We start from the raw sequence: 57,671 nt of genomic DNA, 5'->3' as shown, positions 1-57,671 counted from the left end.
AGACCGTCCAGGAGAATGTACCAGACGACATCACAGTACATATATTTTTACCCATACAGTGTCTGCTTCCTGCTGATAGTGAGTGTTGTCGGTTTTATCACCATGGCGACGCCCAATTTGTTTCATTACTCGCGGCCTGCACCGGGGTGATCTCCACCGCAGGACACACACTGCTGTCAGAAGCCATGTACCTGAACAAGCCCGTCTATGCCATACCCCTGAAAAATCTGTATGAACAGCAGATCAATGCCAAAGTGATTGGCGACAACCAGTTTGGGATAAACTCGGGGGAGCTGAGTGCAGAAAAACTGAAAACGTTTATTGCCAACCTGGCTTTTTATTCCGACAACATCGGCAAAGATAATACCGTGCTTTTGCGGGGCAATGGCAAAGACCAGGTTATCCAGATCGTTGAGCAGACGCTGCAGGAAAACCAGCGCCCTGTTCAGGAGCCCTCCCCCTGCCAGGAGATCACATTTTCCAGCACGGATTCAGGGGCAGAAAAAAAGATACTGTTTAATGCAGAACCCTTCGGTTTTGGCCCTTCTGCTGCCATCGGGGAAATATTTCCTTACGTGCGCAAACAGGCCAGACACCTCGCCTATATCGGCGAAAAGCACACCCTCGATATTCAGTCCAAGTACCCCTATAACCGAATCATTGACTGCACCGGACAGGGCTCTGCCACCGACCGAAAAGAAAAGTACCTCCGCCACCTGCGTGAATACGATCTGTTTATCACCGCCTGTGATCTGGAGGTTGCCGGGTGGGCCAAAGAAGCAGGCCTTGAGGTCATCGTATATGATCCACTGTCCTGGTACTGGAAAGAGGTGTCTCCAGCCATTACCCATGCCGACCTCTATCTGGTACAGAACTTTCTCACCGTACAGGAGCGGTTACAGGAAAACAGAAACAAACTGCCGGAAACCATCGTCGTACCTTCCATTGTATCCGGCCTGCAGCGCCTTCAGGATAAGCACCCCCAAACCAATACGGCCAGTCTGTTGCTGGTCAATACCGGTGGGCTGATGAATCCCCTGGTGACTTCTTCCATCATGGTGAACTACGCAAAAATCATCATGAACTGCATCAACCAGACCCTTGGCAGTCACTACGACCAGCTCCAATTTCTGGGCAGCCGCACCCTGGCAGAGGCCACAGGGGACCAGTTTGAGGTCCAGACACTGACACCTGATCAAGTGCAGGATGTTTTGCAGCAATCAACAGTGGCCCTGATGACCCCGGGACTTGGCAACATATTTGAGGCGGCCGCCCTGGGGAAAAAAATTATCTGGCTGCCTCCGGCCAATGACAGCCAGGGCCAGCAGTTAAGACTGCTCAAGCAAAATCACATGGTGGATGCCAGCATTGACTGGCATGACATCTTTCCCGGGACCGCTCCCATTGACTACTTCAAAAGTCAGGAAGAGGTTATGGAATCCATCACTCATCTTATCGAAAGGTTAACGACGGAACCCGGAGCAATCACAACACTCAGCCATCTCATGGCTATTGCTCACCAGCAATTGTCCCATACCGACGAGTCATCATTGAGTGAACTTGACCGACGATTTTCCCATGGCGGAGGGAAAGTCATTGCTGATCAGATTCTGCAAAGACTACATAAACAAAACACCCTGAAGGAGGAGGAAAAACAATGAACCCACTGGCACGCCCCAATTGCAGTAACAATACCTTTAAAGAGATCAGTTATACCGATCATAAAGTTTACGATGGACAGCGGGCTGACCCGAAAGTCATCAAAGAAGCCTTTGTGGAGCATGGTTACATCGTTGCCGGGAATGTTTCCACTGAAGCGGATCGTAACAGTGCCGTCAGCCTGTTGCAGCGTCAGGTCAAGCATCATCCGGGAGCCAGCATCAATGGTTTTTTTGAACTGTACCATGATGATGCCCTGGCCCAGCTGAGGCAGAACCCAACCATGGTCAAGCTGTTTGAAACCCTTTGGGATAATAAAAAACTATGGGTGGTATTTGACCGATGCATTTATATGCGGCCAGAAACAGACCATAACAGCTTCCTCCCCCTTCATGTGGATCAAAACCCTCATACCCAGCCCGGTTTCAGTGCAGTTCAAGGCTTACTGGCGCTCAGGGATTGTGATAAAACCACCGGCATGCTGGGTATTATCCCCGGCTCCCATCATGACTTCGGGCAATATAAATCGTGGTCAGATAAAAAACAGGGCTGGATTGAATATCAGGGCGAGGATGTACAAGACCGTTGGCAGACACTCCGGGCTGTGCAATTGAAAGAGGGGGAGATGGTGGTTTGGGATTCTCGCCTGACCCACTCACGATTTAATCCAGACCCGGACTGCGCCGACGACAGGCGCGACCGTATGCTGGCGATGATCAGCTTTCTCCCCGCCTCTGCCGATGAGGCGCTAAGGGAAAAAAGGGTGCACGCCCTGGAAAGTGGCGTAGGCCAATACGATCATGAAGCAGGATTGCGAAAAACGGCAGGTTCTCATATTGAATCATTACGGGTGAACCGGGAAAACCTGACGGAAACAGGCAGGAAAATCTATGGCGTCGAACCTTGGTGAGTACTACCTGACTAGAAAGGAAGCGCTTGATGATACCTTCTTCCCACGGTCCCCCGTGGGAATGCATACCAAATCTCTCCGTAAATTAGCCTCCCATAAAACTCTTATTATTCCGGGCAGAAACAGGCTGTTCCACCTCCTGCAGGCTCCAGCCGTTTATCTGAGTTAATTAATCAAAGGACAATCAGGCTGCCCGTGAACTTCCCGACCTTTGGCCTGTCCATTAAAACCGTGAATCAATGGTTGCGATGTGTCTCGCAGTGCCGGTAATAACTCATTAATAATGGGGCAAATCAATGAGTGACCCTTTGTCTTCAGGTGCCGCCGGTGTCCCGATGGCACCGGATTGGCCTGCACATCTGCCGACAAAAACCTCACCCTCTGACTCCCCGTCCAATATCGCGCTTGCGGAGATAAGTCCTCAGAAACAGCCCTCGCAGAAACAACCTTTATGGCAAACTTTGTGGCAAAGGAGGATTACTGAACTTCCTCCCGAACTGTTGGTCAAGATTTTTGACTACCTTGAATTCGATGATATCCGACGTATCAATGCAACCTGCCTTGCATTTCGGGACGTGGTCACAGAATACAAATACATTCAGGAACTGTCTTATTTTGCCCGGCTTCCCCAATGTTTCCGGGAACAGTTCCAGCAACATGTCTTTGGGCAGAAAAAATCCCGGTGCTTTCATCCATTTGCCACTCCAGCATCACGCTACAACAGAGGGATATCGTTCAGGGACAGGGTAATAAAGAACCTCCCGCAGATGTCCGCACTATTATGCCTTGACACCTTGGGGAGGATGGAATCATGTCCGGCTTATCGTATGGTCAAGCTATTTAAAGTTACGCTCCCTCAGCGTGCAGCATGGAATTCACAGCCACAGACCGGTGCCGCTCTTGAGGTTTGCTTCAGCCGGTCCAGTCATCATCTGTTGTTTTATGGCCGTTGCTTGAATGACTCCCGAATTCTGGCCAGGGATGACCAGGGGCAATGGGCAGAAGAGCACCTGAATTGGTCCGATAACAGCCGCTCCCGGGTGGTTTCCGGGGCAAATTTCAGTCCTTGTGAAAATCGCCTGTTTACCTGGAACGGTAAGAATCGCGCGAATATGTTGCAACCTGCCGACAACCGCTGGAACGAGGACGACACGCTAAAGTTGTCAGGTCATGCGGTCGTGTTCAGCCCCTCGGGGAAATATATGGCGGCCTACAAGCACGAACCTTTCATCGTCTGTCGCATGGACAACAATAATCAATGGCGGAAAGTGAAGGTTAACGGCCTCTCCGGAGAGTTGATTAAACACGCCCTGTTCAGTCCATCGGAGCGATATTTGGCACTCCTCTGGTCGCATCTACCATTTTGTGCGAGTGAAATAACGGTGCTATCTCTGAATGATTGTAGTGCTAAAGTCTGGAAATCACAGAGGTTGGAAAAATGTAAAGATGATTATGTTACTCATGCCCAATTTAGCCCGGTCGCGGATCAGTTTCTGGTGGGTTTTGAAAATCATTATGGCATTCCCGGGCGGGTCTCAATATACAGCCTGGAACCATCGGGGAAATGGGAAGAGACGATGATCTTCCCATACTTTTGTCCGGTTTTCTTGAGTTCTACCGGTCAATATCTGTTCAATAAGGCCTCATTCACGGGCTTCGTGGGCCTTGGCATGCTGCAAGATATGCTGCAAGACAGGGTCAGAGACCGTGATGTGCAGCTATGGCGCATACCGGAAAATTTGTCTGCCGGGTCGCTGGACGACGGTCGCTTGCTGCAGCCGGATGCCGTATCAAGAGCGATTCTTGATTCAGAAATAACGCTCAGACACAATTCTCTGGTGAAAGTGGCGCGGTTCAGTCCGTCTGACAACCACTTAGTGGTCAGCTGCGAGTCGGGTACAGTCTACATCTGGGGAAAGAGCCAGACTGGACAATGGGCAATTGAAACCATCACCGAAGAATGTGCCCCAATCACCGTACCCTGGTTTAGCCCGTCCGGCCTTCATGTGCTGACCTGGAACCCTTCAATGGTAGGAATCCTCGGGCGCAGCGGTCAACAGCACTGGTCACTCAAAGGGGATATCAAGCAAGACGGTATTCTGGAAGCCTACTTCAATCCACTATCAGAGCATGAGGTGATGGTCCTGAGCCAAACTCAGAATGGCGACGTTACCAATATCCATTTACAAGTCTGGGAAATAAGAGATGCAGGTACGCCGGATTGAAGACAAATGCGGTATGCATTACCACGCAGAGCGTGGAAATGACGAGATACCGGAGCCTGCTGGATGTCGAACAACCTGTTTCTGTCCGGAAACTTCCTGCCCTCAGGTCTGTCCAATATCACCATAAATCCTTGGTTATGAAGGTTTATAGTACATGGTTTCAATGAGCTTGACGTGTACAATCCCCGTTCACCCTGAGCGGAGTCGAAGGGTGCTTGGCACGATCTATCAGAGTCCGGAGCTTCCGCCCTTCGACAGGCTCAGGACGAACGGAGTGCGGAGGCATGACAACCCGTCAAACTCATTGAAACCATGTACTACCAGTAATGCCGGTAATAACTCATTAAGAATGTAGTAAGTCAATGAGCGACCCTCTGTTTCCAGGGGCTGTCGGCGCTTCGATTGCACCGGATTGGCCTGCAAATGAGCCTGCTAAAACGCCCCTCCCCGGCTCCCCACGCGCTATCGCACTCCCGGAGGCAAGTCCGCAGACACAGTTTCCGCAACAACAGCCGTTGTGGCAAAGAAGGATTACTGAACTCCCTCCCGAACTTTTGGCCATAATTTTTGACCACCTTGAATTCGATGACATCCGGCAAGTTAATGCAACCTGCCTGGCTTTCCGGGAAGTGGTGAAAGAATACAATTATATTCAGGAACTGTCTTATTTTGCCCGACTTCCCCGATGTTTCCGGGAACAGTTCCAGCAACAAGTCTTTGGGCAGAAAAAATCCCGGTGCTTTCATCCATTTGCCACTCCGGCATCACGCAACAACAGAGGGATATCGTTCAGGGACAGGATAATAAAGAACCTCCCGCAGATGTCCGCAATACTATGCCTTGAAACCCTGGAGAGGATGGAAAGATGTCCGGCTTACCGTCTGGTTCCGCAACGCAAAGTCACTCTGCCTCTGTCTGAAGCAAGGTGTCAAGAGCTTCATCCCGATCCCGTTTATGATGTTTGCTTCAGCCCGTCCGGTCGTCATCTGCTGTTTTATGGCCGTTGTTTGAATGGCTCCCGAATTCTGGCCAGGGATGACCAGGGGCAATGGGCAGAAGAGCACCTCAATTGGTCCGATAACAGCGGCAGTCGGGTGATTACCAGGGCAAGCTTCAGTGCTTGCACAAATCACCTGTTAACCCGGAGCGCTGAGGGCAACATTAATACCTGGCTACCTGCACACCGCTGCTGGAACGATGCCAGCATGGTAACGTTGCCGGATCAGACTGTCGAATTCAGCCTTTCAGGGAAATATATGGTGACCTACGGCAGGTACAATCATGTGATCACCTGGCGCATGGGTGAAAATAACAAGTGGCTGAAAATGAAGATTCGTGGCCTACCCACCGGAGTATTCGCTGATGACGTCCGGTTCAGTCCATCGGAGCAGCATTTGATGTTGCGCTGGTCGGCTCCACAGGGAGAGGGTGGGCAAATGGCTATGTTATCGCTGGATGGTCCCGAAACCTGGTCAGTACAGCCGTTAAATTTATTAAGCAAAGGTATTGTTGCTTTTTCCCACTTCAGCCAAGTGGCGGATCAGCTTCTGATGGGTATTAGCGAACTTCCTGTCAAATGCGGGCGGGTCTCAATTTACAGCCCGGAACCATCGGGGAAATGGGAGGAGACAATAATCTTCCCATACTTGTATCCGCTTCGCTTCAGCCCTGCCGGTAAATACGTATTCAGTGAATGCAGCACCAGTGGCCGTCATGCGTTGCTATGGCGCAGACCGGAAAAATTATCTGACTGGTCTCTTGACCACTGTCGTTTTCCTCAGTTGGATGAAGCATCAAGAGCGAGGCTTGACTCAGCTATCATGCTCAAACATGACTCCCGTGTGGATACGGTGCTGTTCAATCCGTCTGACAGCCACTTACTGGTCTGCTGCAGGCCAGATACAGTCCATATCTGGGGGAAGAACCAGGCAGGAGAATGGTCAATTCAAACCACCACCAGGGAGTGCGCCCCGACCACCACCCCCTGCTTTAGCCTGTCTGGCATTCATGCGCTGACTTGTAACTCTTCAATGGTAGGAATCCTGGGGCGCAACGGTCAACAGCACTGGTCACTCAAAGGGGTTATCAAGCAAGACGGTATTCTGCAAGCCTACTTCAATCCGCTATCAGAGTATGAGGTGGTGGTCCTGAGCCAAACTAAGAATGGCGACGTTACCAATATCAGTTTACAAGTCTGGGAAATAAGAGATGCTGGTACGCCGGATTGAAGGCAAATCCGGTATGCACTACCACGCAGAGCGTAGAAATGAGGAGATAGCGGAGCCTGCAAGATGTCAAACAAACTGTTTCTGTCCGGAAACTTCCTGCCCTCAGGTCTGTCCAATATCACCATAAATCCATGGTTATGAAGGTTCTGGTACATAACTCATTAAGAATGGAGCATGTCAATGAGCGACCCTCTGTTTCCAGGGGCTGTCGGTGCTTCAATTGCACCGGATTGGCCTGCCAGTGAGCCTGCTGAAACGACACCCTCCAGCTCCGCTACCGCGCTCCCGGAGGCAAGCCCGCAGACACAGTTTCCGCAACAATTTCCGCAAAAACAGCCGTTGTGGCAAAGAAGGATTACTGAACTCCCCCCCGAACTTTTGGTCATGATTTTTGACCACCTTGAATTCGATGACATCCCGCAAGTTAATGCAACCTGCCAGGCTTTCCGGGAAGTGGTGAAAGAATACAATTATATTCAGGAACTGTCTTATTTTGCCCGACTTCCGCAATCCTTCCGGGAACAATACCGGCAAACAGCCCCGTGGCAGAAAAAATCCTGGTGCTTTCATCCATTTGCCACTCCAGCATCACCTGATAGAGGGATATCGTTCAGGAACAGGATAATAAAGAGCCTCCCTCAGATGTCCGCACTACTAAGCCTTGACACCTTGCGGAGGATGGAATCATGCCCGGCTTACCGCCTGGTTCCGCGACACAAAGTCACTCTCCCGCTGCGTGAAGCGGGTGAACCATATAAACAGACCGAAGCTATTGTTGATTTTTGCTTAAGCCAGTCCAGTCGTCATCTGTTGTTCTATGGCCGTTTTTTGAATGGCTCCCGAATTCTGGCCAGGGATGACCAGGGGCAATGGGCAGAAGAGCACGTCAATTGGTCCGATAACAGCGGCAGTCGGGTGATTACCAAGGCAAATTTCAGTGCTTGCGCAAATCGCCTGTTAACCCGCAGCAGTGAGGGTTACGTTAATACCTTACGGTCTGCTAACAGCTGTTGGGAGGAAGTCGGCAAGGAAACTTTGCCGAATCAGACTGTCCAATTCAGCCCTTCCGGGAAATATATGGTGACCTGTGATGAGGACAATCAGGTACTCGTCTGGTGCATGGACGAAAATAATAATGATTGGCTGAAAATGGAGGTTTCCGGCCTCTCCCCCAGAGCGTTGATTGGTCAAGTTCAGTTCAGTCCATCGGAGCGGTATCTGTTACTGCACACGCTGGATAAAAGGACCATTTTATCTCTGGATGATTGTGGAGTCTGGTCAGCCCAGCATTCAATATTAATAAGTGAATATAGCGGTTATGCCTGCTTCAACCCAGTGGAAGATCAGCTTCTGGTATGTATTGAACACAACCCCTTGAGTCCCGGACGGGTCGCAATTCACAGCCCGGATCCATCGGGGAAATGGCAAGAGACGGTGATATTCCCGACATTCTTTCCGCTTCAATTCAGCTCTACCGGTAAATACCTGTTCGCTAAATCTAATACCATTGGTGGTCCGACGCCTTGCCAGGATTTGCTGCTATGGCACAGACCGGAAAATTGGTCTGACTGGTCGCTGAACCCGTGTCTCTCGCCGGAGTTGAATTCCGCGTCAAGGCTTGAATCAGCCATAAGGCTCAAGCATGATTTCGCAGTGTATCAGACACTATTCAGCCCGTCTGACAGTCACGTGCTGACCACCAGCTATGATGCGGACAGCACAATCTGTATCTGGGAGGAGAGCCAGGCAGGGACATGGTCAAAACAAATCATCACCAGGGAGTATACCCCAGCCATCACCCTCTTTAGCCTGTCAGGCCTTCATGCGCTGACTTGCAACCGTCACATGGTAGGAATCCTGGGGCGCAACGATCAAAAACACTGGTCACTCAAGGGGAAGATCGAGCAAGACGATATCATGACAGCATGCTTCAATCCCATGTCAGAGCATGAAGTGGCGGTCTTGAGCCATTCCAGGGAAGGCAATATAACAAATTTCACTCTACAAGTTTGGGAAATAAGAGATGCTGATACGCCGGATTGAAGACAATGGCCTGCTGTTTCGAACTGGTGAGTAGACCGACGGAACTTCCCCGCCAGCCCCTCGTAAAACGGTACGTGAACCTCTCTGACGCCGCCCCTTCGCTCCACTCCCATTACAGAAGCTTCAACACTACTCGACAATATGCTCCTGCATTGTCTACCGATTACGTCCATGTAATCGTACGAACGGCTCCGCCCCAGTGCGCAGCATCGGTACTCAAGCCCTTGCAGGTCCCCCACTTGGGAGTCTCCCTTAACATCCGCACGACTGGTTCCCACAGTTCCATAGGAAAGCCCAGTACAGAGTCATGCCTTGGACGCCCTGGATACAGCCAGACAGGCTTATAGAATGAGCAACAATGATTTTGGAGCCTTAATCCAGTTTCGGTTACAGACAGAGTCGCAGTGATAGCTGGATAGTGGCCAGGTTTTACAATTCCAGTTGATCGTCTTTCAAGTCCGGAGTTGAGGCTAAACCTGGTTCAGCCTAATGATCACCATTGGGAGACATTTTTGGAGATAAGCCTGGCAATAATAACGCTTCGTGGAGATATGCTTTTTTGACAACCTTGTTATAAATGAAATCAGCGTGTTCACTAAAAAATTGAAATTGATCCAATCTACCAAAGGGATTTTTGTTAAGCTGTTTACCTTTATTTTTCAAATCAGAGTAAATGCCATGGGCAGCATGAAAGCAAAGACGATAATATTCTCCTGGTTCGTTCATTTTTATATCTTGTGCTTTCAGTTCTACTTTGCCTACTCCTTTTATATTGAAAAAGCATGTAATTCTTATGGCTTGAAATGGGTCTTCAGGGTTTACTTGTTGGTAATGGTATTGATGGCCATTGTTATTAATACTTCCGGTAAGCATAATTTACTCCTGTAAATGAGATTTTTTTTGCACTTAATCTCCAATTGGACAGTTAGGAAAATAAAAAGTTCAATCTATACCCCGGACACCGCCTGCACAGCATTCGGAATTAACCTGCAAGCTGATCACTGGAGAGGAACGAGCCCCAGCTTTTGATGTCAACAATGGACCTTTCGAACGCTTCAACGAAGATTCGGGTTTACTCATCTCTCTGTACCATACCTGACGACTCATTGTTCGCCTTTTCCCCAACGCTCACGACCACCACTCTTAATGACAGCCGCTTGAGGTGGTTTGAAGCCTGCTTCCGACAGCCGACTTCGGCGGGCCTACCGCCATCTTTCCTACAGCTTCGACACGTCAGGAGAATTATCCTTCAGACTCCATTGGTGTGCTGCGGCACACCGTTCCCACGGTCCTCCGTGGGAATGCATACCAAACCTCACCTTAAATACAAAATCCCGATTAAACCACCACGATTTCGCGCAATAAGAGTTTGTTTCACAGTTGGCAAATCCGGTATCGCAGAACGTGGGAACGATGAGATACCGGAGCCTGCACAATGTGAAACAACCAGTTTCTGCCCTGGAACTTCCTGCCCGCAGGGCTGTCCATTCACATCATGGATCGGTAGTGAAGGTTCGCGCAGTGCCGGTAATAACTCATTAAGAATGGAGTAAGTCAATGAGCGACCCTCTGGCTCCAGGGCCTGTTGGCGCTTCGATTGCACCGGATTGGCCTGCAAATGAGCCTGCTAAAACGACACCCCCCAGCTCCGCTATCGCGCTCCCGGAGGCAAGCCCGCAGACACAGTTTCCGCAAAAGCCGCTGTGGCAAAGAAAGATTACTGAACTCCCTCGCGAACTGTTGGCCACGATTTTTGACCACCTTGAATTCGATGATATCCGGCAGGTAAACGCAACCTGTCTTGCATTTCGGGATGTGGTCACACAATACAAATATATTCAGGAACTGTCTTATTTTGCCCGGCTTCCCCGATGTTTCCGGGAACAGTTCCAGCAACATGCCCTTGAGCAGAAAAAATCCTGGTGCTTTCATCCATTTGCCACTCCAGCATCACGCAACAACAGAGGGATATCGTTCAGGGACAGGATAATAAAGAACCTCCCGCAGATGTCCGCACTACTATGCCTTGACACCTTGCGGAGGATGGAATCATGCCCGGCTTACCGCCTGGTGCCGCGACACAAAGTCACTCTCCCGCAGCGTAATCCAAGTGAACGATATAGCCGGATCGAAGCCAGGATTGATTTTTGCCTCAGCCAGTCCAGTCGTCATCTGTTGTTTTATGGCCGTTTTTTGCATGACTCCCGAATTCTGACCAGGGATGACCGGGGACAATGGGCAGAAGAGCACGTCAATTGGTCCGGTAACAGCGGCAGCCGGGTGATTACCGCGGCAAATTTCAGTGCTTGCACGAATCGCTTGTTAACCCGCAGCCGTGAGGGTTATGTGAATACCTTACGGACTGCTAACAGCGGTTGGGAAGAAGTCGGCAAGAAAATTTTGCCGAACCAGAAGGTCCAATTCAGCCCTTCCGGGAAATATATGGTGACCTGTAATGAGGACCATAAGGTACGCCTCTGGCGCATGAACAAAAATAATAATAATTGGCTGAAAATGAAGGTTTCCGGCCTCTCCCCCGAAAGGTTGATTGGTGAAGTTCAGTTCAGTCCATCGGAGCGGTATCTGTCACTGCACACGCAGGATAAAAGAACCATTTTATCTCTGGATGATTGTGGAGTCTGGTCAGCACAGCATTCAATATTATTTATAGCAGAGGGTTTCGGTTGGAGTTATGACCGCTTCAGCCCAGTGGCAGATCAGCTTCTGGTGTGTATTGATCGCAAACCCTACAAACCCTACAATCCCGGACGGGTTGCCATTCACAGCCCGGATCCATCGGGGAAATGGCAAGAGACGGTGATCTTCCCGACATACTTTCCGCTGCAATTCAGCTCTACCGGTAAATACCTGTTCGCTATATCTGATAAAATTGGTGGTCCGACGCCTTGCGAGGATTTGCTGCTATGGCACAGACCGGAAAATTGGTCTGACTGGTCGCTGAACCAGTGTCTTTCACCGGAGTTGAGTTCCGCGTCAAGGCTTGAATCAGCCATAAGGCTCAAACATGATGGCGCAGTGCATCAGGCAGTATTCAGCCCGTCTGACAGTCACTTGCTGACCACCAGCTATATTGGTGGGGTCGGCACAATCTGTATCTGGGAGAAGAACCAGGCAGGGACATGGTCAATTCAAACCATCACCAGGAAGAACTCCCCAATCATCACCGGCTTTAGCCTGTCGGGCCTTCATGCGCTGATTCACACCTCTCACATGGTAGGAATCCTGGGGCTCAACGATCAAAAGTACTGGTCACTCAAGGGGAAGATCGAGCAAGACGGTATCATCAATGCACGCTTCAATCCCATGTCAGAGCATGAAGTGGTGGTCTTGAGCTATACCGGGGAAGGCGATATGACCAATTTCACTCTACAAGTTTGGGAAATAAGAGATGCTGATGCGCCGGATTGAAGACAATGGTCTGCTGTTTCGAACTCGTTCCCACGGTCCTCCGTGGGAATGCATACCAAACCTCACCATAAAGACAAAATCCCGATTAAACCACCACGATTCCGCGCAATAAGAGTTTGTTTCACAGTTGGCAAATCCGGTATCGCAGAACGTGGGAACGATGAGATACCGGAGCCTGCACAATGTGGAACAACCTGTTTCTGCACTGGAACTTCCTGCCCTCAGGGCTGTCCATTAACATCATGAATCGGTAGTGAAGGTTCGCGCAGTGCCGGTAATAACTCATTAAGAATGGAGTAAGTCAATGAGCGACCCTCTGTTTCCAGGGACTGTCGGCGCTTCGATTGCACCGGATTGGCCTGTAAATGAGCCAGCTAAAACGACACCCCCCAGCTCCGCTATTGCGCTCCTGGAGGCAAGCCCGCAGACACAGTTCCCGCAACAATTTCCGCAACAACAGCCGTTGTGGCAAAGAAGGATTACTGAACTCCCCCCCGAACTTTTGGTCATGATTTTTGACCACCTTGAATTCGATGACATCCCGCAAGTTAATGCAACCTGCCAGACTTTCCGGGAAGTGGTGAAAGAGTACAAATATATTCAGGAACTGTCTTATTTTGCCCGACTTCCGCAACGCTTCCGGGAACAGTACCGGAAAATAGCCCCGTGGCAGAAAAAATCCCGGCACTCTCATCCATTTACCATTCCTGCATCACGCAACAACAGAGGGACATCGTTCAGGGACAGGATAATAAAGAACCTCCCGCAGATGTCCGCACTACTATGCCTTGGCACCCTGGGGAGGATGGAATCATGCCCGGCTTACCGCCTGGTTCCGCGACACAAAGTCACTCTCCCCCAGCGTGATCCAGGTGATCCAGGTGATCCATATAATCAGACCGAAGCCATTCTTGATTTTTGCCTCAGCCAGTCCAGCCGTCATCTGTTGTTTTATGGCCACTGTTTGAATGACCACCGAATTCTGACCAGGGATGACCGGGGACAATGGGCAGAAGAGCACGTCAATTGGCCCGATAACAGCGGCAGCCGGGTGATTACCGCGGCAAATTTCAGTGCTTGCACGAACCGCCTGTTAACCCGCAGCCGTGAAGGTTATGTGAATACCTTACGGTCTGCTAACAGCGGTTGGGAAGAAGTCGGCAAGAAAATTTTGCCGAACCAGAAGGTCCAGTTCAGCCCTTCCGGGAAATATATGGTGACCTGCAATGAGGACAATCAGGTACTCCTCTGGTGCATGGACGAAAATAATAATGATTGGCTGAAAATGAAGGTTTCCGGCCTCTCCCACGAAGGGTTTATTGGTAAAGTTCAGTTCAGTCCATCGGAGCGGTATCTGTCACTGCACACGCTGGATAAAAGAACCATTTTATCTCTGGATGATTGTGGAGTCTGGTCAGCACAGCATTCAATATTGATAGCAGAGGGTTGGGGTTATGCCCGCTTCAGCCCAGTGGCAGATCAGCTTCTGGTGGGTATTGATCGCAATCCCTACAGTCCCGGACGGGTTGCCATTCACAGCCCGGATCCATCGGGGAAATGGCAAGAGACGGTGATCTTCCCGACATTCTTTCCGCTTCAATTCAGCCCTAGCGGTAAATACCTGTTCGCTATATCTGATGCAATTCGTGGTCCGATGCCTTGTGAGGATTTGCTGCTATGGCACAGACCGGAAAATTGGTCTGACTGGTCGCTGAACCCGCGTCTCTCGCCGGAGTTGAGTTCCGCGTCAAGGCTTGAATCAGCAATAAGGCTCAAACACGATGGCGGATTGTATAAGGCGCGATTCAGCCCGTCTGACAGTCACTTGCTGACCACCAGCTATAGTGGGTGCGGCACAATCTGTATCTGGGAGAAGAGTCAGGCAGAGACATGGTCAATTCAAACCATCATCAGAGAGTACACCCCAGTCATCACCGGCTTTAGCCTGTCAGGCCTTCATGCACTGACTCGCAACTCTCACATGTTAGTAATCCTGGGGCTCAACGATCAAAAGCACTGGTCACTCAAGGGGAAGATCGAGCAAAACGCTATCATAAAAGCATGCTTCAATCCCATGTCAGAGCATGAAGTGGTGGTCTTGAGCCGTACCGATGGAGGCGATATGACCAATTTCACTCTACAAGTTTGGGAAATAAGAGACGCTGATACGCCGGATTGAAGACAATGGCCTGCTGTTTTGAACTCGTTCCCACGGTCCTCCGTGGGAATGCATACCAAACCTCACCATAAAGACAAAATCCTGATTAAACCACCACGATTCCGCGCAATAAGAGTTTGTTTCACAGTTGGCAAATCCGGTATCGCAGAACGTGGGAACGATGAGATACCGGAGCCTGCACAATGTGAAACAACCAGTTTCTGCCCTGGAACTTCCTGCCCTCAGGGCTGTCCATTAACATCATGAATCGGTAGTGAAGGTTCGCGCAGTGCCGGTAATAAATCGTTAAGAATGGAGTAAGTCAATGAGCGACCCTCTGTTTCCAGGGACTGTCGGCACTTCGATTGCACCGGACTGGCCTGTAAATGAGCCAGCTAAAACGACACCCCCCAGCTCCGCTATTGCGCTCCCGGAGGCAAGCCCGCAGACACAGTTCCCGCAACAATTTCCGCAAAAACGGCCGTTGTGGCAAAGAAGGATTACTGAACTCCCCCCTGAACTTTTGGTCATGATTTTTGACCACCTTGAATTCGATGACATCCCGCAAGTGAATGCAACCTGCCAGACTTTCCGGGAAGTGGTGAAGGAACACAAATATATTCAGGAACTGTCTTATTTTGCCCGACTTCCGCAACGCTTCCGGGAACAGTACCGGAAAATAGCCCCGTGGCAGAAAAAATCCCGGCACTCTCATCCATTTGCCATTCCTGCATCACGCAACAACAGAGGGACATCGTTCAGGGACAGGATAATAAAGGACCTCCCGCAGATGTCCGCACTACTATGCCTTGGCACCCTGAGGAGGATGGAATCATGCCCGGCTTACCGCCTGGTTCCGCGACACAAAGTCACTCTCCCCCAGCGTGATCCAGATGAACCATATAATCAGACCGAAGCTATTCTTGATTTTTGCCTCAGCCAGTCCAGTCGTCATCTGTTGTTTTATGGCCGTTATTTGAATGACCACCGAATTCTAACCAGGGATGACCGGGGACAATGGGCAGAAGAGCACGTCAATTGGCCCGATAACAGCGGCAGCCGGGTGATTACCGCGGCAAATTTCAGTGCTTGCACGAACCGCCTGTTAACCCGCAGCAGTGAGGGTTATGTGAATACCTTACGGTCTGCTAACAGCTGTTGGGAGGAAGTCGGCAAGGAAACTTTGCCGATCCAGAAGGTCCAATTCAGCCCTTCCGGGAAATATATGGTGACCTGTAATGAGGACGATCAGGTACTCCTCTGGTGCATGGACGAAAATAATAATAATTGGCTGAAAATGAAGGTTTCCGGCCTCTCCCCCGAAGGGTTTATTGGTACAGTTCAGTTCAGTCCATCGGAGCGGTATCTGTCACTGCACACGCTGGATAAAAGAACCATTTTATCTCTGGATGATTGTGGAGTCTGGTCAGCACAGCATTCAATATTAATAGCAGAGGATTGGAGTTATGCCTGCTTCAGCCCAGTGGCAGATCAGCTTCTGGTGGGTATTGATCGCAAACCCTACAGTCCCGGACGGGTCTCAATTCACAGCCCGGATCCATCGGGGAAATGGCAAGAGACGGTGATCTTCCCGACATTCTTTCCGCTGCAATTCAGCTCTAGCGGTCAATACCTGTTCGCTATATCTGATGCAATTCGTGGTCCGATGCCTTGCGAGGATTTGCTGCTATGGCACAGACCGGAAAATTGGTCTGACTGGTCGCCGAACCCGCGTCTCTCACCGGAGTCGAGTTCCGCATCAAGGCTTGAATCAGCAATAAGGCTCAAACACGATGGCGCAGTGTATCAGGCGCGATTCAGCCCGTCTGACAGTCACTTGCTGACCAACAGCTATAGCAGCTGTAGAGGGACCGGTACAATTTGTATCTGGGAGAAGAGCCAGGCAGGGACATGGTCAATTCAAACCCTCATCAGGGAGCACACCCCAGCCACCATCGGCTTTAGCTTGTCAGGCCTTCATGCACTGACTCGCAACTCTCACATGGTAGGAATCCTGGGGCTCAACGATCAAAAGCACTGGTCACTCAAGGGAAAGATCGAGCAAGACGGTATCATAAAAGCATGCTTCAATCCCATGTCAGAGCATGAAGTGGTGGTCTTGAGCTGTACCAGGGAAGACGATATGACCAATTACACTCTACAAGTTTGGGAAATAAGAAATGCTGATACGCCAGATTGAAGACAATGGCCTGCTGTTTTGAACTCGTTCCCAGAGTCCTCCCCGGGAACAAGAAAACGAGTTGGTAGCTCGAATCACTTTCAGAACAGCGCATCTATATGGCTGAGCAGCATTCTGGACTGATCAATCACCCCCAGGGCAGCCCGGGTTTCACCTTGTTGCAAATGCATTATTAACTGCTGCTGATAAGCATGGGACAAGCGTTTATCGATTGCCTGCGAATCTGAAGCGGTGCTTTCAATGGCATTACCTGCGGATTCACGTCTATAAAGCACAGAAAATGCCTCCTGCAGATCAGCATGCATCTGACCCGCACTCTCCCGCAGCGCCAAAGCCTCCTGAACCTTGCCATCGGCCAGCAACTGAAGAACGGTCTCTCGAAACTCTTTACTTAAAGCAATAGTGTCGAAACCAACAGCTGCCTCAGCCTCTCTTCCTGTAGGAACCGGCGGTGTATAAGCAGGCCCTTGCGCAGAACTGGCGCTATACGCTTCGGTCAGTGACATGGCTTCCAGGGTAATCACCCCAAGATCACTGGCCGTCGCCAGCACATCCTTGGTAGCCGGTGGCATAAAGCCCCGGGCCTTTGCATACTCCTTCTCCATATCGACAACCTGAAGCTTATGGTTGCGACCATCGTCACTCATATAAACGACAATGTATTCGACTGGCGTCAGCAGCGGGTCACGATTGTCTACCACAAAGCTGTGATAAAAATACTCCTGACCAAGCAGGCCCGGCTTCTGGTAATGCAAAGCCGTCACTGGCACGGTTTTAACCACCTGGTAATGCTTATCGAGCAGTTGTACTTCCGGCATAAACGCCGAAGCTTCCCGGCCAAATTTCCCACGTTTTATCTGACTGCTGATTTTGAACCGGTAGGCACCATATCCGGGTAGCTGCCAGCCTATAACGGCAGAATCGCTGTTAGTCGTTTTCAGCGTTGCAGACTGTTGCGTCAGCCCAATGGTCTGCTGAATGGCTTCGTCGTATATCCGCAGTGGTTGATATTTCAGGGTCGGTAAAGAGTGGTAAACAGCCACAGGCTCTTTAGTCGTCGGGGCTATCGCAGAATCATGGGTTGCACAGCCAGCCAGTAAGCCAAGTGCCAGGCAGAGCGCTGTTTTTTTCATCGGACTACTCAACGGGATAAATCAATTGTCTGCAATTCTAGCGGTATTCATCAGAGCGCGAGTCTGTAAACGATTACAGACTCAGGCATAGTACATGGTTTCAGTGGGTTTGACGGGTTGTCGTGTCTCCGCACTCCGTTCGTCCTGAGTGCTGAGCTTGACGAAGCATCGAAGGACCCATAGGGCCTAAAGGCGGAAACTACGGACTCTGATAGATCGTGCCAAGCACCCTTCGTCCGTGCATCCTGAGCGGAGCCGAAGGACGCTCAGGGTGAACGGAGATTGTACACGTCAAACTCATTGAAACCATGTACTAGTGCAACTAAGCGTTGATACCAATACCGTTCGTGCTGAGCTTGTCGAAGTACGGTGGCACCATCCTTCGACAAGCTCAGGATGAACGGGGTGTACGGGTATTAACACTTTTTTGCACCAGGAGGCTGACCGGCAACAGGTTACCGATGGTCAGACGCTATTTCGCCTTACGACAGCCACTCAGGTTGGCAAAGAACTGCTGATTCTCTTTGCTGGCCAGCATTGCAGAAATACTCTGAGGCAGACGACGACGCCAGTTTGGATATTCACTACAGGTGCCAGGTACATTCACCGGAGAGTCAATCATCATGACATCTTCCAGCTGGAAGCCAGCTATTTGCGAAGCCGACAAAGCCAGGTAATAGCTGAATCTCTCCATGATGGTACGACTGAATGCCGGTGCCGTGCTTGCCTGAAGGTCAACGCCTTCTGGTAATTCACCGAGGTCAGCCAAGGTATTCAGTACTGCCTTACGGGTCTGTTCACGGGCATCGTGGTCAGCGGCGGCACGCTCTTCGGAGAAAAAGCCCAGGGATTCCATCAGGTCGATGTCTTTGCCATCCCACCAGCCTTTCATGGTGGGAGTGTCATGGCATACCAGCATCGCCAGGGCTTTTTCACGGTACTTGTCGGGTGCCGTATAACGACCCTTATCCTGCTGGAAGATCCCCATCACACTGCCGTACATTCTTGCAGGAGGCAGACTGTCGGTGATTTCCTGAGGAACCACACCCAGGTCTTCACCAAACACCAGACACTGTTGGCGATGACTTTCCAGTTTGATAATACCCAGCAAATCCTGCAGCGGATAGTGGACGTAGCAGCCATAACGGGCGCCTTTTCTGTCATCGCTGTTTTCCGTACTGCCATTCGGGCACCACCACAGACGGAACAGCCCCATGGCATGATCAATACGCAACGCACCGCAGTTACGCATATTGTTCCGGATCAGCTCAACGAAAGGCTGGTAACGTTCCTCTTTCAAGACCACCGGGTTGAACGGTGGCAGACCCCAGTCCTGACCCATCGGCCCCAAACCATCGGGCGGCGCACCGGTGCTGGCTTCGAGAACGAATAAATTACGATCCGCCCAGACATCGGCACCGTTGCTGTCTACACCCACCGCCAGGTCACGGTAGAGGCCAACCATCATACCGGCGTCTTTGGCTTTTTCCTGGGCTGCGTGCAGCTGTTCATCCATCTGCCACTGCAGGTATTTAAAGAACGTAATCCGTGCCTGATTCGTCTTGGCAAAGGCCCTGACCTCTTTACTGTCTGACGTCTGGTACGCCTCTGGCCAGCAGCGCCATCCCCAGCTATTAATATCGGTTTTCCGGAAATGCTCATACAGCGCTTCAAACAGGGCAAACTGATCTAACCGCGCTCCCCTTGACTGACAGAAAGCCGTGAACGCCTGATCCCGGTCTGTTCCCTTGCCCAGATGCTGTTCGGCAAACTCATTAAACAACAGTTCCAATACCGACATTTTCAATGGTGCAACCTTGTCGTATTCCACAAGGTCGGTGCTGCGTAATTGATCAATCAATCCCTGGTGGTGTGCAACAATCTCCCGGGCTGACGCACTGTCGGCGTACTCCGCCACTTGTTCAGGATCAATGTACAGCACATTATCAAACAGACGGGTCGATGGGCTGTAAGGCGAGCAATGCAGTGGATTGGACGGGTACAGGGCATGCACCGGATTCAGGCCAACAAAATCAGCCCCCTGCTCACCCATACCTGCCGCCAGCGCACCCAGGTCAGTCAGATCACCCATTCCCCAGTTACGCTCAGAGCGAACGGTATACAGCTGGATACCGGAACCCCAGATTTTAGTGCCCTGTTTCATGGCTTCCGGCTCATAACAAACTTCCGGTACCACAATCAATCCGGCTTCTGCCGTGAGCGTTTTACCCTGAACCGCCATCGTGTGATAACCCAGTGGCAGGTATTCAGGTACTGAAACCTCAAGGGCAATATACTCTTTGCGCTCCAGCTTCATGGTTTCGGACACAACCGCCGTGGTCAGATCGGCATGATGGGTAACCTGGTCACCGTTTTCCAGAGTTATCTGCACTGCAACAGACGATGGACGTTTACTCTTGGAGCAACGCAGTACGAAAGAGAAGCTTTGTCCCTGATGCACAACCGTCACTGGTGATAAAGGAGATTGCCACAACTTTAACTGTTCAGTGGCTATCGCCTGTTTCAGCGCCGCATTACTGCTAACGTCAAAACCCATGGCAGCCAGCAGGGGAATTTTGTTCTCAGTGTCAATGGCTACCGGAGTACCATCCCAGTCCTTATAGCCACTGGCCATGCCACACAGGTCACCCAGACTGTCGATAAATTGGTGGTCAAGCATTGAGTTTCTTCATAAGTAGACCGGCAACCTGGGAGGTTGCCGGAGATTGCACAAAATTTGTCGTATGGAATGCAGATTGTTCCAACGGTCTTACAATCAGCTGTCAGCAATATCAGTCAAATACTGGTGACCTGGTCCGTGAAAACGCGACACCGCTGGCATCAAACAGATGACAGTTTTCCGCCGGAACACCCACATGGAATTCAGCACCAGGCTGACGACGCAGGGAGTCTTCCACCCGGGCAATAAACGCTTCGTGAATATCCGGATGGTTCAGGTAGATAAATGACTCATTACCCAGGCGCTCAATGGTTTCGATAGTGCCGGTAATGCAGTTTTCTGCGCCATCCGCCTCTTCATGATTCAGCACATCCTGTGGCCGAATCCCCAGCGTTACCTTATCACCAGATTTGGCATTGCGGGTGTCGTTGCAAACACGCAACTCAGTACCACACTCCAGCTTAACTCTAGTCTCTTTCTGACCGGGCTCCACTATCGTGGCACGGAAGAAATTCATCTTCGGTGAACCGATAAAGCTGGCCACAAACAGGTTGCACGGGTTGTGATAAAGTTCCAGCGGTGCCCCCACCTGCTCCAGATTGCTTTCGGCACCGTCTGCCAGTGGGCTGAGTACCACGATACGATCGGCCAGCGTCATGGCCTCTACCTGATCGTGGGTTACATAGATGGCCGTTGTCTTCAGTTTATTATGCAGACGGGACAACTCCTGACGCATCTGTACCCGCAGGGATACGTCCAGGTTGGACAGCGGCTCATCAAACAGAAACAGCCTCGGTTCCTGCACAATGGAGCGCCCAATCGCCACCCGCTGGCGCTGACCACCGGACATCGCCTTTGGCTTACGATCCAACAGCTTTTCCAGCTGCAAAATTCTGGCTGCTTCATCCACACGACGATTGATCTCGGCCTTGTCCGCTTTTGCCAGCTTCAGGCCAAACTCCATATTTTCCCGCACCGTCATATGGGGATAGAGGGCATAAGACTGGAACACCATACCAACACGACGCTCGTTGGGCGGCATATCGTTGGATCGCTCACCGTCCAGCTCTAACAAACCGCCGGAAATATCTTCCAGGCCACAGATCATCCGCAACAACGTGGACTTACCGCAACCGGAAGGGCCAACGAAGGCGACAAATTCACCATCTTCAATGTGCAGATTGATGTTCTTCAGAACAAATGTCTTGCCACCGTCGTAGCTTTTGTCCAGTTGGGTCAGCTTTACTTCAGCCATTGTCTTTCTCTTGTCTAAACCTTTATAAACAGTAAATCCGTTAACCTTTCACACCACCGGCCGTCAGACCATTGACCAGATAACGCTGGGCCATCAGGAAGACGACAGTAATGGGCATGCCGGTCAAAATTGCGGCAGCGGCAAAATCACCCCAGAGGTAGTTCTGGGCATAGAGGAACTGTTTCATACCCACGGCCAGAGTCAGCTGTTCAACGCCCTGGAGCAGGACAGACGCAATCGGGTACTCACCAATCACCCCAATAAACGACAGTACAAATACAACCGCGAGAATAGGTACAGACAGTGGCAGCAGAATATGCCTGAATGCCTGCCAGGGGGTGGCTCCGTCGATATAGGCAGACTCTTCCAGAGCCACATCAATGCTTTCGAAATAACCTTTAATCAGCCAGATGTGCATGGTGATACCGCCCAGATAGGACATCACCAGGGCACTGTGAGTATTCAACCCCAGCCATGGCACCACACCGCCCAACTTATTAAAGAAGGCATGGAAAGCCACCAGGGCCAGCACCGCCGGGAACATCTGCAGAATCATCATGCTGGTAAGCAAGTGGTTCTTGAAACGGAAACGCAACCGGGCAAACGCATAAGCACCGGTGGTGGACAGCATCAGGATCAGCGCCGAGGTGGTAAAGCTCACTTTCAGGGAGTTCCACAGCCAGGTCAGTACCGGGAAAGTGGGCTTAATCACCGTGCCATCGGCAGTGGTGTACTCAAAACCCAACACCATTGCCCAGTGTTCCAGGCTGGGATTATCCGGAATCAAACTGCCGGTCGCGAAGTTACCGGTCCGGAATGACACCGAAATAATCATCAAAAATGGAAACATCACCAGACAAAGCAGCAGAATCATCACGATCCGGGCTGCCCATACCCGATAGTGCAGGTTTCGTGGTTGTACCATCGCCATGATCAATACTCCTGTGAACTGCGGGTGGCCCTGAGGTTAACCCAGGAGATAAATCCGACGATCAGGAAGATCATCGTGGCAATAGCAGACGCCAGACCAAAGTCCTGACCCGCGACAAATGCCGTACGGAAGGTGAAGTTCACCAGCAAATCCGTGAAGCCTGCTTCCGTTGTCGTTCCGGCCATCATCGGGCCGCCCGCTGTCAACAGGTCAATCAGCACGAAGTTATTGAAGTTAAAGGCAAAGCTGGCAATCAGAATCGGTGCCAGCGGTTTGGCAATATTGGGCAGTGTTATATACAACAGGTTATGGATCGGGTTGGCACCATCAATGGCAGACGCTTCATAGAGATCGTCCGGAATCGCTTTCAGCAGACCCATACAGACGATCATCATATAGGGGTAACCCAGCCAGGTGTTGACGATCAGAATCATGGTTCTGGCAAAAGTCGGATCGGTCATCCACTCAGGACTGATGCCAAACAGCCCTTCCAGGATCATATTGATCTCACCGAAGTTCTGGTTAAACAAGCCCTTGAAAATCAGAATGGAAATAAACGCTGGCACGGCATAAGGAAGGATCAGCAGCACCCGGTAAATCGCCCGCTCTTTCAGTGGTTCCCACTGCATCAGGTTAGCCAGCAACAGACCAATCACCAGACAGAACAGAACACTGCCCGCAGAAAAGACAACGGTCCAGACAAAAATCTTGAAAAACGGCTCACGAATACCTTTGTCATTAACCAGACGTTCGTAGTTTTCTCCACCCACATACACAGAGAAACCGGGGGCAACCCGCTCACCACTGTCGGTCACATAGAACCCCGTGGTCATATCCGGGCGTATGACTTTACCGGTCTTAATCTCAACCAGACTGTCGTTTTTCTCCTCCCGATACTGCGGTGCCATCGCAGAAAACTCACGCAGGGACGACATCACCAGGCGAGTATCGTCTGCCAGAGTAACAGCCACTGATCCCAGCGCCGAGCGCTGCCGGACCACCTCCCGCATGGACAGTTTGTCACCCTCTGCATCAGCTCCAGAGCGAGCATTAACCTCTACCGGATCACCATTCAGTACGAAAGCGTCGGAGGTATAAATACTATCTTTGTCGTTTTTATCAGTCAGCTGTAACTGAAACTGATCGTTTTGCTGAAAAAGCGCCAGTGTGTAGGTGTGTTCGCCGTTCTTTACCTGCTTGTTCAGGTGAATCTCTTTGACCCGCTCAAGACTCAGAATATTGGCAGAGCCGTAATTGGTGAACGAAATACTAAAGGTGTACACCAGCGGAAAAACGATAAACATCATAATGCCCAGCAAACATGGGTACACGTAGCGATAGCTGTAACCACGCTTGCTGGTAAAAATCCATGTGCCCAGGCTGCCCAGAACCAGCAGGGTTAATGGGAAAAGCACTTCACCCTGGAAATAGAGCAGGGCAATGACGTAAAGCAGGGCTAGATCAATCAGGGCAACGAGCGCCCACTTTGGCCCGTTGCCAGACAACAATGATCTGACATTGGCGGGAATGGTCATGGTGTTTGTCTCTCCGGGAGGGTTTTGAGCCGATCGTCAAAACGACGATCGGCAGATGTAACGGGTCACGTCAATGTAAGCCTGCGCTACACCCCGTTGCGCAGTGTTTAGTTGGCAATCAGCTTGGCAGCGTTGTTCAGTGCCACTTCAACGGTTTCCTGACCGGTGGTGATATTGGTCAGGGCAGTCTGGGTAGCCGACCAGAACTTGCCCATTTCCGGAACGTTAGGCATCAGCAGACCATTCATGACGTTCTGGTAAGTGGCTTCGATGCGTGGGTCCGCCGCCAGCTTCTTCATGTACGCCTTGTGAGCAACGGCACCCAGTGGCTTGTCGTTGTTCAGCGTGGTCAGGCCTTCTTCGGTGAGGACATAGTTCTCGATAAACTCTTTAGCCAAACCCTGGTTTGGCGAAGCGTTGTTCAGAGCAGCGGCCCAGACGCCAACAAACGCACGGGATGGACTACCGTCGATAGAAGGCAGTGGCGCAACACCGTAGTTGATCTTGCTCTTTTCCAGGTTGGCCCAGGCCCATGGACCGGAGATCATCATCGCCACTTCACCCTTGTTGAAGCTGGCTTCCATCACACCGTAGTCAACACCCCGTGGCATCACGCCCTCGTCGATGATTTTCGCCAGCATCTTGCCACCTTTGATGGCACCGGCGCTGTTTACACCGATATCAGAAACGTCATAGCCAGCAGGTACTTCCCTGAAGACATAACCACCGTTGGAGGCCAGCATCGGCGTAGTGAAGTAAGGCTGAACCTGGTCCCACATAATGGTGGTGATATCTTTCTTATCCAGCTCTTTTTTCAGTGCGAACATCTCTTCATAAGAGGCAGGTGCCGTTTTGATGATGTCCTTGTTGTAAATCAAGCCGATGGCTTCCATGGCTACCGGATAGCCGTAAACGTTGCCATTGTGAGACGTGGCCTGCCAGCCTTTGGCTTCGATATCCGCCTTGACACTGTCAGAAGGCTTAACAGGTGCCAGCAGACCGGATTCAGCCCACTCACCGAAACGATCGTGTGCCCACATCACAATATCCGGACCTTTGCCGGTAGCAGCAGCCTGCTGGAAACGGTCGGTCAGATTCTCGGGAATCTCAACCTTTACCTTAACGCCCAGCTCTTCTTCAAAACGCTTACCTACAACTTCCATACCGTTATAGGCTTTGTCACCACCAATCCACACAACCAGCTCGTCGTCAGAGAATGCCATGGCTGTGTTGGCCCCCATGGAGATAGCCAGCGCAGAAGCAATCGCTGCGGCAACCGTTTTTTTCATCATCTCTCTACCTACTTCTGTATTTCCCTGAAGCCCTCAGGGTGATCATTGAAATTTTCAGCCTGTTGTCGTTTAGATCGGAGTGAACACTAGCATTCAAATTCGCACTGTCGAGACAAGAGACCTGAAAAGCGGGCGTTATCATCAATGAATTGGTATCTGAAAGAAATCGTAAAACGTTTACAGAATGCCTACTTTCTGGGGTAATCCGTGAGTATTTGATACAAATCAACCTATTTTGTGCATTTTCAGGAAAATGACGGGCTAGCACACCATTTCAATATGTTTGATGTGTGCAATCTCCGTTCAGGACGAACGATATGGGTAACAACGCTTAGCTGCTTTAGTACATTATTTCGATGAGTTTGATGTGTACAATCTCCGTTCACCCTGAGCGGAGTCGAAGGGTGATTGGCACAATATGCAGGGTATGGAGTTTACGCCTTTCGACTCCGCTCAAGACGAACGGAGTCTGGAAGTCAATAAAGGAACCCATCAATCGCATTGAAACCGTACACCATCTCCGTTCATCCTGAGCGGAGTCGAAGGGTGTTTGGCACGATCTATCATGGGCCGGAGTTTGCGCCCTTCGACAGGGTCAGGACGAACGCAGTGCAGAGGCTTATGATAACGGCAACCCGTCAAACTCATTGAAACCATGGACTAGCCTCAAGTCATAACACAGGAGGTCTGCCCTTTACGGACAAACACATCCAGCCAGCACCCACGAGGCTCACAGGATTTGATTGCCTCTATCGCCAGCTCAGCCCCCTGAACGGCAATACTGTCTATATCCTGTCGTACAGTGGTCAGTGAATGATAACGATCATCATCAATGCCATCGTAACCCACCACCTGCACATCATCCGGTACCCGCTTACCGGTATCCGCCAGTGCCATGGAAATACCTGTGGCGACAATGTCAGAAAAGGCGACAAATGCATCGGGCTTAATCCCCGATTCCAGCAAGCCACGTATACGGCGATAACTGTCTAATGCAGGCAGACCGGTATCCACTGAAATTTCTATGGCTTCCGAGGGAATAAGCCCTGCTTCCAGCATCGCCCTGCGATAGCCCTGGTAACGCATGCACGAAACCGCATGATCACTGTGCAGGCAGACGTAATAAATAGTACGACAGCCATTCCCGAGCAGGTGTGTGGTTGCCAGAAAACCACCCTGTTCATCATTGGAAGCGACCCAGAAATGCCCCTCCCGCACATCACCAATACTCACATAGGGGGCTTCCTGCTCCTGAACCTTCTGATAGCGGGGATCTTCATGGTGCAACCCAATGCCAACATAGGCCTTGGCCGACGTCATCAGCTCACCCTCCGGAGAAAACTTCACCCGCTTGACCCGGTACCCCTGCCGCTCCAGCTCAATCTTCAGCGCTTCATACACTTTTAATGCAAACGGCGATATGGTTCCCAGATCCAGCCCCAGCACAACCCCCACTACAAAGGCATTCTGCCCGTGCAACTGCCGGGCCATATAATTGGGTTGATAGTTAAGCTCATGGGCCGCGTCCAATACCTTCTTGCGGGTACTGTCTGAAACGTATTTTCCGCCATTGAGCACCCGACTGACGGTTGCAATGGATAATCCTGCCAGCGCCGCCACCTGGAGAATGGTTGATTGCCCAGACACTTGATTCCTTCCCCAAGGGATTTATCCCTATATCAAATAACTGACATTGATTCGAAATATCACCAACCTTGGTAATATATTTTGTTTACAGTGTTCACAAAAAGACACAGATCAATATTTAGCCAAGTTCTTCTAAAAACCTTTTCATATTGCTCTTCACCCCACAAATGCCAAAGAATTTCACAGCCAAAAAAACGTCAACACGTTGTAATGCCTGCTGACAGAGTCTGGACGATTTATTTCGTTTCAGGGGGGACTGCAGCATGCAAGATGGCGAACACACGACAACACATTTGAAGGAATTTGGTTGTGACCAAAGCAAGACTTCTGCCACTGGCTGGTGCTATCGCTGCCGTACTGCTTTCCGGTACGGCAATGGCCAGTGAAACCACCACTGAAACTCTGAATCTGAAGCCGACTGATATCCTGACCGATGGCTGGCAGGTAAACGGTTATATCCGTGCTGGCTGGCGGGTGAATGAAAACGGTACATCTACCGGTAATGAATATGGCAAACCTGACTACAATGTAGCAGGTACAACTGGCAAGAATGCTAACCAGGTTGAATTCAACGTCAGCAAAAACACCACTTTCCAGAATGGTGTGTGGTCGCAGCTGGGTGTGCGTGCTGAGTACGGTAATGGTGACTCCAGCTTCTATTCTTCCACAGGCAGCGAAGACAGCAACAACGATGGCGAAGGTAGCTTTGAAATCAAAGAAGCCTTTATGCGCTTGGGCGGCTTTAGCTATTTGCCAGAAAACGCAGAAATCTGGGCTGGTCGTCGCTTCCTGAATCGTGAACAGGGTTTGCTCTCTGGTGAATTCTGGAAGCAGTCTTCCGGTGTTGGGTTTGGTTATGAGCAGAGCGGCAACGGTATCGCTGTTGTATCTGTAGATCCGGGTGAAAAGTCTGAAAAACCAGAAGGCAAAACCATCCACTCTTTAGATCTGTATAGCTACAACCACGAAGCGCTGGGCGGCAGCTTTAACTTTGATGCCAAATTCATGATGGCTGGAGATAAAGACAAATACGCAGATAACGAAGCCACTGACGGTATCGGCCTTGCTCTCACCTATAAGCGCGACTACTACGGACTGGATGGCTGGACTGCGACTGCTCTGGCCTATGGGAACGGTTTGGCCGCCAACCGAGGTGTAAACTTTGGCCAATGGAGTGGTGGCACATCAACGGTTGATAGTGATAAGGGCAACAGTATCTTCTTCACATCCTACGGTGTCATGAACATTAATGATCATTGGCAGTTAGCTACTGAAATTACGTATCTTCGTGGCGAAAAAATCTGGGGGTTAGGTTCTGATACCAAATTCGATCCAGATAAGGAAATAGCCAATGACGAAATTTATTACAAATCAGAGGGTGACACTGTCGATCGCCTTCTCATAGCTGCACGTCCAACTTACAAAGTTAACGAAAATTTCCGCTGGGAATTCACCGGTTCATACGGCTACGAGAAAGATTATTGGGGTCATCGTGAGGTAGACGGGAATCTTGTAGAAGGTGGTGCAAAAGCTGAAACAACCTTCTACGCTGCTGAAATTGCAGCCGTATTCACCGTTAACTCAGACTACTTTGGTCGTCCACAAATCAAGCCTTTCATCACCTACATGGTTCGGGATGCGGACAATAAGTATGAAGATCAAAAAGGCTGGGGTGATGAGTTCGACAACGATGACAAAACCTTCCAGTTCGGTGTAGAAGCAGAAATCTGGTTCTAATTCCGCCAGCTATCTGTTGTTGAATCCCCATGCACAGCATGGGGCGCTTAATCTGACCAACCGCAAAGCGGTGCAATGCGGTGCAATGCGGTGCAATGCGGTTGGTGCCTTGAATATCAGTGTTCTCTGCTGATAGCGGGAAGAATTTCTCGCTCCTGTGATTGTGTTTTTATTTTGGCGGAGTTTACTCCGCTTTTTTTACCCCCAAAAACCATCTCTGTTGCAGCTTATGCCAGCTCTAAAGTTTCAAGCCGATCAGACAACACCCTTTCAAAATCAATATTCAACACTGATTGGTTCACTCCATACCGCCATAACGTACTTTCCAATAAACGACGGTAATCGAACTATTCGTATATGGCTACCGGAAACCTACGACAAAAACCGACCAAAACCCTACCCGGTCATCTACGCCTGGGATGGCCAGAACCTGTTTGATAAACAGACCGCCGGCTTCGGCATGGAGTGGCAACTCGATGAAACCCTGACAGCGTTGGAGGAGGAGTATGTGGTCATCGGCTTTGACAGCCCCCGTGAGGCCCTGCCCCGCTATGTTGAATACAGCGGCCTTGACTGGACCCATCCAACCGTCGGCAAGGTAAAGGCCCGGGGCCGTGAAACAGTGGATTTTGTCGTGGACACACTGATCCCGAGGCTGGAAAGGGAATACAATATCAGCAACAACCCAGCCGATCGCACGTTAATGGGTTCCTCCATGGGCGGCTATATTACCCTCTACGCCATGAGCCATCGCCCCGGTGTGTTTGGCACCGGCCTGGCCCTGTCCCACGCCACCAGCGATCACTATGGTGGCAAACAGTTACGGCAGTACTTCCGGAAAAACGGTTTTGCCCGCAATGCCAGCCTCTATCTCGATATGGGCGGCCAGGAGACAGTTGGTCCCTGGGGGCCTGATGAATGGCTGCAAGGTCACCATGCCATGGTGGCCGCATTAAACAATGCCGGTATACCGCTGCAACACCGGGTGATTACCGATGGCGTCCATGACGAAACCGCCTGGGCAAAACGCTTTGGCGAAATTTTTCAGACCATGATTAAACAATCGCAGTGAACTGTGATGTTTTTTGCGACGGTGAATACCAGGGCAGCACTACGAAAAAAGCCTCGATGCAAAAGATGCAATAACTCCGCTCTCCCATGCCTGCCATGGGAGTTCGACTCTTTTAGAGCTTTTACCCTGTAAAACGTTTACAACTTCCCACCATCTCATTTCATGACAATAATGCCCGCGCAAAAATAAACTACCTCTTTCGCAGTGATTTGAAATGCCCAAAAAAAAGTTAATGGATGCGGACCTGCCACCGGTAACCCAAAGCCTGAGCCAGGTGATGCATGCCTCACCTTTTTCCATCCTGGGAATTCACCCCGGGCAGTCCGGTAGTGGTCTGACCATCCGCGCCTGGCACCCTGATGCCGAGTGCATCGAGGTTGTGCAGGAAAGTACGGGTAAATCACTGGGCAGAATGAACCGACTGGCCAATGGCCTTTTTGAGCTGAGTTTTCCCCAACGGAAAAAAGTCTTTTACTATCTGCTCAACATCACCCTGAAGGATGGGACAGAAGAACTCCGCTTTGACCCTTACCAGTTTGGCGAGTACACCCTTTGCCAGCAGGATATCGATCCGCTCCATCTGTACCGGCACCTGGGTGCTCTGAAAGTGGAGCATGCCATTACCCGTCAGCGCAGTGTTTCAGGCGTGTTGTTCAAGGTCTATGCCCCCTCATGCCCGTTCCGTCAGCGTGATCGGTGATTTCAACCGGTGGGATGGTCGCTGCCATCCCATGGCCAGTGCTGATGACGGTATCTGGCGGCTGTTTGTTCCGGGCGTTGCCGAAGGTGCCCTGTATAAATATGAGCTGCACGATCAGAATGGTCAGCTGCTGCCGGAAAAAACCGACCCCTTTGGCCATAAAGTGGAACAGTGGCCGGGCCTCGCCTCCATTGTACAAACGGAAAGTACCTTTACCTGGTCCGACAGCCAATGGCTGAACAAACGTCAGCTGAACCATAACAAACCCATGTCGGTTTATGAGGTCCACCTGGGCTCATGGAAAAAATCGAACGACGATGGTTTTAAAAATTACCGGGAGCTGGCCGACGAACTGATCCCCTATATCCGGAAAACGGGCTTTACCCATATCGAATTACTGCCCATTTCCGAACATCCTCTCTACGAATCCTGGGGCTATCAGCCGGTTGGGCTGTTTGCCCCCACCAGCCGCTATGGCACACCGGACGACTTCCGCTACCTGGTTGACCAGTGCCACCAGCACAATATTGGTGTGATTCTGGATTGGGTTCCCGCCCACTTTCCACAGGATGAACACGGCCTGTTCCGTTTTGACGGGACCGCTATTTATGAATATGAAGACCCGCAACGGGGCTGGCATCCGGACTGGAAGTCCTGTATCTACAATTACGGTTCGCCATGGGTACAGGATTTTCTGATCAGTAATGCCCTGTACTGGCTGGATGAGTTTCATATTGATGGCCTGAGGGTGGATGCCGTGGCCTCCATGCTCTACCTGGACTACTCCAGAAAGCAGGCCGAGTGGACACCCAACCATCTGGGCGGCAATGAACACCTTGAGGCCGTCGCCTTTTTGCAGCGCCTGAACGCTGAAGCTCATCGACTGCATCCACACTGCATGATGATCGCCGAAGAGTCCACCAGCTGGCCCTGTGTATCACGCCCCGGACACCCACAGAGCCTTGGCTTTGATTACAAATGGAATATGGGCTGGATGCACGACACTCTGGCCTATATGAAGCGGGACCCAATTTATCGTCAGCATCACCACCATGAAATGACCTTCAGTATGGTGTACGCCTATAACGAGAACTTTGTGCTCTCCCTCTCCCACGATGAAGTGGTTCATGGTAAAGGCACGATCCTCACCCGTATGCCCGGGGATGACTGGCAGCGCTTTGCCAACCTTCGGGCCTATTACGGATTTATGTTCGGGCACCCCGGTAAAAAGCTGATGTTTATGGGCTCCGAGTTTGGTGCCACCAACGAGTGGAACCCGGCAGAAAGCCTGAACTGGAACCTGTTGGAGCAGGGCCCTTACCACCAGGGCATGCTGACGATGATCAGTGAGCTGAATACCCTGTATCAGCGTTACCCGGCACTGCATGAGCTTGATTTTGATCGCAACGGTTTTCGCTGGCTGATACTGGACGACCATGGTCAAAGTGTTTTTGCCTTTTACCGAACAGACAGCGCAGGTAAAACCATTGTCGTTATCAGCAATATGACACCATTTGTAAGGCATGATTACACCATTGGCGTTCCGGCAAGTGGACAATGGCAGGAAATCTTTAACAGCGATGACCAGCGCTTTGGTGGCAGTCATATTGTCAACGGTACCGTCTCAACCCGGCCAGGAGAGTGGCATAACCAACCCCAAAGCATCAGACTGACTTTGCCGCCACTGGCGACTATTATGCTGACCGTTGACCGGGAATAAAGCCCATAGCGAGAAAAAGCTCCCGACACATACTGATTCCTTCGATCCCGTGTGTATTACAGAAATCGCTCAATCCTCCGTAAGTATCTTTCCCATGCTTTTAGGCCCTTTGGGTACTGCGTGGGAATGCATACCGGAGCCTGCAGTATGGAACAACCTGTTTCTGCCCGGAATCACCAGAGTTTAATGGGGGTTCTACATTTTCGGAGAAGTTCGGTATACATTCCCTTCCCACCTGGCTGGCAGCCTGGAACATTTGTAGCAAGAACTCACAGTAATTCCGGTACTGACAAAAATAAAATAATCATCCTTATTTACATCTACATTTGTATTCTGAATTTTGTAAACTCGGAAGCTCTGAAATGACCCCCGTGCTCACCTCATGCGTAACCATGACGCCACCGTCTGATTTGGCTGCTACTGATAGCGGCCATGGCCCGGAACGGGGTTCGTCCTGGCCGGGCTTCTGGAGTGTCAGCAAGTCAGTGGCTCAATCCCTTCATCCTGACTTTGATCCCGGGCAACGGACTGATCAGCCCGGTAGCCCATGGATACAACTGAAGATTCAACCTAAAGAGCTGGCCCTGCGTCTGGTCCAGAAAGCCATCCCCGTCGATAGCTACCTGAACACCATTAACCAGGTGGCCATGGCCTGTCTGGCGCTGGCCAGCCTGCCGGTTTGTGGGGGCCAGACGCCAGAAGACAGCAATCCTGGAACCAGTAAAGAACCACCTGGCACTGCTGCCTCAACCGTCCCGCCGGGCTGCAGAGACGAGCAGATTCCTGTCCAGAGCAATGCTGACCTGGCCAAAATCGGGAATAAGCCATGCTATCCCCCCAATGGCAAGTACGAACAGATTGCTGATATTGATGTCGAAAACCACTCGCCCATCCCGGGCTTCACTGGTGAGTACAACGGTAACGGCAAGAGCATTAGCAACCTGAACAACTGCCTGTTCTTGCTGGTGAAAGATGGGGGAGTAGTACGTGATGTGGTGGTCAAAAATGCCAGTATAAGCATAAATGACCGGCGATCTTACGGTAATAAGGGCATTATCGCCTGCGAAGCCAGCGGACACTCACTGTTGAAAAATAACACAGTGGAACATTCTGATTTCAAGTTAGTGAGAGGCGGCCAGGGTATGATGATGGGGATGCTGGCGGGAGAGATCAGGAACAACTCAAAACTGGAAAGTAACCAGGTCAAGAACTCGGCGATGAATGTAAATACAATAGGGCTACGTTCTGCCTCTGCAGGAATATTAACCGGAAGGGCCAGAGGATCTGCTTCCCTGGACAGCAACTCGATTGACCATTGCAATATCACAGCAAGCCACAAAGAGAGCATTTTCTGGAGTGAGAGTGAAACGTTCACTGGCCTGATAGCTGGGAGCATGGACGATAACGTCACTGTCAGTAACTCGAGACTCACCAATAACCGGCTGGTAGATAATACGCGATTGGTCAACGCCGGAGGTGTCGCAGGGTGGGCGTCCGGCACAACTATAGAGGGTACCCATGCCATCAATAACAGCATGCTTTCGCAGATATGGTTCGCACCAGACCCAAAGATTGCGGTAGTGGTTGCCAATGCAGTTAAATGCCGTATTAGCGATACCACCGCTATCAATAACCGCCTTGAATTAAAAGAAGGTTATGGGGAAACTTCATGGGAAAGTGCACCCGCTACGGGAATCGTAACAGCAAGTTGTGATCAAAGTACGATCAAAAATACTCTGGCCGAACATAATGAATTGTTCTCCGTAGGCAAGGTAGCCGTTGCCACCGCCTATATTGAAGATAAATGCGAGATCCGTAATACCACTGCCAGAAATATCAAGATTGAAGCCAGACAAGGTGACAACGATCAATCTGCTGCGGCGATTGCTGCGGCCAGCTTTGGAACAAAAGCGTTCTACAACAATAAGATTAGCCAGACAACCGCTATCGATTGTCAGATATCAGCTCAAGGAACAAATGGTTATGCCGCAGTGGGAGCTGCCTATCGAGGCAGGGGTTATGTAACCATCAGCGATACCACTGTCTGCAACAGTAACATCAAGGGTACTCACGCAGGCATAGCCGCTGGCGACACTAACCATCCATTTACTCGCACCCTTGCCTGTAAAACCACACTCAACACCCGGCTGGAAAATTCTGGTTGCGCTGAGGCAAACTGTCCGAAGGAAAGTACTGACGCTCCTCCCACACAACTCAACACGACCACCACCGCTGGCAGTTATCAAGCAACAACTGACGCCTTATCCTCACCTCTTGAAACACCGGCCAGCAGCACTACAACTTCAGAATTGTCGAGCTCAACTGTTGCGCCCTCGATTTTCTCAACATCAACAACATCACAACTGGCCAGTTCAGCAACTTCACCAACAGCTCTGTTCTCAGGCAGAGATCAGCCAACCACTGTTGATCGACATCTGTCGCTCAAAACAGTAACGGCTGCACCACGTCAGCCACTACCATCTGCCACTGTGTCTTCTTCATTGGTTAATGGAACCAACGACCACACTATTTCACCCCTGAACAACGACGAAGTGGATGCAGGTATTCCGGTTCCTGCCCTGGCCGGATGGGTAGCAGCGGGGATTCTCACGGGTGGCATTTTGCTGTATGCCTGCTACCAGTGGTACCAGGGCTATCAGCAAGGGTTAACGGGCAAAGCGTTAGCCCTGCGGCCCATGACCCGGATCAGAGATGCGATTTGCTGTCACCCAAAAGCGGATAGCCTGGAACTGGTTTCTTTGCAGCCGTCTGATGTCTGACAGTAAAATCGGAACCGGCAGCCTGCCAACAAACGTCAGACTGATTGTGATGAACGCTGAAAAGTGTATCTTCCCAGTAACTTGCGCAGCGGTTCGATATGCATTCCCACGGGGGCCGTGGGAACAAGGTGGCTGTATAATAGAGCTTGTCTGCAATAGAGTGGTTGTACGTGGTTTACTTTGCCGCTTACCCTTTAATGATCGTCAGGTTTTTTTCATTTTCCACATCAAAAATATGACAAGCTTCGGTATTCAAATTGAAGCGCATTGTGCGACCAATATCAGCTGTGGTAATGGTATGGTCGTTCACTCGAGCAATCAGCTCATTATCGCCTACTTTGAAATACAGATATTTCTCATTACCCATATTCTCGACAACCGTCAACATGCCTTCAACCGTATTAACAGCATCACTGTCATTTGCCAGGGAGATATGCTCAGGGCGAATACCAAAGTAAACCGCCTGATCAATCTGCTCCTGCTGCAATACCTGTTTGGCTCTTGGGATAAAGCACTTCACCCCCGGTGCAAGTTCTACAAAAAGTCCCGCATCCGATTTATGAATAACCGTTTTTACCAGGTTCATGGAGGGAGAACCAATGAAACCAGCGACAAATTTGTTAGCCGGGAAATTGTACAAGTTGGCAGGGGTATCCACTTGCATGATTTCACCCTTATTAAGTACGCAGATTCGGTCACCCAGTGTCAGTGCTTCTGTCTGATCATGAGTAACATAAATCATGGTGGCAGGGTTACCTTCCTCCTTCAGACGCTGGTGCAGCTGGGCAATTTTTACCCGCATGGAAACACGAAGCTTGGCGTCCAGGTTTGATAACGGTTCATCGAACAAAAACACATCAGGCTTGCGCACAATGGCACGGCCAACAGCAACCCGCTGTCGCTGACCTCCGGACATCTCTTTTGGCTTGCGGTCCAGAAGATCGGTAATTTCCAGTTTTTCTGCTGCCTCTTCAACCGCCTGGCGAATCTCCTCTTTCGACTTTTTCTGCATTTTCAGGCCAAAGGCCATATTGTCAAAAACGGTTTTATGGGGGTAAAGCGCATAGTTCTGAAAGACCATGGCAATACCCCGGTCCTTGGGAGGCAAGTCATTCACCACGCGTTCACCGATCCGGATTTCGCCGTCGGTGATGCTTTCCAGCCCTGCAATCATGCGTAGCGTGGTGGATTTTGCACAGCCGGACGGACCAACGAACACCATAAACTCGCCGTCATGGATATCAAGGTCAATACCATGAACCGCCTGAAATTCATTGTCATATTTTTTTTCAACGCTTTTTAAGCTTACGTTAGCCATCCGGTCATTCCACAGATAATCTTTCAGGTAACAGGGTTATTCAGCACACTGGGCAATCGCAGCCAGTTTCGGCTTGCCTTCAGCATCAACCTGGAAGCCCCAGACATAAAGGCCGGATTCGGTGAAGTTGATGCGGGTATCTTTCATAAACCCACCACGAATTAACTTACCTTCCTGTCCGACGGTCAATGCCCGACCACTCACGGTGAATTGTGGTTTCCAACCCATACTGGCAAACTGGAAGTTCACCGGGCCCGCCTCATTCTCCATGATGACCTGATAAATGCCATCCCCCTTGTAAGACATACGACGATGCTCCTGATGCATCCACTGCCCATCGGAGAAAGTGCCAGTAACGTACATGGGCGGACGAACAGGGCCACTACCGGCAACATCAGGCAAATTACAGCTGGCAACGGGGCTGGTGCTGACCGCTGATGCAGCAGCCGTATCATTAGCAGGATTTCCGGCACAACCAGCCAGAGTGGCAGCAAGGGTAAGGGTTGCCAGGACTTTGATTTTCATATTAACTCCATAGCGACAATGACCAGTCGCCAACGTAGATAAATAACAAAGACGTGTGTTTTTTATTTAAAATAAAGTTTCTGTCGTATTTTTCCGAACCAGCTCGCTTCGCCGTGGGCTTCACGCTCCGGTTTTTGCGATTTAACGTTCCGGGTTGAAATCATTGGGGCTTTACCCTTTGACAGGGCATTAAGCGTAGCCATTGATTTCATATATTGTTGTGCATCTCTGGCAGGATAACCAAACAGCTTGCTTCGTGGTGGGCAGGAACGGCTGACGCCTGACTTGCCCTGAATCACCGTACCATCGCCAATATGCAGATGACCGGCAATGGCACTCTGCCCATGCACCGTAACCCGATTACCAAGGATGGTATGACCGGCAACACCGGATTGTGAAATGATCAGGCAGTGCTGGCCTATACGACAGTCGTGGCCAATCTGGCAAAGGTTATCAATTTTGCTGCCCCGGCCAATAACCGTGTCTCCGAGAGTACCCCGATCAATGGTGTTGTTGCAGCCAATGTCCACATTATCTTCAATAATGACCCGACCAATACTTTCCAGCCGTTCATATTCGCCAGAACTATTGAGCATGTATTCAAAGCTGAAATTACCGATGGAATTATTGGAATCAATGGTCACATTATTGCCAATCACCGTCCCTTCCTTAATGACGGTATTGGCATGTATGGCAACATTATCGCCAATCACTGCGCCATTATGTATGCGAACTCCCGGCATAAAATGGCAACCTTTGCCGATGCGGGCATGTTTGCCAATGAATACACCCGGAATAGTGGACACATTCTCCTGATCCAACAGGTGGTATTTTTCAGCTTTGTAGTAACGCAATAGATGGTTAAGCAAAGTAACATCCAATGCATCAATCACTATTTTTGCCGGTGCCTTGATATTGCCTATGGCTGCAGGTCCAACCACAATGGCTGCCTGGCAATGATCAATAAACTTGAGGTCATGCCTGGAGAGCACAATAGCCAGGGCATCTGGCCTGCTGGCCGATACCGGGCAGATACTGTCTACTGTGATGTTGCCATCACCAAACAGACGACCGTGGAGTTGTTGAGCAATATCAAGGGCGTTAAGCATGGGATTTACACCAGATTAAAACCTGTAAAGAGCATGGGCGTAAAATTTGTGGCTATCCACTTTCTTGCTCAAGCCTGCTTCCCTGGGGTCATTAGTGGTCTCTTTTTCATAGGTATATTCATACTCGGCCTTAACCATCCAGTTCTCACCCAGATCGGTCTCGTAACCAATAGAGGTTTTGACGACGTCCTTAAAGTAATCCGGACCAGCGCCTTTGTCGGTGGTTTCGTTTTTTGTGAACCGGGTTGTCAGGTAAACCAGACCAGCATTATCTATGCTGTAACGAATAGTCGGTTGGATGTATTTCTCAGTAAACTCATACTTCTTGACCCCGCCGGCATGAACGGTCTCATTATCATCTTTGACCTGGTAGAACAGCTCCAGCTCGAACTGAAAGTTGCCGTAATTCTTATAGGGCTTGAACATTAAGCTGTAGCCCCCCTCATCGGTTGTCCCCCAACTACCATTGTCAAAACTCAGGTCCAGGTATTCAGCCGATGCATAGAAACCAGCGTTGTAGTTATTATTCCAATAAGTCAGGTATGGTCGAATGATTTGCTCAAGAGAGTTTTTTTCGTGGTGATTAGCAGAGCTTGATACAACTTCACTGGTAATGTATTCCGCTTCATAGCCCAAACCCGTTCCCCAGCCACCACTCAGGGCAAAGGGCCGATCAAGTAAGATCAGGTGCTTTAGAGAATCTTCATTCTCATAGTAACCTTTGGCACCGGAAGTATCGTAATTTTTCTGCTCCCGGCTCATGGTTTTTAATGAGTAGTTAGCGCGCAGGCCCAGATCCTGAATATTTAAAAACACATTACCAATTTCATTGGTAATGATTTTTTCCTTGATTTCACCGTAGCCCCAGTTTGTGGTTGTTTTTGTCTCATACTCGATTGATGAACCAAAGTGACCAGACAGGTTTATGCCTTCATTGCTGGCAGATAAATTATCTCCATTATTTGCCTGACGCAGGAAATCAGTAAATTCATCGGCTGATGCAGCACCCGATAAACCGATAACATTAGCAATAACAACTGATAGTAACTTTTTTCTCATCAGGAATCCCCAAGTGGCAAATAATCTGGCAATTATTCAATTGAAGTAATGCAATCCAAAAATAACGGACAGCTAATAATGTAACCTTTAGTTACTTACAACTCTTCAGTGAAAAAATACGAACAACTGCAACAAGGTCAGAGATCGAAAACAATCGGAAGTCATAGAATGACAACCCTGTAATTCAACAATTTGAGTCTGAAAACATATAACCTGCAGTATGTTCAACAATGTGTTTTTGTGGTGTGATTAAACGCCTTTAGTTCAGCTTTTACAATATGAAAATATTGATCTGAATCAATTTAATCATTTTTTCTCAAATAAAATTTATTTATAAACAAAATCAGCAACAAAATGAATGATTAACCATTGCGCCATTTTTTCTTTTGATTAAAAATGTGGTATTCCACCATGTACTACCCTGTGAATTGTGATTGAGTAGCCAACAGTATGAAACCTCTTTATAAAAATCTGGCGTTCACGCTTTCGTTACTGTCTGCCAGCATTGGGTCCGCTGAACAGTTGATACCTGAAAAGAATGCACAACTGCTCATCTGGACCGATGAGCTGGCCATGGATTATATGGACTATGCCACCGAGGCGTTTAACGAAACCTTTGGCTACGATGTTCAGTTCCGGTTCCGACAACTGGCGCCAATGAACAGTGCCGGACGCCTGATTCAGGACGGTGGCACCGCCCGGGTTGCTGATGTCGCCGAGATTGAACACGATATGCTGGGCAAATTAGTCGTCAGCGGCGCGGTTATGGAAAACCTGGTCAGTGCCGATCGTGTTGATAAAGAGTTTATTTCCAGTGCTGCCTCAGCAGCCAAAGCCGATGGCAAAGGCTATGGTTTTCCCGTCAGCTATGCGACAACTGCCCTGTTCTATAACAAAGACATCCTGGCCGAGGCACCAGAGACCTTTGAAGATTTGATTGCGTTCTCCACCACATTTAACAACCGAACTGAAAACCGTTATGCCCTGCTGTGGGACGTACAAAATTACTATGAATCCCGAATGTTTATGTCCATGTATGGCGGCTATGAATTTGGCAAGGCAGGATCCGATGCAGATGATATCGGGGTAAATTCCGAAGCGACCAAACGCGGCCTTGCCGCCATGCTTAAATTGAAAACAGCCAATGACTCGAACCCTGTGGATATGCGCAACACCCAGGTGCGTCGAGGCCTGTTCACTGAAGGTAAAGTTGCCGCCATTGTTGACGGTCCATGGGCAACAAAAAGCCACCTGGAATCGGGAGTTAATGTTGGCGTCGTGGCGATGCCAACACTGGAAGGAAAGCATCCGCGCACATTCTCCACAGTCAGGCTGGCAGTGGTCTCCTCTTACACAGAGTATCCCGTTGCCGCACAACTGTTTGCTGACTTTCTGGCGTCAGAAGCCATGTTGAAAAAACGGTTCGAGATGACCAGATCCATCCCACCACTGAATCATCTGATGGCAGAAATCGCCAACAGTGCAACGGCTGATGAAGCAACCAAAGCCTTTATTGCCCAGGGTTTTTATGCCGATGCCATGCCCTCCATTCCGGAAATGGGCTATGTCTGGTCTCCCATGGCTAACGCCATTACCGCAAGCTGGGTCAATGGCGAAACACCGGAAAAATCATTGGATAACGCCTTAATGGTGATCAAAGAGCAGATTGCTTTCCAGGAATAACAAACACCCCACCCTGACCAGGGACATTATTTCGGAATAACTCCCGGGCATGGTGGGATTGACGACATCATTATTGACGGCAACTGATTAATACTGTTTAGGAGGGGCTATGGATACAGCCATGGATCAGCCCAGGGTGGCTAACAAGCTACCACCTCTGTCGGTTTTTCTGATGGGGGGGACCCAGCTGTTAAACCGACATTATATAAAAGGGTGTTTCTATCTTTCAGTGCAGATAGTGCTGGTACTTTTTGCTGCTGATTTACTAACAGCACTGGAAGGCTTTATCACCCTTGGTGATACCGCACAACATCGCGTGGGTTTCAAAATTATCCACGGCGACCACTCTATTCATATGCTGGTTGAAGGGGTACTTGCCATCTTTCTGACCGTGGCGTTTCTTGCTGCGTACCTGCTGAACATTAAAGATGCCGTTAACATTACCCCTTGCACCATCGGCTTCAAACAGCAGTTGCGGGCCTTTTATGATGAGCATTTTGCCCTCATCATGTTAACCCCGGCGGGGATTGCTGCACTGGCATTCATTATTTTGCCCATACTGATTACCGTACTGGTTTCTCTCACCAATTACGCAGCGCCAGCACATATTCCACCAAAAAATCTGGTGGACTGGGTTGGGTTTAGAAATTTCCTGTCCCTGTTTGAGCTGAAAATCTGGTCAAGCACTTTGCTCGGTGTCGGCAGCTGGACGGTTATATGGGCGGTTTGCTCAACAATATTCACCTTTGGCTTTGGCTTTGTTCTGGCGCTTGCCCTGGCGAATCGGGACATCGCCGGTAAAAAGGTATGGCGCGTTATATTCATGCTGCCTTACGCCATTCCGGCATTTGTCAGCCTGTTGATCTTCCGCCTGCTGTTAAACGGCATTGGTCCGGTAAATTCAATCATTAATGGTTTTGGCATTGAGTCCATTCCTTTTTTATCGGACCCCGTGTTGGCGAAAGTGACGGTCATTGCCATCGGTGTCTGGACTGGAGCCCCTTACTTCATGCTCCTGATTGCCGGTGCCCTGACCAATATCCCCAAAGAACTCTATGAAGCCAGTGAAGTTGATGGTGCCAGCCGGTTCCAGCAGTTCAAAGAGATTACCCTGCCCATGATCCTGCATCAGGTAGCCCCTTCTCTGGTCATGACCTTTGCGTTCAACTTCAACAATTTCGGTGCGGTTTATCTGTTGACGGAGGGTGGACCCATTAATCCGGAATATCGCTTTGCCGGCCACACCGATATTCTCATTACCTGGATTTACAAGCTGACCCTGGACTTCCAGCAGTACAATATCGCTGCCGTGGTTTCCATCATCATCTTCCTGTTCTTGTCACTGATTGCCATTTGGCAGTTTAGAAGGATGAACTCCTTCAAGACCGATGTGAGTATGCGGTAATGAACAAACTGACGCATAAAGCCGGTGTTTTCGCCGTATACCTGTTGCTGGCCATCAACGCTATCCTGGTGCTTGGCCCCATTACCTGGACCGTGATGGCGTCGTTCAAGCCGGGGGTAAACCTGTTTAGCAGTTCGTTTACCGACTTTTCCTTTACCCTGGATCACTATCGGGCCCTGTTTACCGATACCCCATATCTGCAATGGTATGCCAACACTTTTGTCCTGGCCTTCAGCAATATGGCCATCTCCATCATTGTGGTGACGATGACGGCATTTATCTTCTCCCGATACCGGTTCAAAGGTAAACGCAATGTCATGATGGGGATTCTGGTTATCCAGATGTTCCCGGCGTTCCTCTCTATCACCGCGATTTATGTATTGCTGTCCAAGCTGAACCTGATCGACACCTTTACCGGGCTGCTGTTTGTCTACGTCACCGGCTCATTACCCTTTATGACCTGGCTGGTGAAGGGCTATTTTGACGCGATCCCAACGTCGCTGGATGAGGCGGCCAAAATAGACGGCGCCGGTCATTTGACCATTTTCTTTGAAATCATTTTGCCATTGGCCAAACCGATACTGGTCTTTGTCGGGCTGACCTCATTCACAGCCCCCTGGATGGACTTTATTCTGCCCACACTGATTCTGCGCAGCGAAGAAAAAATGACGCTGGCCGTGGGCATTTTCCAATGGATCGCCTCTAACTCCGCAGAAAATTATACCCTGTTTTCGGCCGGTGCACTGTTAGTGGCCATTCCTATCACCCTGTTGTTTGTCGCCACCCAGAAGCACATTACTGTTGGCCTGGTCAGTGGCGCGGTTAAGGAGTAACCCCTGAAAATGATTACCTTGAGTGCTCTGGTCCATAACCCGAAAAGCGCCATGTGCTACGCCCGCGATAATAGCACCCTGCATGTTCGCCTGCGTTCAGCCAAGGATGAAATCGAAAAAGTGACCCTCTGGATCGGTGACCCCTATGAGTGGGCAGTCGGAGGCCTGGACGGCGGTAACCTTGGAGGCAGCGATGCCCACGGCTGGACCGGCGGACGTGAAATCCCCATGACCGTCGAGGCCGAAACGCAACATCAAACCTGCTGGCTGGCTGAGTTCACCCCACCCAGGCGTCGGGCACGCTACGGTTTTATTCTGCATTCGAAAAGCACTGGCCAGAAGATACTGTTTGGCGAGCGAAAAAGTGTTGATATTACCGATACCAAAGTGGCAGAAGTGGAACTGAGTAATCTCAGTAATTTCTTCTGCTTCCCCTATATCAACCCCCGTGATGTCCTGGCAACGCCGGAATGGGTACAGAAAACCATCTGGTATCATATTTTTCCGGACCGTTTTGCCAATGGCCGACCGGACATATCCCCCGCTGGTACGATGCCCTGGGGCACAGAACCAACGCAGGATAACTTTATGGGCGGGGATCTCTGGGGGGTAATCGATAAACTGGATTACCTTCAGGACCTGGGCATCAATGGCTTATATTTCTGCCCGGTGTTCACCGCCAACGCCAGTCATCGTTATGACACAGTGGACTACTTCAATGTTGACCCTTCCCTGGGTGGCAATGAAGCTTTTACCGTATTGGTAAAAGAAGCCCACCGTCGTGGGATGAGAGTGATGCTCGATGCTGTGTTTAACCATGTGGGTGATCAACATCCGTTGTGGCTGGATGTTGTCGCCAATGGCAAGGCGTCGCCCTACCATGACTGGTTCTGGATTCGCGAGTTCCCGGTGTATGAAGACAAGCCCCGTGAACAGTGGGACTACCAGAACCTGCGTTATGAAACCTTTGGCAATGTGGCATCCATGCCCAAACTGAACACCGAGAACGAGCAGTGTCGTGCGTATCTGCTGGACGTTGCCAGACGCTGGGTTGAGGATTTTGATATTGATGGCTGGCGCCTGGATGTGGGTAATGAAATTGACCACGACTTCTGGCGTGATTTCCGCCGGGTGGTCAAATCAATCAAACCTGACTGCTATATTCTCGGGGAAATCTGGCACGATGCCTCAGCCTGGCTTGGTGGCGACCAGTATGATTCGGTAATGAACTATCCGATGACCCAGGCAGTGCTGGACTTTTTTGCCCTGGATCTGAGTAACAAGCAGGACTTCATCTGGGATGTGAACCGTTCCTACTGTGCTTACTCTCACACCGCCAACCAGGCGATGTTCAACCTGCTGGATAGCCACGACACTTCTCGTATTTTAAGTTTGTGTGGAGAGAATAAAGCAAGAGCCAGGCTGGCCTACCTGTTTATGTTTACCCAGGTAGGTACGCCCTGCATTTATTATGGCGGTGAAGTTGCCCTCAGTGGCGGGCGGGGAATGGGCAGCGAAGCCAATCGCCGTTGTATGGTTTGGGAGGAAGAAAAGCAGGACCTTGAGTTCAGACAATTTATCCAGGAGTTGATTGTCCTGCGCAAAAGTGAGCCTGATTTCAATATTCCGACCGTGCATTGGCTTGATGTTGACAGTGATCATTGTATTGCCTATCAACGTGGCCAGTGGCAAATCGTGATGAATAACTCTGCTGTTGCCCAATCGGTCAACCTGCAAGGTGAGACTGTCCAGCTAGCCCCCTATGGCTACAGGATGAGCAAGAGTCAATAAACAGACCAAAGCCTGCGCCCCTTAACTGGGGCGCAGCTGGGTCAGGAATATAACATTTTTGATGTATGGTTTTGCACGATGAGCACTACAACAGATTTACAAAAATATAATGATATTGTTCAACGTTTGACGACTTTTGGTTTCAGTAAAACGGATGCACTGGTTTATCTTGATGTGCTGAAAAATGGCAGGACCAACGGTTATCAGATTGCCAAATCGTTAGGCATGACCCGCTCAACCATTTATTCATCCATAGACAACCTGTACCTGCAAGGCTATCTCTACATGATTTCCGGCAGTGTAAAGGAGTACGAAGCTAAATCACCTGACGTGATTCTGGCGCAAATCCGGGAAAAAACCATTGACGATATTACAGTCCTGAAAAAAGAGCTGGCCGTTTTATCCCGTTCAGAGGAAAAACCCTTTTTTTTCAATCTGTCAGGGTATGAGAGCCTGATACTGAAAATTAAAGAACTTATAAACGACAGTAAAAACGAGCTTTATATTAATACTGACTTTGATATCACTCTGTTCCAGCGTGAGCTGCAAGAGGCTATTACTCGAGGAGTCCGGGTGATTTGCTTTTCATTTAACCAGATGCACTCTCCGGTTGAAGGCATTGAGTTCTTTTCACGTTCCCATATTCCAGAGCATGACTTCCCCTCTACCCGGTTCATGCTGGTCCGCGACACACTGGAAACACTGGTATTTTCCAATTTGACTGAGGCTCAGGGCATCTACACCAATGAGAAAACTCTGGTAAGAATCATCTCCGAGCATGTTCACAGCGATATCTATCTATCGGGATTATTAGGGGATAAGCCCCTTGACCTGGTGAACATCGCCATCAATACCAACCATGAACGACAGGCACTATAAGCTCCTTTGCCACTCCCTGTTATCTGCAATTTAATCACGAACCCAACCCCCATGACTGAAATGACCAATCCTGTTTTACCCGGCAGCTTTCCTGATCCGTCCATTTGTCGCGTCGGTGATGATTTCTATATGGTTAACTCCTCGTTCGAGTATTTTCCGGGGCTGCCCATTCACCACAGCCGTGACCTGGTCAACTGGGAACTGATTGGTCACGCCCTGGATCGACCGGAACAGTGTCAGGGGCCGGTGTTTCTGACCGATGTACAGTCCGATGGCGGTATTCATGCGCCGACTATTCGATATAAAGACGGTGTCTTTTATCTGATAACCACTAATGTCTATATACCACTGGAGGCACCAGCAGATTTCAATCCCTGTGTGAATTTTATTCTGACAGCGACAAATCCTGCTGGTCCCTGGTCTGAGCCTAAGGTGATCAGCGGCGCACCGGGCATCGACCCCGATATTTTTTTCGACGATGACGGCAGGGTGTGGTACGTGGGAACCCATAGCCCAAGTGATCCAGCCTACCCCAGTGAAGGTGAAATCTGGTTGCAGGAGCTTGACCTGGACAATACCGCCCTGATTGGTGAGCGTTACTTTCTATGGCGGGGCACCGGCGGAGACTGGGTGGAAGGCCCTCATATGTATAAATACAATGGTCGCTACTATTTAATGACAGCAGAAGGGGGAACGGGGTTTTACCATGCCGTGACGGTTGCCTGCAGTGACGCTATTACCGGACCGTATAGAAGTAATCCAAGAAACCCGATATTAACCTCACGTCACCTGACCCACAATTACTGGGTAAACAGCACCGGCCACGGTGACCTGGTTGAGCTGGCTGATGGCCGTTGGTATATGGTCTGCCTGGGGATTCGTAATGACATTGCCAGCCGTTCCAACATGGGCAGAGAAACCCATCTGCTTCCTGTGGTTTGGGAAGCAGAAAACCCGGACAACCGGGATATGCTCTGGCCAGTGTGCGCTCCCGATACCGGCAAAGTGGAAAAACACCTGCCGTTACCGTTTCCGGGATCAAGTCAGCCTGGTAATGGTAACTTTTATGATGATTTTTCTGGCCAGACTCTGAAAAAAGAGTGGAGTTTTCGGCGACTGCCAGAAGCCAGTCACTTTCAGATTCTGCCAGAACAACAGCGCTTGAGAATCTGGCCGAGGCAACCTGTCCGGGAGCGTAGCCAATCCACCGTTATTGGCTTTCGACAATCACACAGCTATTTCAATTATCAGGCCACCCTGCATATACCGGATACTATGGGCAGTAGTGAGATTGGTATAGGTATATTGCAAAAAGACAACCATCATCTGTTACTGGGTGTCTCGCAAAATGATAATGGTCTTGGTTTAATCGTCAAACTCAATGATGTGGTGCTTGCATCAGCGACCATTGCTGACAAAACAACAGCGTTGGAATTATTCGTTCATTGTGCTGAAAACGGGTACGACTGTGGTTATATAACCAATGGACAAAAAGTACCAGTGATAAACAGCATCCCGATTGATTCGATGTTATCCAGATACTACACAGGTGCGTTTTGCTGTCTTTATGGCGTCAATCCAGAGGGTACATCTGAAGTATTTGCAGACTTCTCAGATGTTAAATTCCTGAATTAGCCAGTTGCGCTGCTTGCGGCCACCATCATGATGTGGTGTGACTATCGAATGGAATCCGTTAGAAAGTCTGATGTGGTCGGTTCGCATGCGTACCCGTAGTGCACAAAAGTCGAATCGTACTTCTTACCCCAACCGCTATGCACTATGAAACCCTGATATCATGGTGCATGGCGGCCGGTTGGGGTGTTGACTCCTTCAGGAGCCGATCCCTGAGGAGAGTCCTTTACACAGATTTTCTATTCAACATGTTTTTAATTAAGTCAATTCTTTATAAAAGTCTGTAATCGTTTACATGACCGGCGTGCTTTTCTGTTTGTTCCTGAAAACTAATAATACACGCCGTTTTTTCTGATCACGCTATGTAGAGCTTCACACGCTATGGATACACCGTCTGCCACCCAGACCTATTGCCCCTTTCCCGGAAAAACCTTCCCACAGGGTGCCACTTTGGTTAATGCCGATCTTGTGGCAGTACCGGGTAATCAGGCGACAGGGGTTAACTTTTCTGTGTACGCCCCGCGAGCAGAACAACTGTTTTTATCGTTATTTGATGCACGGGGGAATGAAGAACAACTGAAAATGTTTCCTTCCGCTGAGGGCATCTGGCACCTTTATATTGAAGGTATTCTCGAAGGTCAGCACTATGGATTCCGGGCAGACGGTTACTGGTCACCCAATACCACGCCGCGCTTTAACAAGAACAAACTGCTGATGGATCCCTATGCCCGGGAAATCAGTGGCGATGTGCAATGGTGCCAGGACATTTTTGACTATATTTCAGACGACAATGATCAATGGCTATTCAACGAGCAGGACAGCGCCACCAAAATGCCCCGCAGTGTTGTGCGTGATGCCACCTTTGACTGGCAAGGCGTAACCCATCCACACACTCCGGACCAGCAGAGCATTTATTACGAAACCCACCTCAAGGGATTCACCAAAACCCACCCGGATATTCCGGAGGATATTCGTGGTACCTATCTGGGCATGTGCCACCCCATTACCATTGAATATCTGAAAAACCTTGGCATTACTGCCGTTGAACTGCTGCCGGTTACCTACAGTACCAGTGAAGAGCGACTCACTCACCTTGGGTTATCCAATTACTGGGGTTACAACCCGCTGTGCATGATGGCACCGCACACACCTTATGCCATTTCCGACCCGGTGATTGAAATGAAAACCATGGTACGGGAGCTGCACCGCGCCGGCATTGAAGTGATTATGGATGTGGTGTTCAACCATACCTGCGAAGGTGGCCATGGTGGTCCATTCCTGAGCATGCGTGGTCTGGCTGAAACCGACTACTACCATATGAACAAACACGACGGTGGCATTTCCTCGGAGAATTACAGTGGTTGCGGCAACACCATCAACTTCGACAGCCACCAGACTCTGCGCCTGACTATGGACGCACTGCGTCACTGGGTAGTGGAGTATCAGATCGACGGTTTCCGTTTTGACCTGGCCCCCACCATGGCCCGCCAGCACCGTAATTACAGTAAAGATGCGCCTTTCTTTTATGCCGTGAGCCAGGACCCGATTCTGAGCCAGGTAAAAATGATTGCCGAGCCCTGGGATATTGGGCCGGACGGTTATCATATGACCGACTTCCCCTCTGACTGGCAGTCCTGGAATGACCGTTACCGTGATACTTGCCGGAAGTTCTGGAAAGGCAGCAAAGGGGTACAAACTGAAATGGCCTGGCGTTTTTCCGGTTCAGAAGACCTGTTCAGTGAACAAAGTTATCTTGCCACCGTCAACTATATCTGCAGTCACGATGGCTTTAACTTGATGGATCTGGTTTCTTACAATCAGCGCCATAACCTTGCCAATGGTGAGGACGGGCGGGATGGTGACGAGCACAATTACTCCTGGAATCACGGTGAAGAAGGCGTCACTGACAACCCGGACATCAATAAAGCCCGCCTGCGCAGCCGGAAGAATCTGGTGGGCATGTTAATGCTGGCCAAAGGCTCACCCATGCTGTTAGCTGGCGATGAGTTCAGCAACTCTCAGGATGGTAATAATAATGCCTATTGTCAGGACTCCCCCATCGCCTGGCTGCACTGGGACTGGCTGCACAACACCGACTCTGACGGTGCACAAATGCACGATTTTACCCGACAAATGATGCATTTTCGTCGCAATGAACCACTGTTGACCAATGGTCTGGGCCACATAGAATACCAGTTACATTCCCCGAAGGGTGACGTCGTTGACCCTCTTTATTTCAGTGAGCGCCACTGTTACACCCTGACGGTTAAAATTCATGACCCGAATGATGCTGAAAAAGGTGCTATCTGGGTCATCCTGAACGCTGGCAAACATGTAGGCAGAGTATTGATTCCTGAAACCGGTCAATTCAAACACCGGACGGTTGTGGTGAATACTGACAAAGAGTCTTCTTTTATTCACGAACCGTCTGTTGATCAGTGCAGCTATGAAGTTCAGCCGCACAGCCTGATCATGCTTAAAGAGATGAATTAACAGGCAGGTCGGCCACTCCGAAGATGGGTTGCCGACCGGTTAATCTACACAATTACTCCGCACAGCGGGAAACCATCACCTGATCAATCTCACCACTGTCTTTGAACGTTAAGCTCCATACATAGCGTCCCGCCTCCGGTATCATCACCGAGGTATCGGTACCATACCCACCGTTTTTCCCGGCAGTTGCCTGCCCCGGCTTTTGTGACAGATCAGCAGCCGTGTATTGCGGGCTCCAGCTGGCTGTGGCGTACTGGAAGCGATAGCTGCCTTTGCGCTCATTGGTGACGGTTTGATACACGCCGTTGCCTTTATACTGAAAAGCCCGGGCTGGCTTGTGTATCCAGTTAGAGTCCGGAAAGCTGCCCACTACAAACAGAGTATCTTGTGCCGGGCCTGCTTCATTCACTGTTGGGTTGTCGCACTGGGCCAAAAAACCTTCGCCGGTCATCGAGCTGGCATCTCGTTTGTTGACCTTTGGTCCGGCTGCAACAGGCCTGGCAATGCGCAGGAATCGTGATTCAAAGCCTTTCATGCGAATGGAATATTCATTGTTTTTCGGGAAAAACACCTCTCCCGTGAGCAGATCCACCAGCCTCCCTTCGGAACCGGCTTCTGCCGTTGTCAAAGTGACCATTTGGAAAGCGCTGTCGGTGCTGACCATATAAAGCAGGGCATCATCGCCACTTTGCTTGTGATCGACGTAGACCTCTTTCTCTGCACGGATGTTAATGCGTTCACCTTCAGACAACGCCGGGTGTTTATCCCGCAACGTCATCAATGACGATACATAGGCTTTAAGATCACGCTGCTGTGCATTCAACTCAGCGGTTAACCCATCAATTTTGGCACTGGTACGTCCCGAGTGGTCATCACACACACCACGAATGGAGCAGTTATTATCCGGCTGCTTTTCAGAAAAGTCTGGCGTTTCATCACCAATTTCATCGCCGTAATACAAGGTGATGGGGCCCGTGTAGGCTGCCATAAATGACAGGGCCGCTTTATGCCGCAACCAGTATTGTGCATCGTCCGGATTGGCAATGCCGCCACGCTGCAGAAGGTCACCAAAGCGCACTACATCGTGATTACCCAGCATCAGGTTAGGTTGCGCATGGTTCGGATAGAGTGAGTGCAGGCTCATGCCTTCATCCAGCCAGTCTCCGCCTTTACCACCCATACCGTTTTCATTCACTGCAAAGGTTTCCACCAGGCGATAACGCATGGGGAAGTCAAATGCAGAACACAACGCCGGATTCTCCCCGGTACCGTAGCCGACCCTCTGAATGGTGTTTTCTTCTTTCCAGATCTCCGCCACCATATAGCCCAATGGATTGACAGTTTCACCCTTGTGGTTCTGGTAAGTCACTGACTGAGAAGCTTCATCCACGGCTTTGCGAATTTCTGTCCAGGCTTCGGTGGGCACCTGATAGGCCTGATCCAGACGCCAGCCGTCTATTTTCAGTTCCCTCACCCACCAGGTTGCTACCTCCCGGTAAAATGGCAGGCTCTCGGGATAGTCAACAGGATTGTGACTGCCAGATGGCAGCAAACCAGATGGCGATGGCACGACACCGGACTGCTTATGATGGCCGAATACACCATCAAAAAATACATACAGCCCTTTGGCATGGGCTCTTTCCACCAGTTCTTTTGCCTGCTCCAGGGTCCCGAAGCGTGGGTCAATGGCAAAATAATCCGTCGCAAAATAGCCAGTGGCATCCAGCCGGTCATCCCAGTGTGATTGGCCTGCAACGGGTTCCGAGTTGAAGACTGGTGTCATCCAGATGGCATTCATACCCAGTGACTGGATGTAGTCCAGCGAATCAATTATACCCTGCAAATCCCCCTGGTGATGACTGGTACCGTAGCCGGTGCCGTGACCGGTTCCCTTTTCTCCATCCACAAAGCTTTCGACCATAATCTGATAAATTCTCAGATCGTTGGCTTTTGCCCGGGTGCTGGCGCTGCAGTCATAAGCCGGTGTCAGGCTGGTGCTGGCCTTAGACGCTGTATCAGGTGACTGACTGGCACAGCCAGTCACCAGCAAGGCAGAAAGCGCAGAGATGGCCACAGCCAATGCTTTTGGCTTCGTCATTGGGTCCTCCGATTGGTCACATTACATTGCTGAAAAGAGGATGGGAAAGAGATGCAAAATATTAGTGGCTGTTTCCCCAAAGTTGTATAACGACACAGGTCATGCGCCGCCCGCCATTATCGCTTTGAGTAGCTTCAATGCATTGATTTAAAGCATTTTTATTTTCTATTCAAAATAGTTGTAATCGTTTTCAGAGGTTTACAACAATGCGCAAAAGGTGAAATTAATTTACTTGACGCCTGTTTTTCACTTTGACACATTGATGTTTACTTATTAAATAACAACACATGGTTGGTGGTGTGCAATCCTATCTTTTAAAACATTTCAATCAGCACAAAGACTGAAAGCGTTTACAAAACAACAAACCATCTTTTTCCATTACACTAGGATTCTTTTGCAAAGCCGCTGAAACAGATCATCAGCGAAAAAGCCAACCTGATAGCACAACAAGAGTGATACGCATCACATGGATCAGAAAGCATTTACCACAGAGCTTGAAAAAAACCTGCGTCGTGAACTGGGCACTACCCCGAAGCAAGCCACACATCGCGACTGGTGGCAGGCCCTCTCTCTGGTACTCCGTGACATTAATCTGGACCAGCTTCAGGAAAGTAGCCTGGGCGTCACCAAAGAGACAAAGCCGCAACGTCATGTCTGCTACCTCTCCATGGAATTTCTGATGGGACGCCTGCTGGGTGACGCCCTGATGAACCTTGGACTTTACGAAACCGCAGCCACCCTGCTGCAATCCCACGGCGTACGCATTTCTGATGTTCTGGATCAGGAGCGGGACATGTCCCTGGGCAACGGTGGTCTGGGTCGTCTGGCCGCCTGTTTTATGGATTCTCTGGCCAACCAGCATATTCCAGCCACCGGGTACGGCATCAACTACCGCTATGGTCTGTTTCGTCAGATTTTTGTGGATGGTTACCAGAAAGAGAAGCCGGATGTCTGGCGTGAATTTGGCAGCCCGTGGGAAACCTGTCGTCCATCCGAGACCGTGGAGATTGGCCTGTTCGGTCATATGGAAATGGACAACGATGGCAATAACCACTGGGTGCCTGGCAAGAAGCTTTTCGGTGTGCCCTGGGACATCACCATTCCATCCTTTGGCGGAAACTATGTAAACCGCCTCCGTCTCTGGGAAAGCCTGGTGGGTGCCTATCCTATTGATCTGGATAAATACAACCAGGGTGAATATCTGGAAGCCTGCCGTAACCTGGTGGATGGTGATACCATTTCCGGTGTCTTGTACCCTGAAGACTCAACGCCTCAGGGTAAAGATCTGCGACTGATCCAGCAGTACTTCTTCACGGCCTGCTCCCTCAAAGACATTATCCGCCAGCATAAGCAGCGTGGCCTGCCATTAAGCAGTCTGGCAAAACACTACGCACTGCAATTGAACGACACCCACCCGGCTATTGCCATTCCGGAATTGATGCGCCTGCTGATGGATGAAGAAGGCATGGTCTGGAATCAGGCCTGGGCCATCACTCAGGAAATGTGCCACTACACCAATCACACCCTGTTGCCAGAAGCCCTGGAGAAATGGTCTGCCTCCCTGCTGGACCGTGTGCTTCCAAGACACTTGCAGATCATTGAAATGATCAACTACGTCTTCCTGAACGGAGAGGCTAAAGAACAATGGGGCGACAATGTAGAGATCATCAAGAAAGTCAGCATCTTCGAAGAGCTGGACAACGGTGATCGCATGATCCGCATGGCTAACCTGTCGGTGATTGGCAGTCACCGGGTCAATGGTGTTGCCGCGCTGCACAGTGGTCTGGTTAAAGCCAATCTGTTCCCCGAGTTTGACGCCCTGTATCCCGGCAAGCTGGTCAACGTCACCAACGGTGTTACCCCAAGACGCTGGCTGGCTCACTGTAACCCGGGCCTGGCACGACTGCTGGATCGAAATATCGGCAAAGAGTGGCGTACTGACCTGGACCAGCTGGAAAAACTGACACCACTGTCGGAATCTCCCGATTTTCTCGATGCCTTTGCCAATGTCCGTTTCAAAAACAAGGAGCGACTGGCGCGGTTGATTGAAAAAGAGTGCAAGGTCAATGTTAACCCCAATGCGTTGTTCGATGTTCAGATTAAGCGACTGCACGAGTACAAGCGTCAGCAGTTAAACCTGTTGCACATCATCAGCCTGTACCACGAAATGCTCGATAACCCGGATGCCGAACATACCCCACGGGTATTTATTTTTGGCGCTAAAGCTGCACCAGGTTATGTAATGGCCAAACAGATTATTCTGGCCATCAACAAGGTCGCCCAGGTTATTAACAACGATCGTCGTTTGGATGACCGCCTGAAAGTGGTATTCCTGCCGGATTATCGCGTCACCCTGGCGGAACAGATCATTCCTGCCGCCGATCTTTCCGAGCAGATCTCCACTGCCGGTTTTGAAGCCTCCGGTACCGGCAATATGAAGCTGGGCCTGAATGGTGCACTGACCATTGGGACACTGGACGGAGCCAACGTGGAAATTGCCGAAGCGGTGGGCGATGAGAACATCTTTATCTTCGGAAAAACCGTCGATGAGATTGCCGAACTGCAGCAGCAGGGTTACAACCCATACCCTTATTATGAGAGTAATCCGGTACTGAAGCGGGCCATTGACGCCCTGATGAATGGTTCCTTCTGCCAGCACAAGCCCGACCTGCTGAAACCCGTTGCGGAAGATCTGATGCATCGTGACCAGTTTATGGCTCTGGCTGACTTTGACAGCTATCGTGAAGCTCAGCAGAAAGTGTCCGACACTTTCCGTAAGCCAAGGCTCTGGTGGCGCAAAGCAGTGCTGAATACCGCACGACTGGGTCGATTCTCTTCGGACCGGTCTATTGCTGACTATGCTGAGAAGGTTTGGAATAGTAAATAATCAGGTGGTTTTGGCAGCTTACTGAGCGTGAGCTGCCGCTAATTATTCTTGTTAATCTGTTCCTAAACCACTGACTTTCTGTGCTTCAACGTGAGGAGTACTGAATCAAATATCAGGCACTGTCTGCCTTACCCAACCCAACAGTTCAACGATGTTGGTATAGACTCCCGGGTAACCCGGCTCAGCGCAGCCGTAGCCCCAACTTACGACACCCAGCTGGTACCAGGTACCCTGGTGGTTATAAACCATGGGACCACCACTATCGCCCTGACAGGAGTCTTTGCCTCCTTCATCAAAACCAGCACACAGCATATTTTTGGTAATCGCTCCGTCATAATGTTGCCCGGAGTTGCAAAGCTCTCTCTCCACATAGGGCACCTGAACCACATGTAGCGTGTCTGGTTGTCCCTTCTCATACCCCAGGGTTCCCCAGCCCATCACCTCAAATACTGAACCTTTATTAATGTCTGCAAAGTGTTCTTCAGAAATCAGACGAACAGGTTCAATACCCTCAACGTCCTGCTCTAATTCAATAATGGCAATATCGCTATCGATGGTTTCTTCGTTATAGTCTGGATGTATATAAAGCCTTGCCACCCGGTAGAAACGGCCAGCACCCGGCTCACTGAGTTTATGCCCCCCCAACCAGACGGAAATAAATTCGGCATAATCCTGAATGTCTTCGACGCAATGGGCAGCCGTCAGGACATACTTGCCACCAATGTAGGCCCCGCCACAAAAATGCACCTCTCTCAATACTCTTAATGACGCCATATAAGGACGGGAAAATGGAGAAAGCTCATCACCACCAACAATTTTTATTCCTGAATAGTTACTCGTCTTTTCAGGATGCGCACTGACGCTTACAGCAAATACTAAAACTAATTGACTTAATGCCAACACGGCCATCTGCAGGAGTTTTTTCACTATTGAAGTCCCTTTCAATGTTAAAATCACAAAGAGGTCATGGATATTACAGTTGTGTTTTCTGTCGTTTAACAAGACGGTTTAATGCACCCAGAGAGTGTAAGTGTGCATAGGTCCACGCCAGCCAACCGGAATCAAACCAGCTTTTCACTTTTTCTTCGGGAATGGAATTCAGTTTTTTCTCATCAATAACTAATAACCCTTCGAGCCTTAGGGGCTTATCCTTCTCCAAGAGAATTTGGAGATTGAACGGAGATAACAGATCAAGCGCTTTTAATTCATGACAATAATCAAGGGTATTCTTATACTGCTGATCATAGTTATTAAGAAATTGAATAATGTTATTCAGGGTTTCTGTATTTTCACCGTCATCACTGAAAAGTGCTTCACCTTCTTCACCAGCAAACTGACTGGCTTTCTGATCAAAGCAAACAGAGCCTTCATCGGTCAGGGCGAAAGGATAACGGCGGATAAAAGCAGGAATATAGCTGTCACTCCAGCTGCCCGCCTCACCCAGGTGCTTATGCCCTGCATCCATCAGCGAAAGCAGGGCAAGGGGGAAAAAGTTGCCCTGCTCATCCTTACTGAAGAGCACTGGCATATCACGGCTGGCTTCAAAAAACTCGATACCGGTCAGTGGTACAGAGTTTACCTCTTCGGTGAAAGAGTAGTCGTCAGATGCCTTGAACTTAAGGGTCTTATGCACTTCCCGGTTGAGAAATGTCGGCTCATTGTAAAACAGTAATGTTGCCATAATCAGGGGCCGCCTCTCTTGTTTTGTCTGGATATAAAACCACTTCTAAAAATAGTTATTTTGACATTTTTAAGCTGACCTGAGCTTAAAATTTTTACATAGCACATTAAAGGTATCAACGAATAAAATGTTATATGATTGTGAAGAGTAAGCGATTGCTGCAGAAGAATGATGACAATGAATAAAAACCACTCATTTTCAGGCTTCATTCCTGACTTAATAGTCAGTAATAACAACCATATCTTTGATTTATTTTTTCTCAGGAATTAAACGGAGTCCCCACCAATGTCCACTGAAACCCTGCAACTCAATGATACGCTCTATCAATATATTTATAACGTTGGTCTGCGTGAGCACCCGGCATTAAAAGAGCTCAGAGAATTGACCAGCCACCATCCCTACCGAATGATGCAAATCTCTGCCGAGCAAGGGCAGCTTATGGCCATGCTGGCCAAACTATCCAATGCCCGCAGAACCATCGAAATTGGTGTTTTCACCGGTTACAGTGCGCTCTCTGTTGCCCTGGCACTGCCCGATGATGGGGAGCTGATTGCCTGTGATATCAGCAGTGAGTATACCGACATAGCCAAACCCTTCTGGGAAAAAGCCGGTGTCTCTGAGCGGATCAAACTTCACCTGGCTCCGGCGTCTGAAACCCTGAATCAACTGATCAGAAATGGTGAACTGAATCAGTTTGATATGGCTTTTATTGATGCGGATAAAACGGGGTATGACGTTTATTACGAACAATGCCTGCAGCTTATTCGCCCTGGTGGGCTGATTCTTATCGATAACGTGCTGTGGAGCGGGAGAGTAGCAGATGCAGAAGCAAGTGATGATGACACTGCTGCCCTGAAAGCATTAAACCGGAAAATTCACGACGATGATCGTGTGGATATGATGATATTGCCTGTTTCCGATGGGCTTACCATTGCCATCAAGCG

37 protein-coding genes (1 of these 37 running past the window's edge) are annotated in these 57,671 nt (G+C 49.9%); 22 read left to right on the top strand and 15 right to left on the bottom strand.

Annotated elements, in window-relative coordinates:
* From ACO6V1_RS05060 to ACO6V1_RS05040, 5 genes are all read left to right on the top strand, one after another.
* A protein-coding gene (locus tag ACO6V1_RS05060) for a glycosyltransferase family protein (protein ID WP_422466066.1) crosses the window boundary here: on the top strand, window positions 1-1,661 show its 3' portion. Its footprint begins 691 nt before the window's first position; 1,661 of the gene's 2,352 nt are visible here — the last part of the coding sequence; the start codon falls outside the window, past its left edge; it ends in the stop codon at window positions 1,659-1,661.
* A complete protein-coding gene (locus ACO6V1_RS05055) occupies window positions 1,658-2,569 on the top strand; it encodes a phytanoyl-CoA dioxygenase family protein (protein ID WP_422466064.1) in 912 nt (303 codons plus the stop codon). Before ACO6V1_RS05060 ends, ACO6V1_RS05055 begins: the two co-directional genes overlap by 4 nt.
* 296 nt (window positions 2,570-2,865) lie before the next feature.
* Complete coding sequence (locus ACO6V1_RS05050; RefSeq protein WP_422461428.1) at window positions 2,866-4,794, top strand: F-box-like domain-containing protein; 1,929 nt, start codon at window positions 2,866-2,868, stop codon at window positions 4,792-4,794.
* 362 nt (window positions 4,795-5,156) lie between these two features.
* Window positions 5,157-7,022 (top strand): hypothetical protein, encoded by a 1,866-nt coding sequence (locus ACO6V1_RS05045; RefSeq protein WP_422466062.1) that lies wholly within the window; start codon window positions 5,157-5,159, stop codon window positions 7,020-7,022.
* A 180-nt stretch (window positions 7,023-7,202) separates the two neighbouring features.
* Complete coding sequence (locus tag ACO6V1_RS05040; RefSeq protein ID WP_422466060.1) at window positions 7,203-9,065, top strand: F-box-like domain-containing protein; 1,863 nt, start codon at window positions 7,203-7,205, stop codon at window positions 9,063-9,065.
* A gap of 486 nt (window positions 9,066-9,551) precedes the next feature.
* On the opposite strand, the gene ACO6V1_RS05035 is transcribed toward ACO6V1_RS05040, so the two are convergent.
* The gene (locus ACO6V1_RS05035; protein WP_422466058.1) at window positions 9,552-9,938 is read right to left on the bottom strand and encodes a hypothetical protein; all 387 of its coding nucleotides are present in this window, start codon (window positions 9,936-9,938) and stop codon (window positions 9,552-9,554) included.
* A 684-nt stretch (window positions 9,939-10,622) separates the two neighbouring features.
* Here ACO6V1_RS05035 and ACO6V1_RS05030 point away from each other — a divergent pair.
* The 3 genes from ACO6V1_RS05030 to ACO6V1_RS05020 all read left to right on the top strand — a co-directional run bounded on the left by ACO6V1_RS05030 (window position 10,623) and on the right by ACO6V1_RS05020 (window position 16,852).
* On the top strand, window positions 10,623-12,494 hold the full coding sequence (locus tag ACO6V1_RS05030; protein WP_422466056.1) for a hypothetical protein: 1,872 nt from the start codon (window positions 10,623-10,625) through the stop codon (window positions 12,492-12,494).
* Window positions 12,495-12,798: 304 nt separating this feature from the next.
* Window positions 12,799-14,673, top strand: a complete 1,875-nt coding sequence (locus tag ACO6V1_RS05025) for an F-box/WD repeat-containing protein (protein ID WP_422461436.1) — start codon at window positions 12,799-12,801, stop codon at window positions 14,671-14,673.
* A 304-nt stretch (window positions 14,674-14,977) separates the two neighbouring features.
* Window positions 14,978-16,852, top strand: coding sequence for an F-box/WD repeat-containing protein (locus ACO6V1_RS05020; protein ID WP_422466054.1), 1,875 nt, complete (start codon window positions 14,978-14,980; stop codon window positions 16,850-16,852).
* Window positions 16,853-16,932: 80 nt separating this feature from the next.
* Here ACO6V1_RS05020 and ACO6V1_RS05015 read toward each other — a convergent pair whose 3' ends face one another.
* The 7 genes from ACO6V1_RS05015 to ACO6V1_RS04985 form a co-directional block, all read right to left on the bottom strand.
* Complete coding sequence (locus ACO6V1_RS05015; protein ID WP_422447522.1) at window positions 16,933-17,985, bottom strand: MalM family protein; 1,053 nt, start codon at window positions 17,983-17,985, stop codon at window positions 16,933-16,935.
* A gap of 472 nt (window positions 17,986-18,457) precedes the next feature.
* A complete protein-coding gene (malQ, locus tag ACO6V1_RS05010; RefSeq protein WP_422466052.1) occupies window positions 18,458-20,665 on the bottom strand; it encodes a 4-alpha-glucanotransferase in 2,208 nt (735 codons plus the stop codon).
* A gap of 112 nt (window positions 20,666-20,777) precedes the next feature.
* A complete protein-coding gene (locus ACO6V1_RS05005; RefSeq protein ID WP_422447526.1) occupies window positions 20,778-21,920 on the bottom strand; it encodes an ABC transporter ATP-binding protein in 1,143 nt (380 codons plus the stop codon).
* Window positions 21,921-21,960: 40 nt separating this feature from the next.
* Window positions 21,961-22,851, bottom strand: coding sequence for a maltose ABC transporter permease MalG (malG, locus tag ACO6V1_RS05000; RefSeq protein WP_422447528.1), 891 nt, complete (start codon window positions 22,849-22,851; stop codon window positions 21,961-21,963).
* A gap of 2 nt (window positions 22,852-22,853) precedes the next feature.
* Window positions 22,854-24,386, bottom strand: a complete 1,533-nt coding sequence (malF, locus tag ACO6V1_RS04995) for a maltose ABC transporter permease MalF (protein WP_422447530.1) — start codon at window positions 24,384-24,386, stop codon at window positions 22,854-22,856.
* Between the two features lie 107 nt (window positions 24,387-24,493).
* Complete coding sequence (gene malE, locus ACO6V1_RS04990) at window positions 24,494-25,678, bottom strand: maltose/maltodextrin ABC transporter substrate-binding protein MalE (protein ID WP_422447532.1); 1,185 nt, start codon at window positions 25,676-25,678, stop codon at window positions 24,494-24,496.
* 666 nt (window positions 25,679-26,344) lie between these two features.
* Window positions 26,345-27,325: a LacI family DNA-binding transcriptional regulator gene (locus ACO6V1_RS04985; protein ID WP_422447534.1), complete on the bottom strand. Its 981-nt coding sequence runs from the start codon at window positions 27,323-27,325 to the stop codon at window positions 26,345-26,347.
* 309 nt (window positions 27,326-27,634) lie between these two features.
* Here ACO6V1_RS04985 and ACO6V1_RS04980 point away from each other — a divergent pair, with 309 nt between their 5' ends.
* The 5 genes from ACO6V1_RS04980 to ACO6V1_RS04960 all read left to right on the top strand — a co-directional run bounded on the left by ACO6V1_RS04980 (window position 27,635) and on the right by ACO6V1_RS04960 (window position 35,334).
* Window positions 27,635-29,062 (top strand): carbohydrate porin, encoded by a 1,428-nt coding sequence (locus ACO6V1_RS04980; protein ID WP_422447536.1) that lies wholly within the window; start codon window positions 27,635-27,637, stop codon window positions 29,060-29,062.
* Between the two features lie 229 nt (window positions 29,063-29,291).
* The gene (locus ACO6V1_RS04975; protein WP_422447538.1) at window positions 29,292-30,134 is read left to right on the top strand and encodes an alpha/beta hydrolase; all 843 of its coding nucleotides are present in this window, start codon (window positions 29,292-29,294) and stop codon (window positions 30,132-30,134) included.
* Between the two features lie 214 nt (window positions 30,135-30,348).
* On the top strand, window positions 30,349-30,834 hold the full coding sequence (locus ACO6V1_RS04970) for a GlgB N-terminal domain-containing protein (RefSeq protein WP_422466050.1): 486 nt from the start codon (window positions 30,349-30,351) through the stop codon (window positions 30,832-30,834).
* Complete coding sequence (gene glgB / locus ACO6V1_RS04965) at window positions 30,749-32,554, top strand: 1,4-alpha-glucan branching protein GlgB (protein ID WP_422466048.1); 1,806 nt, start codon at window positions 30,749-30,751, stop codon at window positions 32,552-32,554. The genes ACO6V1_RS04970 and glgB overlap by 86 nt, the downstream gene beginning before the upstream one ends.
* Window positions 32,555-32,946: 392 nt before the next feature.
* Window positions 32,947-35,334, top strand: a complete 2,388-nt coding sequence (locus ACO6V1_RS04960) for a hypothetical protein (RefSeq protein ID WP_422447544.1) — start codon at window positions 32,947-32,949, stop codon at window positions 35,332-35,334.
* A 187-nt stretch (window positions 35,335-35,521) separates the two neighbouring features.
* Here the strand turns inward: ACO6V1_RS04960 and ACO6V1_RS04955 are convergent, their stop codons facing one another.
* The 4 genes from ACO6V1_RS04955 to ACO6V1_RS04940 form a co-directional block, all read right to left on the bottom strand.
* Entirely contained in the window at window positions 35,522-36,652 is a 1,131-nt protein-coding gene (locus ACO6V1_RS04955) for an ABC transporter ATP-binding protein (RefSeq protein WP_422466046.1), read from the bottom strand.
* Between the two features lie 36 nt (window positions 36,653-36,688).
* Window positions 36,689-37,177 (bottom strand): hypothetical protein, encoded by a 489-nt coding sequence (locus tag ACO6V1_RS04950; RefSeq protein WP_422447548.1) that lies wholly within the window; start codon window positions 37,175-37,177, stop codon window positions 36,689-36,691.
* Window positions 37,178-37,239: 62 nt separating this feature from the next.
* Window positions 37,240-38,286 carry a UDP-3-O-(3-hydroxymyristoyl)glucosamine N-acyltransferase gene (lpxD, locus tag ACO6V1_RS04945; protein ID WP_422447550.1) on the bottom strand — a complete coding sequence of 349 codons (1,047 nt, stop codon included), beginning with the start codon at window positions 38,284-38,286 and terminating at the stop codon, window positions 37,240-37,242.
* A 15-nt stretch (window positions 38,287-38,301) separates the two neighbouring features.
* A complete protein-coding gene (locus ACO6V1_RS04940) occupies window positions 38,302-39,345 on the bottom strand; it encodes a hypothetical protein (RefSeq protein WP_422461453.1) in 1,044 nt (347 codons plus the stop codon).
* Window positions 39,346-39,795: 450 nt separating this feature from the next.
* Here ACO6V1_RS04940 and ACO6V1_RS04935 point away from each other — a divergent pair, with 450 nt between their 5' ends.
* From ACO6V1_RS04935 to glgX, 7 genes are all read left to right on the top strand, one after another.
* Window positions 39,796-41,028 (top strand): maltose ABC transporter substrate-binding protein, encoded by a 1,233-nt coding sequence (locus tag ACO6V1_RS04935; protein WP_422461455.1) that lies wholly within the window; start codon window positions 39,796-39,798, stop codon window positions 41,026-41,028.
* Between the two features lie 109 nt (window positions 41,029-41,137).
* On the top strand, window positions 41,138-42,433 hold the full coding sequence (locus ACO6V1_RS04930; RefSeq protein WP_422466044.1) for a carbohydrate ABC transporter permease: 1,296 nt from the start codon (window positions 41,138-41,140) through the stop codon (window positions 42,431-42,433).
* Entirely contained in the window at window positions 42,433-43,266 is an 834-nt protein-coding gene (locus ACO6V1_RS04925; protein ID WP_422447558.1) for a sugar ABC transporter permease, read from the top strand. Before ACO6V1_RS04930 ends, ACO6V1_RS04925 begins: the two co-directional genes overlap by 1 nt.
* A 9-nt stretch (window positions 43,267-43,275) precedes the next feature.
* A complete protein-coding gene (locus tag ACO6V1_RS04920; protein ID WP_422447560.1) occupies window positions 43,276-45,057 on the top strand; it encodes a glycoside hydrolase family 13 protein in 1,782 nt (593 codons plus the stop codon).
* A gap of 78 nt (window positions 45,058-45,135) precedes the next feature.
* Window positions 45,136-45,936 (top strand): TrmB family transcriptional regulator, encoded by an 801-nt coding sequence (locus ACO6V1_RS04915; RefSeq protein ID WP_422447562.1) that lies wholly within the window; start codon window positions 45,136-45,138, stop codon window positions 45,934-45,936.
* A 51-nt stretch (window positions 45,937-45,987) separates the two neighbouring features.
* On the top strand, window positions 45,988-47,571 hold the full coding sequence (locus ACO6V1_RS04910) for a family 43 glycosylhydrolase (protein ID WP_422466042.1): 1,584 nt from the start codon (window positions 45,988-45,990) through the stop codon (window positions 47,569-47,571).
* 378 nt (window positions 47,572-47,949) lie between these two features.
* Window positions 47,950-50,061, top strand: coding sequence for a glycogen debranching protein GlgX (glgX, locus tag ACO6V1_RS04905; RefSeq protein ID WP_422466040.1), 2,112 nt, complete (start codon window positions 47,950-47,952; stop codon window positions 50,059-50,061).
* A gap of 52 nt (window positions 50,062-50,113) precedes the next feature.
* Here the strand turns inward: glgX and ACO6V1_RS04900 are convergent, their stop codons facing one another.
* The gene (locus ACO6V1_RS04900) at window positions 50,114-52,159 is read right to left on the bottom strand and encodes an alpha-amylase family glycosyl hydrolase (RefSeq protein ID WP_422466038.1); all 2,046 of its coding nucleotides are present in this window, start codon (window positions 52,157-52,159) and stop codon (window positions 50,114-50,116) included.
* Window positions 52,160-52,625: 466 nt separating this feature from the next.
* Here ACO6V1_RS04900 and ACO6V1_RS04895 point away from each other — a divergent pair, with 466 nt between their 5' ends.
* The gene (locus ACO6V1_RS04895; protein ID WP_422447570.1) at window positions 52,626-55,046 is read left to right on the top strand and encodes a glycogen/starch/alpha-glucan phosphorylase; all 2,421 of its coding nucleotides are present in this window, start codon (window positions 52,626-52,628) and stop codon (window positions 55,044-55,046) included.
* A 105-nt stretch (window positions 55,047-55,151) separates the two neighbouring features.
* On the opposite strand, the gene ACO6V1_RS04890 is transcribed toward ACO6V1_RS04895, so the two are convergent.
* Both ACO6V1_RS04890 and ACO6V1_RS04885 read right to left on the bottom strand, forming a co-directional pair.
* Window positions 55,152-55,973 (bottom strand): serine protease, encoded by an 822-nt coding sequence (locus ACO6V1_RS04890; RefSeq protein ID WP_422447572.1) that lies wholly within the window; start codon window positions 55,971-55,973, stop codon window positions 55,152-55,154.
* A gap of 46 nt (window positions 55,974-56,019) precedes the next feature.
* Window positions 56,020-56,727: a SapC family protein gene (locus ACO6V1_RS04885; RefSeq protein ID WP_422447574.1), complete on the bottom strand. Its 708-nt coding sequence runs from the start codon at window positions 56,725-56,727 to the stop codon at window positions 56,020-56,022.
* 285 nt (window positions 56,728-57,012) lie between these two features.
* Between ACO6V1_RS04885 and ACO6V1_RS04880 the strand changes: the two genes are divergently transcribed.
* Window positions 57,013-57,671, top strand: a 659-nt coding sequence (locus ACO6V1_RS04880) for a class I SAM-dependent methyltransferase (RefSeq protein ID WP_422447576.1), incomplete at its 3' end; no start/stop codon positions are given.

This window comes from Endozoicomonas sp. ALC013, assembly GCF_049310205.1.
Lineage (GTDB): Bacteria > Pseudomonadota > Gammaproteobacteria > Pseudomonadales > Endozoicomonadaceae > Endozoicomonas.
Note: the sequence above shows the minus strand (reverse complement) of the source record. Positions and strands in the feature narration are given on the sequence as shown.

What these genes read in the sequence shown, in the direction of transcription:
- ACO6V1_RS05055 (WP_422466064.1), top strand. Translation starts at nt 1,658, where the DNA reads ATGAACCCACTGGCACGCCCCAATTGCAGTAACAATACCTTTAAAGAG.
- ACO6V1_RS04940 (WP_422461453.1), bottom strand. Translation starts at nt 39,345, where the DNA reads ATGAGAAAAAAGTTACTATCAGTTGTTATTGCTAATGTTATCGGTTTA.
- ACO6V1_RS04935 (WP_422461455.1), top strand. Translation starts at nt 39,796, where the DNA reads ATGAAACCTCTTTATAAAAATCTGGCGTTCACGCTTTCGTTACTGTCT.
- ACO6V1_RS05030 (WP_422466056.1), top strand. Translation starts at nt 10,623, where the DNA reads ATGAGCGACCCTCTGGCTCCAGGGCCTGTTGGCGCTTCGATTGCACCG.
- ACO6V1_RS05050 (WP_422461428.1), top strand. Translation starts at nt 2,866, where the DNA reads ATGAGTGACCCTTTGTCTTCAGGTGCCGCCGGTGTCCCGATGGCACCG.
- ACO6V1_RS05005 (WP_422447526.1), bottom strand. Translation starts at nt 21,920, where the DNA reads ATGGCTGAAGTAAAGCTGACCCAACTGGACAAAAGCTACGACGGTGGC.
- ACO6V1_RS04895 (WP_422447570.1), top strand. Translation starts at nt 52,626, where the DNA reads ATGGATCAGAAAGCATTTACCACAGAGCTTGAAAAAAACCTGCGTCGT.
- ACO6V1_RS04910 (WP_422466042.1), top strand. Translation starts at nt 45,988, where the DNA reads ATGACTGAAATGACCAATCCTGTTTTACCCGGCAGCTTTCCTGATCCG.
- ACO6V1_RS05045 (WP_422466062.1), top strand. Translation starts at nt 5,157, where the DNA reads ATGAGCGACCCTCTGTTTCCAGGGGCTGTCGGCGCTTCGATTGCACCG.
- lpxD (WP_422447550.1), bottom strand. Translation starts at nt 38,286, where the DNA reads ATGCTTAACGCCCTTGATATTGCTCAACAACTCCACGGTCGTCTGTTT.
- ACO6V1_RS04900 (WP_422466038.1), bottom strand. Translation starts at nt 52,159, where the DNA reads ATGACGAAGCCAAAAGCATTGGCTGTGGCCATCTCTGCGCTTTCTGCC.
- ACO6V1_RS04925 (WP_422447558.1), top strand. Translation starts at nt 42,433, where the DNA reads ATGAACAAACTGACGCATAAAGCCGGTGTTTTCGCCGTATACCTGTTG.
- ACO6V1_RS05015 (WP_422447522.1), bottom strand. Translation starts at nt 17,985, where the DNA reads ATGAAAAAAACAGCGCTCTGCCTGGCACTTGGCTTACTGGCTGGCTGT.
- ACO6V1_RS04960 (WP_422447544.1), top strand. Translation starts at nt 32,947, where the DNA reads ATGACGCCACCGTCTGATTTGGCTGCTACTGATAGCGGCCATGGCCCG.
- malF (WP_422447530.1), bottom strand. Translation starts at nt 24,386, where the DNA reads ATGACCATTCCCGCCAATGTCAGATCATTGTTGTCTGGCAACGGGCCA.
- malE (WP_422447532.1), bottom strand. Translation starts at nt 25,678, where the DNA reads ATGATGAAAAAAACGGTTGCCGCAGCGATTGCTTCTGCGCTGGCTATC.
- glgX (WP_422466040.1), top strand. Translation starts at nt 47,950, where the DNA reads ATGGATACACCGTCTGCCACCCAGACCTATTGCCCCTTTCCCGGAAAA.
- ACO6V1_RS04950 (WP_422447548.1), bottom strand. Translation starts at nt 37,177, where the DNA reads ATGAAAATCAAAGTCCTGGCAACCCTTACCCTTGCTGCCACTCTGGCT.
- ACO6V1_RS05020 (WP_422466054.1), top strand. Translation starts at nt 14,978, where the DNA reads ATGAGCGACCCTCTGTTTCCAGGGACTGTCGGCACTTCGATTGCACCG.
- ACO6V1_RS04915 (WP_422447562.1), top strand. Translation starts at nt 45,136, where the DNA reads ATGAGCACTACAACAGATTTACAAAAATATAATGATATTGTTCAACGT.
- ACO6V1_RS04930 (WP_422466044.1), top strand. Translation starts at nt 41,138, where the DNA reads ATGGATACAGCCATGGATCAGCCCAGGGTGGCTAACAAGCTACCACCT.
- ACO6V1_RS04975 (WP_422447538.1), top strand. Translation starts at nt 29,292, where the DNA reads ATGCCAGCTCTAAAGTTTCAAGCCGATCAGACAACACCCTTTCAAAAT.
- ACO6V1_RS05040 (WP_422466060.1), top strand. Translation starts at nt 7,203, where the DNA reads ATGAGCGACCCTCTGTTTCCAGGGGCTGTCGGTGCTTCAATTGCACCG.
- ACO6V1_RS04920 (WP_422447560.1), top strand. Translation starts at nt 43,276, where the DNA reads ATGATTACCTTGAGTGCTCTGGTCCATAACCCGAAAAGCGCCATGTGC.
- malQ (WP_422466052.1), bottom strand. Translation starts at nt 20,665, where the DNA reads ATGCTTGACCACCAATTTATCGACAGTCTGGGTGACCTGTGTGGCATG.
- ACO6V1_RS04970 (WP_422466050.1), top strand. Translation starts at nt 30,349, where the DNA reads ATGCCCAAAAAAAAGTTAATGGATGCGGACCTGCCACCGGTAACCCAA.
- glgB (WP_422466048.1), top strand. Translation starts at nt 30,749, where the DNA reads ATGCCATTACCCGTCAGCGCAGTGTTTCAGGCGTGTTGTTCAAGGTCT.
- ACO6V1_RS05025 (WP_422461436.1), top strand. Translation starts at nt 12,799, where the DNA reads ATGAGCGACCCTCTGTTTCCAGGGACTGTCGGCGCTTCGATTGCACCG.
- ACO6V1_RS05035 (WP_422466058.1), bottom strand. Translation starts at nt 9,938, where the DNA reads ATGCTTACCGGAAGTATTAATAACAATGGCCATCAATACCATTACCAA.
- malG (WP_422447528.1), bottom strand. Translation starts at nt 22,851, where the DNA reads ATGGCGATGGTACAACCACGAAACCTGCACTATCGGGTATGGGCAGCC.
- ACO6V1_RS04885 (WP_422447574.1), bottom strand. Translation starts at nt 56,727, where the DNA reads ATGGCAACATTACTGTTTTACAATGAGCCGACATTTCTCAACCGGGAA.
- ACO6V1_RS04955 (WP_422466046.1), bottom strand. Translation starts at nt 36,652, where the DNA reads ATGGCTAACGTAAGCTTAAAAAGCGTTGAAAAAAAATATGACAATGAA.